At 61.7% G+C, this 56549-nt stretch carries 53 protein-coding genes, 2 tRNA genes and 1 pseudogene (1 of these 56 only partly in view); 27 read left to right on the top strand and 29 right to left on the bottom strand.

Annotation, left to right across the window (positions count from 1 at the left end; all coding sequences use genetic code 11):
- Both sufB and NKJ75_RS18615 read right to left on the bottom strand, forming a co-directional pair.
- On the bottom strand, positions 1-741 hold the start of the coding sequence (gene sufB / locus NKJ75_RS18620; protein WP_352500027.1) for a Fe-S cluster assembly protein SufB. It extends 777 nt beyond the left edge of the window; the window shows 741 of its 1518 coding nt (coding positions 1-741); the start codon lies at positions 739-741; the stop codon falls past the left edge of the window.
- 187 nt (positions 742-928) lie between these two features.
- Entirely contained in the window at positions 929-2092 is a 1164-nt protein-coding gene (locus NKJ75_RS18615; RefSeq protein WP_352500026.1) for a cysteine desulfurase family protein, read from the bottom strand.
- Positions 2093-2347: 255 nt separating this feature from the next.
- On the opposite strand from NKJ75_RS18615, the gene NKJ75_RS18610 reads away from it, so the two are divergent.
- The gene (locus NKJ75_RS18610; RefSeq protein WP_023669128.1) at positions 2348-3022 is read left to right on the top strand and encodes an alpha/beta hydrolase; all 675 of its coding nucleotides are present in this window, start codon (positions 2348-2350) and stop codon (positions 3020-3022) included.
- Between the two features lie 212 nt (positions 3023-3234).
- A complete protein-coding gene (locus tag NKJ75_RS18605; protein ID WP_023700865.1) occupies positions 3235-3882 on the top strand; it encodes an FMN-binding negative transcriptional regulator in 648 nt (215 codons plus the stop codon).
- Between the two features lie 38 nt (positions 3883-3920).
- Here NKJ75_RS18605 and NKJ75_RS18600 read toward each other — a convergent pair whose 3' ends face one another.
- The 4 genes from NKJ75_RS18600 to NKJ75_RS18585 form a co-directional block, all read right to left on the bottom strand.
- Positions 3921-4652 (bottom strand): phosphatase PAP2 family protein, encoded by a 732-nt coding sequence (locus tag NKJ75_RS18600; protein ID WP_352500025.1) that lies wholly within the window; start codon positions 4650-4652, stop codon positions 3921-3923.
- A gap of 195 nt (positions 4653-4847) precedes the next feature.
- Positions 4848-6491 (bottom strand): ArnT family glycosyltransferase, encoded by a 1644-nt coding sequence (locus NKJ75_RS18595; RefSeq protein ID WP_352500024.1) that lies wholly within the window; start codon positions 6489-6491, stop codon positions 4848-4850.
- 58 nt (positions 6492-6549) lie between these two features.
- Positions 6550-6882 carry a lipid-A-disaccharide synthase N-terminal domain-containing protein gene (locus NKJ75_RS18590; RefSeq protein ID WP_023669132.1) on the bottom strand — a complete coding sequence of 111 codons (333 nt, stop codon included), beginning with the start codon at positions 6880-6882 and terminating at the stop codon, positions 6550-6552.
- A complete protein-coding gene (locus tag NKJ75_RS18585) occupies positions 6875-7609 on the bottom strand; it encodes a glycosyltransferase family 2 protein (RefSeq protein ID WP_023694104.1) in 735 nt (244 codons plus the stop codon). Before NKJ75_RS18585 ends, NKJ75_RS18590 begins: the two co-directional genes overlap by 8 nt.
- A 254-nt stretch (positions 7610-7863) precedes the next feature.
- Between NKJ75_RS18585 and tyrS the strand changes: the two genes are divergently transcribed.
- Positions 7864-9117 (top strand): tyrosine--tRNA ligase, encoded by a 1254-nt coding sequence (tyrS, locus tag NKJ75_RS18580; RefSeq protein WP_023669134.1) that lies wholly within the window; start codon positions 7864-7866, stop codon positions 9115-9117.
- 17 nt (positions 9118-9134) lie between these two features.
- Here tyrS and NKJ75_RS18575 read toward each other — a convergent pair whose 3' ends face one another.
- Positions 9135-12521 (bottom strand): YhdP family protein, encoded by a 3387-nt coding sequence (locus NKJ75_RS18575; RefSeq protein ID WP_352500023.1) that lies wholly within the window; start codon positions 12519-12521, stop codon positions 9135-9137.
- A 162-nt stretch (positions 12522-12683) separates the two neighbouring features.
- Here NKJ75_RS18575 and NKJ75_RS18570 point away from each other — a divergent pair, with 162 nt between their 5' ends.
- From NKJ75_RS18570 to NKJ75_RS18560, 3 genes and pseudogenes are all read left to right on the top strand, one after another.
- Positions 12684-13151, top strand: coding sequence for a peroxiredoxin (locus NKJ75_RS18570; RefSeq protein ID WP_023697549.1), 468 nt, complete (start codon positions 12684-12686; stop codon positions 13149-13151).
- A 164-nt stretch (positions 13152-13315) separates the two neighbouring features.
- Complete coding sequence (locus NKJ75_RS18565) at positions 13316-14599, top strand: M23 family metallopeptidase (RefSeq protein ID WP_023690221.1); 1284 nt, start codon at positions 13316-13318, stop codon at positions 14597-14599.
- Between the two features lie 93 nt (positions 14600-14692).
- Positions 14693-14950, top strand: a pseudogene (locus NKJ75_RS18560) (ABC transporter permease); the annotation flags it as partial.
- A gap of 47 nt (positions 14951-14997) precedes the next feature.
- Here NKJ75_RS18560 and NKJ75_RS18555 read toward each other — a convergent pair.
- Positions 14998-16179, bottom strand: coding sequence for a M24 family metallopeptidase (locus NKJ75_RS18555; protein ID WP_023829970.1), 1182 nt, complete (start codon positions 16177-16179; stop codon positions 14998-15000).
- Positions 16180-16389: 210 nt separating this feature from the next.
- Between NKJ75_RS18555 and NKJ75_RS18550 the strand changes: the two genes are divergently transcribed.
- The 5 genes from NKJ75_RS18550 (at position 16390) to NKJ75_RS18530 (ending at position 21339) form a co-directional block, all read left to right on the top strand.
- Positions 16390-17556, top strand: coding sequence for an ROK family transcriptional regulator (locus NKJ75_RS18550; RefSeq protein WP_352500022.1), 1167 nt, complete (start codon positions 16390-16392; stop codon positions 17554-17556).
- Entirely contained in the window at positions 17553-18317 is a 765-nt protein-coding gene (locus tag NKJ75_RS18545) for an ATP-binding cassette domain-containing protein (protein WP_023669142.1), read from the top strand. Before NKJ75_RS18550 ends, NKJ75_RS18545 begins: the two co-directional genes overlap by 4 nt.
- Before the next feature lie 41 nt (positions 18318-18358).
- Positions 18359-19399: a sugar ABC transporter substrate-binding protein gene (locus tag NKJ75_RS18540; RefSeq protein WP_023684845.1), complete on the top strand. Its 1041-nt coding sequence runs from the start codon at positions 18359-18361 to the stop codon at positions 19397-19399.
- A gap of 160 nt (positions 19400-19559) precedes the next feature.
- On the top strand, positions 19560-20555 hold the full coding sequence (locus NKJ75_RS18535; RefSeq protein WP_352500021.1) for an ABC transporter permease: 996 nt from the start codon (positions 19560-19562) through the stop codon (positions 20553-20555).
- A 13-nt stretch (positions 20556-20568) separates the two neighbouring features.
- Positions 20569-21339 carry an SDR family oxidoreductase gene (locus NKJ75_RS18530; protein ID WP_023745954.1) on the top strand — a complete coding sequence of 257 codons (771 nt, stop codon included), beginning with the start codon at positions 20569-20571 and terminating at the stop codon, positions 21337-21339.
- On the opposite strand, the gene NKJ75_RS18525 is transcribed toward NKJ75_RS18530, so the two are convergent.
- A complete protein-coding gene (locus tag NKJ75_RS18525; protein ID WP_023745953.1) occupies positions 21340-22161 on the bottom strand; it encodes a M15 family metallopeptidase in 822 nt (273 codons plus the stop codon).
- A 57-nt stretch (positions 22162-22218) separates the two neighbouring features.
- Between NKJ75_RS18525 and NKJ75_RS18520 the strand changes: the two genes are divergently transcribed.
- Positions 22219-22800, top strand: a complete 582-nt coding sequence (locus NKJ75_RS18520; RefSeq protein ID WP_245265827.1) for a hypothetical protein — start codon at positions 22219-22221, stop codon at positions 22798-22800.
- 60 nt (positions 22801-22860) lie between these two features.
- Here the strand turns inward: NKJ75_RS18520 and NKJ75_RS18515 are convergent.
- Positions 22861-22936: transfer RNA gene (locus NKJ75_RS18515), tRNA-Val, on the bottom strand.
- 217 nt (positions 22937-23153) lie between these two features.
- On the opposite strand from NKJ75_RS18515, the gene NKJ75_RS18510 reads away from it, so the two are divergent.
- A tRNA-Asp gene (locus tag NKJ75_RS18510) sits at positions 23154-23230 on the top strand.
- A 45-nt stretch (positions 23231-23275) separates the two neighbouring features.
- Here NKJ75_RS18510 and NKJ75_RS18505 read toward each other — a convergent pair.
- Both NKJ75_RS18505 and NKJ75_RS18500 read right to left on the bottom strand, forming a co-directional pair.
- Positions 23276-24463 (bottom strand): site-specific integrase, encoded by a 1188-nt coding sequence (locus tag NKJ75_RS18505; protein WP_050589311.1) that lies wholly within the window; start codon positions 24461-24463, stop codon positions 23276-23278.
- Complete coding sequence (locus NKJ75_RS18500) at positions 24456-24746, bottom strand: hypothetical protein (RefSeq protein WP_023731498.1); 291 nt, start codon at positions 24744-24746, stop codon at positions 24456-24458. Before NKJ75_RS18500 ends, NKJ75_RS18505 begins: the two co-directional genes overlap by 8 nt.
- 1388 nt (positions 24747-26134) lie before the next feature.
- Here NKJ75_RS18500 and NKJ75_RS18495 point away from each other — a divergent pair.
- The 5 genes from NKJ75_RS18495 to NKJ75_RS18475 all read left to right on the top strand — a co-directional run bounded on the left by NKJ75_RS18495 (position 26135) and on the right by NKJ75_RS18475 (position 29760).
- The gene (locus NKJ75_RS18495) at positions 26135-26419 is read left to right on the top strand and encodes a hypothetical protein (RefSeq protein ID WP_023684836.1); all 285 of its coding nucleotides are present in this window, start codon (positions 26135-26137) and stop codon (positions 26417-26419) included.
- A gap of 593 nt (positions 26420-27012) precedes the next feature.
- Positions 27013-27279: a hypothetical protein gene (locus NKJ75_RS18490; protein ID WP_155923348.1), complete on the top strand. Its 267-nt coding sequence runs from the start codon at positions 27013-27015 to the stop codon at positions 27277-27279.
- Between the two features lie 383 nt (positions 27280-27662).
- Positions 27663-27962: a DUF1236 domain-containing protein gene (locus NKJ75_RS18485; RefSeq protein WP_023669226.1), complete on the top strand. Its 300-nt coding sequence runs from the start codon at positions 27663-27665 to the stop codon at positions 27960-27962.
- 324 nt (positions 27963-28286) lie between these two features.
- Positions 28287-28580, top strand: coding sequence for a helix-turn-helix domain-containing protein (locus NKJ75_RS18480; RefSeq protein WP_081726963.1), 294 nt, complete (start codon positions 28287-28289; stop codon positions 28578-28580).
- Between the two features lie 868 nt (positions 28581-29448).
- Entirely contained in the window at positions 29449-29760 is a 312-nt protein-coding gene (locus NKJ75_RS18475) for a hypothetical protein (RefSeq protein WP_023731497.1), read from the top strand.
- Between the two features lie 742 nt (positions 29761-30502).
- Here NKJ75_RS18475 and NKJ75_RS18470 read toward each other — a convergent pair.
- The 4 genes from NKJ75_RS18470 to NKJ75_RS18455 all read right to left on the bottom strand — a co-directional run bounded on the left by NKJ75_RS18470 (position 30503) and on the right by NKJ75_RS18455 (position 34434).
- Positions 30503-31183 carry a HoxN/HupN/NixA family nickel/cobalt transporter gene (locus tag NKJ75_RS18470; protein WP_352500066.1) on the bottom strand — a complete coding sequence of 227 codons (681 nt, stop codon included), beginning with the start codon at positions 31181-31183 and terminating at the stop codon, positions 30503-30505.
- A gap of 49 nt (positions 31184-31232) precedes the next feature.
- A complete protein-coding gene (locus tag NKJ75_RS18465; RefSeq protein WP_023684829.1) occupies positions 31233-32264 on the bottom strand; it encodes a cation diffusion facilitator family transporter in 1032 nt (343 codons plus the stop codon).
- A complete protein-coding gene (locus NKJ75_RS18460; protein WP_023684828.1) occupies positions 32261-32521 on the bottom strand; it encodes a metal-sensing transcriptional repressor in 261 nt (86 codons plus the stop codon). Before NKJ75_RS18460 ends, NKJ75_RS18465 begins: the two co-directional genes overlap by 4 nt.
- A 974-nt stretch (positions 32522-33495) precedes the next feature.
- Entirely contained in the window at positions 33496-34434 is a 939-nt protein-coding gene (locus NKJ75_RS18455) for a LysR family transcriptional regulator (RefSeq protein ID WP_352462401.1), read from the bottom strand.
- Between the two features lie 269 nt (positions 34435-34703).
- Here NKJ75_RS18455 and NKJ75_RS18450 point away from each other — a divergent pair, with 269 nt between their 5' ends.
- The 4 genes from NKJ75_RS18450 to NKJ75_RS18435 all read left to right on the top strand — a co-directional run bounded on the left by NKJ75_RS18450 (position 34704) and on the right by NKJ75_RS18435 (position 38352).
- Complete coding sequence (locus NKJ75_RS18450; protein ID WP_023683618.1) at positions 34704-35363, top strand: ABC transporter permease; 660 nt, start codon at positions 34704-34706, stop codon at positions 35361-35363.
- Between the two features lie 12 nt (positions 35364-35375).
- Positions 35376-36125: an ABC transporter permease gene (locus tag NKJ75_RS18445; protein WP_023731781.1), complete on the top strand. Its 750-nt coding sequence runs from the start codon at positions 35376-35378 to the stop codon at positions 36123-36125.
- 50 nt (positions 36126-36175) lie between these two features.
- The gene (locus NKJ75_RS18440; RefSeq protein ID WP_023829978.1) at positions 36176-37024 is read left to right on the top strand and encodes a transporter substrate-binding domain-containing protein; all 849 of its coding nucleotides are present in this window, start codon (positions 36176-36178) and stop codon (positions 37022-37024) included.
- A gap of 74 nt (positions 37025-37098) precedes the next feature.
- Positions 37099-38352, top strand: coding sequence for a CapA family protein (locus NKJ75_RS18435; RefSeq protein WP_023731779.1), 1254 nt, complete (start codon positions 37099-37101; stop codon positions 38350-38352).
- Positions 38353-38368: 16 nt separating this feature from the next.
- Here the strand turns inward: NKJ75_RS18435 and NKJ75_RS18430 are convergent, their stop codons facing one another.
- A complete protein-coding gene (locus NKJ75_RS18430) occupies positions 38369-38881 on the bottom strand; it encodes a helix-turn-helix domain-containing protein (RefSeq protein WP_245260152.1) in 513 nt (170 codons plus the stop codon).
- Between the two features lie 165 nt (positions 38882-39046).
- On the opposite strand from NKJ75_RS18430, the gene NKJ75_RS18425 reads away from it, so the two are divergent.
- Positions 39047-39283 (top strand): helix-turn-helix domain-containing protein, encoded by a 237-nt coding sequence (locus NKJ75_RS18425; RefSeq protein ID WP_023716174.1) that lies wholly within the window; start codon positions 39047-39049, stop codon positions 39281-39283.
- Between the two features lie 276 nt (positions 39284-39559).
- Positions 39560-39805 (top strand): hypothetical protein, encoded by a 246-nt coding sequence (locus tag NKJ75_RS18420; protein ID WP_023804518.1) that lies wholly within the window; start codon positions 39560-39562, stop codon positions 39803-39805.
- Between the two features lie 204 nt (positions 39806-40009).
- Here NKJ75_RS18420 and NKJ75_RS18415 read toward each other — a convergent pair whose 3' ends face one another.
- From NKJ75_RS18415 to NKJ75_RS18380, 8 genes are read right to left on the bottom strand one after another with little or no spacing between them, the layout of a single operon-like run.
- Positions 40010-41086 carry an ABC transporter ATP-binding protein gene (locus tag NKJ75_RS18415; protein ID WP_023716175.1) on the bottom strand — a complete coding sequence of 359 codons (1077 nt, stop codon included), beginning with the start codon at positions 41084-41086 and terminating at the stop codon, positions 40010-40012.
- Complete coding sequence (locus tag NKJ75_RS18410; protein WP_023716176.1) at positions 41083-41883, bottom strand: ABC transporter permease; 801 nt, start codon at positions 41881-41883, stop codon at positions 41083-41085. Before NKJ75_RS18410 ends, NKJ75_RS18415 begins: the two co-directional genes overlap by 4 nt.
- A gap of 1 nt (position 41884) precedes the next feature.
- Complete coding sequence (locus tag NKJ75_RS18405) at positions 41885-42745, bottom strand: ABC transporter permease (RefSeq protein ID WP_023829979.1); 861 nt, start codon at positions 42743-42745, stop codon at positions 41885-41887.
- 59 nt (positions 42746-42804) lie between these two features.
- Entirely contained in the window at positions 42805-43809 is a 1005-nt protein-coding gene (locus NKJ75_RS18400) for an ABC transporter substrate-binding protein (RefSeq protein WP_023716178.1), read from the bottom strand.
- A 60-nt stretch (positions 43810-43869) separates the two neighbouring features.
- On the bottom strand, positions 43870-45339 hold the full coding sequence (locus tag NKJ75_RS18395) for an aldehyde dehydrogenase (RefSeq protein WP_023825145.1): 1470 nt from the start codon (positions 45337-45339) through the stop codon (positions 43870-43872).
- 10 nt (positions 45340-45349) lie between these two features.
- Positions 45350-46387 (bottom strand): LLM class flavin-dependent oxidoreductase, encoded by a 1038-nt coding sequence (locus tag NKJ75_RS18390; protein WP_023697483.1) that lies wholly within the window; start codon positions 46385-46387, stop codon positions 45350-45352.
- On the bottom strand, positions 46384-48183 hold the full coding sequence (locus NKJ75_RS18385; protein ID WP_023716180.1) for an alpha/beta fold hydrolase: 1800 nt from the start codon (positions 48181-48183) through the stop codon (positions 46384-46386). Before NKJ75_RS18385 ends, NKJ75_RS18390 begins: the two co-directional genes overlap by 4 nt.
- Entirely contained in the window at positions 48176-48763 is a 588-nt protein-coding gene (locus NKJ75_RS18380; protein WP_023716181.1) for an amino acid synthesis family protein, read from the bottom strand. The genes NKJ75_RS18385 and NKJ75_RS18380 overlap by 8 nt, the downstream gene beginning before the upstream one ends.
- A gap of 133 nt (positions 48764-48896) precedes the next feature.
- Between NKJ75_RS18380 and NKJ75_RS18375 the strand changes: the two genes are divergently transcribed.
- Complete coding sequence (locus NKJ75_RS18375) at positions 48897-49568, top strand: GntR family transcriptional regulator (RefSeq protein WP_023716182.1); 672 nt, start codon at positions 48897-48899, stop codon at positions 49566-49568.
- A gap of 472 nt (positions 49569-50040) precedes the next feature.
- Here the strand turns inward: NKJ75_RS18375 and NKJ75_RS18370 are convergent, their stop codons facing one another.
- Positions 50041-50415 (bottom strand): hypothetical protein, encoded by a 375-nt coding sequence (locus NKJ75_RS18370; RefSeq protein ID WP_023716183.1) that lies wholly within the window; start codon positions 50413-50415, stop codon positions 50041-50043.
- 192 nt (positions 50416-50607) lie between these two features.
- Between NKJ75_RS18370 and NKJ75_RS18365 the strand changes: the two genes are divergently transcribed.
- The gene (locus NKJ75_RS18365; RefSeq protein ID WP_023716184.1) at positions 50608-52050 is read left to right on the top strand and encodes a LuxR C-terminal-related transcriptional regulator; all 1443 of its coding nucleotides are present in this window, start codon (positions 50608-50610) and stop codon (positions 52048-52050) included.
- A 183-nt stretch (positions 52051-52233) separates the two neighbouring features.
- On the opposite strand, the gene NKJ75_RS18360 is transcribed toward NKJ75_RS18365, so the two are convergent.
- Positions 52234-52941 (bottom strand): winged helix-turn-helix transcriptional regulator, encoded by a 708-nt coding sequence (locus tag NKJ75_RS18360; RefSeq protein WP_023716185.1) that lies wholly within the window; start codon positions 52939-52941, stop codon positions 52234-52236.
- A gap of 153 nt (positions 52942-53094) precedes the next feature.
- Between NKJ75_RS18360 and NKJ75_RS18355 the strand changes: the two genes are divergently transcribed.
- Complete coding sequence (locus NKJ75_RS18355; protein ID WP_023716186.1) at positions 53095-53373, top strand: YjiS-like domain-containing protein; 279 nt, start codon at positions 53095-53097, stop codon at positions 53371-53373.
- A 281-nt stretch (positions 53374-53654) separates the two neighbouring features.
- On the opposite strand, the gene NKJ75_RS18350 is transcribed toward NKJ75_RS18355, so the two are convergent.
- Positions 53655-55427, bottom strand: a complete 1773-nt coding sequence (locus NKJ75_RS18350; protein ID WP_352462406.1) for an adenylate/guanylate cyclase domain-containing protein — start codon at positions 55425-55427, stop codon at positions 53655-53657.
- 270 nt (positions 55428-55697) lie between these two features.
- On the bottom strand, positions 55698-55895 hold the full coding sequence (locus NKJ75_RS18345; RefSeq protein ID WP_196813640.1) for an RraA family protein: 198 nt from the start codon (positions 55893-55895) through the stop codon (positions 55698-55700).
- Positions 55896-56549 lie beyond the last annotated feature (654 nt).

Here is a 56549-nt window from a genome sequence, read left to right as displayed (position 1 = left end):
CGTGCGCTCGAACTGGCCGGTGTTCTTCTCGTTCATGCGGAAATAGGTCGACAGCTCCATCGGGCAGCGCACGCCCTTGGGCACGAAGACGAACGAGCCGTCGGTGAAGACAGCCGAATTCAGCGTGGCGTAGAAATTGTCGGATGTCGGCACGACCGAGCCGAGATATTTCTGCACCAGCTCCGGATGCTCGCGGATGGCTTCCGAGATCGAGCAGAAGATGACGCCGGCCTGCGCCAGTTCCTTCTTGAACGTGGTGACGACGGAAACGGAATCAAACACCGCGTCGACGGCGACACGGCCCGATTTGTAGACGTTGTCGCTGGGCTCCTCGAGATCGGAGACGTCGGTTTTCTGCACGCCGGCGAGGATTTCTTGTTCCCGCAGCGGAATGCCGAGCTTCTCGTAGACCTTCAACAGCTCGGGATCGACGTCGCTCAGCGAGGTCGGGCCGGGCGTGCTCTTGGGCGCCGCGTAGTAATAGAGGTCCTGAAAATCGATCTTCGGATAATGGACGCGCGCCCAGGTCGGCTCTTCCAGCGTCAGCCAGCGCCGATAGGCTTCCAGACGCCATTCCAGCATCCAGGACGGTTCATCCTTCTTGGCCGAGATGAAGCGAATAATGTTTTCGCTCAGGCCCTTGGGGGCCTTGTCCATCGCGATCTCTGTCTGGAATCCGTATTTGTACTGGTCGACGTCGATCTTTCGGACCCGATCGATCGTGTCCTGCACAGCAGGCATAAGCGTTCTCCATCCACGCCGGGGTCAAGGCCCGACAGTTTTCAAACTATGGCATCGCCGAGGGCTGCCCATGAGGCGCCGAAGGCGGCGTAAGTTTCATATAGTGCGTCTCGGCCGAGAATTCACCCGGCCACTTGCAAACGCACGGCTCTACCAGGCCGCGAGGCCTGAATTCTTTGTCGCCGCCTCAGGCGGCTTGTTCCCTGCCCGCCCGGCGCTGGGCAATACCGGCCAGCGCAGCACGGAACAGTTCGATATCCCCGGCACTCGTTGCGTGGCCGATGGACACGCGCAAAGCGCCCAGGCTGTCGCCGTAACCCATGGCTTTCAGCACATGGCTCGGCCCGACCTTGCCCGACGAACAGGCCGATCCCGCCGACAACGCAACGCCAGCCAGATCGAAAGCGATCTGCGCCGTCTCGGCCTTGATGCCGGGAATAGCGAAGAATGTCGTATTGGCAAGCCTTGGCGCGCCGGTTCCGAAGATTTCTGCGTCCGGCACCAGTGTTTTGATGATGGTTTCGACCTCGCCGCGCCGGTGCGCGAGCGTATCGACATGGTTCAGTCCAGCCAAAGCCTGCCGCGCCGCGGCGCCAAAGCCGGCGATGGCCGCCAGGTTTTCGGTGCCGCCGCGATGGCCCTTTTCCTGGCCGCCGCCATTGATCAGCGGCTTCGGCATCATCAGATCGGCTGCCGCAACGACGGCGCCGACACCCTTGGGGCCGCCGATCTTGTGCGAAGACAGAATCAAATAGTCGGCGTAAGCCGCTGACATATCGATGGGAACACGGCCCGCAGCCTGCACCGCGTCGACCTCCAGAATGCCGCCCGCCGCCTTGACGATCGCGGCGATGCGATCAATCGGCTGGATGACGCCGGTCTCGTTGTTGGCCGCATGGATCGCGACCAACGGCAGGCCTTCGGCCTTGTCATGCGCGGCCAGAGCGGCTGTCAGCTGAGCGAGGTCAGCGATGCCATCGGCGTCGACGCCGATCCGCGAAACCTGTGTTGCCGGGAAGCGGCCGCCGTTCAACAGGCAAGGGTGGTCGGCCTCGCAGACATAGAGCTGGCTCATGCGCACCGTGCCACGGCCCATCCGCCAATCCGGTGTCAGCAGCGTCGATGCGGCTTCCGTCGCGCCGGAGGTGAAGACGACATGCTCGGCCTTGGCGCCGACAAGTGCTGCCACATCGCGCCGGGCAGTGTCGATCAGGCGCCGCGCCGCGCGCCCCTCGGCATGCACCGACGACGGATTGGCGACGAGATCGAGCGCGGCAATCATCGCCTCGCGCGCCTCGGCAATGAGCGGCTGGCTGGCATTGTAGTCGAGATAGGCGCGTGCTGCGGCCATTTTCACCCAATCGATCCCGTCAAGACCCTTTCCGCAAGGATAGCGCGTTATTTCCTTGAAATTGCAAGGCAAGACGTCCTATTTACGCGGCTTGCGGCGAGGATGGCCGGGCCGTCACGGCTGGCTATCCAGTTTTGAACAATTCTAAACTAGCTTCTAAGAAGACGCTTGCCCTGCGTCAAGGCCCGGAAGGGCTGGGGCTGGAGTAAGAATTGTTCCGGGCGCCGCGCATTCGTATGCCATTTGGAGTATTTCATGCCTGAGGTCATTTTCACCGGTCCGGCCGGCCGCCTGGAGGGCCGCTACCAGCCTTCCAAGGAGAAGAGCGCGCCGATTGCCATCGTGTTGCATCCGCACCCGCAATTCGGCGGCACGATGAACAACAAGATCGTCTATGACCTCTTCTACATGTTCCAGAAGCGCGATTTCACCACGCTTCGCTTCAACTTCCGCGGCATCGGCCGCAGCCAGGGCGAATTCGACCACGGCACCGGCGAATTGTCGGATGCCGCCGCAGCGCTCGACTGGGTGCAGTCGCTGCATCCGGATTCCAAGAGCTGCTGGGTGGCCGGTTATTCCTTCGGCTCCTGGATCGGCATGCAGCTTCTGATGCGCCGGCCCGAGATCGAGGGCTTCATCTCGATCGCGCCGCAGCCCAACACCTATGATTTCTCGTTCCTGGCGCCCTGCCCGTCATCGGGTCTGATCATCCATGGCGATGCCGACAAGGTGGCGCCGCCCAAGGATGTGCAGGGCCTGGTCGACAAGCTGCACACGCAAAAGGGCATCACCATCACGCAGAAGACCTTGCCAGGCGCCAACCACTTCTTCGCCAACGACGCCGATCTGCTGCTCGAGGAATGCGCCGACTATCTCGACCGACGGCTGGCCGGCGAATTGTCCGATCCGCGGCCGAAGCGGCTGCGCTAAGAGCAATTCCAGGAAAAGTGTAAACGGGTTTTCCGTCCGGAATTGCGTCAAAACAAAAACTCCCGGTCCGATGCCGTCACAGTCGTGCCCATCATGGGCGCGAAAATGCCATTTCGGCTGATCCAAACGGTGAAGCCAGCCTGACATGTGGCGCGGCTCGGCTGAACGGTGCACAATGCCGGTTCAGCCAGCGCAAGAAGGCATGACCGATCATGTACCAGCCTCCCCATTTCCAGGAAACGCGGCCGGACGTCCTGCACGGGCTGATCCGGACGCATCCGCTGGGGTTGCTGATCTCCAACGGCACCGATGGCCCGGTCGCCAATGCCATTCCCTTCCTGCTTGATGCAGAGGTTGGGCCGAATGGCCGGCTGCGCGCCCATCTGGCCAGGGCCAACCCGCAATGGCGTCAGCTGGCCGACAATCCGACATCGCCGGTGCTGGTCGTCTTCCAGGGCGCCGACGCCTACGTGACGCCGTCCTGGTACGAGACCAAGCGCGAGACCGGCAAGGTCGTGCCGACCTGGAACTACGCCATTGTCCAGGTGCGAGGAACCGTCAGAGTGATCGAGGATTCCGCCTGGATCGCACAGCAGATCACCGAGCTGACGCTGTCGCAGGAAGGCGCCCGCGAGGCACCCTGGGCGGTGACCGATGCGCCGCCGACCTTCATCCAGTCGCAAATCAAGGGCATTGTCGGGCTTGAGATCGAGATCGCCGAAATCAGCGGCAAGTGGAAAGTCAGCCAGAACCGGCCTGTCGCCGACCGCGTCGGTGTCGCCGAAGGGCTGGAGAAGGACGCCGCCGGCGCGCCCGACATGGCTCGGCTGGTGCGGAGCTGGGGTGGCATCGACAGCTAGCTGGGGTGGTCTTAGATGGTTCCAAAGGCGTCAGCAATTCAGTTGCCTGCCGGCGCTGCTCCAATGCGGAAATTCGTCTGTCTCGGCGCATCGTTTTGGTTTGGTTTGCGAGCCCGACGGAATAGGCGGAACGTAGTTTTTGCCACCGGCAACCCCGACGCCGTGTAGCGGAAGATACATCCCAGCCGGCCAAGCACCATCGCGCAGACGATGGCAACAGCACAGCCAAGGCCGAAGCCGGCGACAGTGTCGCTCGGATAGTGCGCGCCGATAAAGATCCGGGTCGATGCGACCGACAAGGTTGCAGCCAGCAGCACCCATCTGCGCTGGGGCAACAACAGCAGTGCAATGCCGAAAATGACGCCCATGGTCGTGGCATGGCCGGACGGGAAGCTGGCAAAGCGCGCCTCCAAGGAAAAAGGATGCAGCGACAGATCGCCGAGCTTGTCGAAATTCATCGGCCTGGCTCTGCCCACGCCATATTTCAGCACGTTGACGACCATGGCCGAGAGTGCGATCGAACCCAGCACCATGAAAGCAAAACAGGTCCAGTTGTAGAAGGTCATCCGCGCGCGCCGGGAAAGGCTGCGCCAATCCGCCAGATTCGCCGCAATCAGCACCAGTACCGACGGGACAAGATACCAGCCGCCGAGGCCGAAGAAGGTAAAAAACGCGGCGATGCGAAAGACATTGGTCGAGCCTGAAGCCCACTGCCTCGCCATGGTGCCCGCAAGATGGTCGAAACGGAGCGACACCGCGACCGTCAGCAAAAGCCAGGCCACCACCCAGACCGACCACAGGATTTTCGGGTAGCGCGCCGGGCGCGTCGCCAGGCGATGCCGTACAATCCCGAAAGTATCGCGGAAATTAGCGACAGACTGCCGGAGCATGGCAGGCAAAGCGGCACGCGCCGGCTTTGGCGACTTCATCAACATGCGGAGCTCGGCGCCATCATTGAAGAGGTATCAGTCCGCCACACGGTACAGGCCGAGCGACAGTTTATCACCTGACGAATAGTTGATTCCGTCGATTTCAGCGACGCGGCTGGCCTTCTTGCCTTGCCCCGCCAGCAGGTCATCCAGCCGTTTTTCATCGCCGACCGGCGCCAGGCCCAGCGCGCAGGCCGGATCGCCAAGCAGATGTTGCGCAACCCCGTCGACATCGGTCAGTACCGTCTTTGTGCCCACCAGAAATACCAGGCTCGGTTCGTGATATTGCGCGGAGGCGAGCACGCTCATCTCACAGGGACGATCGGCGCGAACCGCAGCCTCGATTTCCCGACTCATCCAAATCGGTTTCAGTGACGGCACGATGACACCGAACAGTAGGGCGTAGGTTATACCGGCGCAAACCGCAGCCCCGCCGATGCGGACCAGCGGCACCAGCGCCTGGCGCGAAACAGCGAGGTAGCCGGCGCCCAATGCTGCCGCGGCGGCCGGAACGCTCCACCATAAAAATGTCTTCATGAGATAGATCGGCGCACCGACGCAAAGCACGTCGAGACCGACTGTCACCAGAACGGTGCCGAATGCGGTCGCCCACCACAGCCATGTCTGCCAGCGCCTGAGCGGCGCATTTGCCTCTTGCGGTGTCAGCGTCAAAAGCCAGCCGATGAGCAGGGCCATGCCGGGATAGGCCGGCAGCACATAATGCGGCAGTTTCGTCGGGATCAATTCGAAGACGAGCCAGAACGGAACGTACCAGGCGAGGCAGAAACGCAGGCGCGGATCGTCGCGCAATCGGTTGAGCGCCTGCAGTCCGGCGCCGAGCGCCACAAGGCCGAACGGCCACATGAACAGGCAATAAGTCAGCACGTAGAAGCCCGGCGGAACGCCGTGCGACTCCTCGCCTTGCGCGACCTTGCCGAGCATATCCTTGGCGACGGCCTGCAGCAGGAAGGCGCCGTTGCTCTTCCAGGTGATGAGGGCGAGCCAAGGCAGCACGATCAACAGCACCAGAATCAGCCCACGCCCGGCTTTCAGCCTCGCCAGCCAGCGCCAGTCGCGCTCGAAAGCAACCAGCGTGAGCACCGTCAGCGCCGACAGCAGCGGTGCAATCGGCCCCTTGATGAGGATCGCCGCGCCCTGCGCAGCCCAGAAAATCCACGGCAGATGGCCGGCGACAGGCTCGTTGCGGCGCGATACCAGATAAATCTGCGCCAGCGCGCCTTGCGCCAGAACGCAGCAGGCAAGCAGCATCGCGTCGGTCTTGGCGTCGCGGCCTTCGAAGGCGGTAGCGAAAATCGCCGCCATGACCAGGCCGGCGGCAAGACCGGCATTGGCGCCGAACAGATTGGCCCCGGTCCAGGCGATTGCGACGACGGCGATGGCGATGCCCAGCGCCGAGATCAGCCGGTAAATCCAGATCGGCGCCTGTGCCCCCTCGCCGCTCAGCGTCACCGCCGCCGATTGCAGCCAGTAGATGCCGATCGGCTTCTGGTAGCGCGACGCGTCCTGGAACCGGATGTCGACATAGTCGCCGGTCTCCGTCATCTGCTTGGTCGCCTGGACGAAGCGCGGCTCGTCGCGGTCGAGCGGCGGCAAAGAGGCCAGTCCCGACGCCGTCATCACCAGGCTGAACAGGAAGAGAAAGATGTAGTTCCTGCTCATTTCGACACCGGACAGACTGGTCAACACCGGACAGACTGGATTTGGCGGGACTGGTGGCTCAGTCGACCTTGGTCATCGCCGCCTTGCGCTCATTGGCGATGAGCCATAAATTTCTGACATAGATCACCATGCCCATGGCCTGGCCGGCGATGAACACCGGATCCTCACGCTGGATGGCGTAGACCAGCAGCAGCCCGCCGCCGAACAGCGAGAAGAACCAGAAAGCGATCGGCACGACGCTGCGCTTGGCCTTTTCCGAAGCGATCCACTGCACCAGGAAGCGCATGGTGAAGAAGAACTGGGCAACGAAGCCGAGCAGAACCCAGGCGTCGAACTGCTTGACGAAAACCTGGTGCAGCCAGGTCGCCAATTCCTGAAACACGTTAGCCATGCGTGATTTCCTCTACCTTTGGCATTCTGCGGCGCCGGCGCCGAAGCCACCAGACGCCGGCGAGATCGAGCGCGCCCTGCAGGCCGCGATCGAAGATGCCGTAATTCGACTTGCCGTGGCGGCGGGAGCGGTCGACGACGTCGCAATGGACGACGCGGTAGCCTTCCTGGATGACAAGCGCCGGAACGAAACGATGCGTACCGTCGAAAAACGGCAGTTTGCGCAAGATATCGGTGTGGATCGCCTTCAAGCCGCAGCCAGTGTCGCGGGTGTCGTCATGCAGGATCGCGCCGCGCAGCCAGTTGGCGAAACGCGATGCCAATTGCTTGATCTTGCTGTCGCGGCGCTTCAACCGCTGCCCCTGCGCGGCGCCGAAATCGGGCCCTGCCCGACGCAGCGCATCGACCAGCACGGGGATATATTGCGGGTCGTTCTGGCCGTCGCCGTCGATGGTGGCGATTATCGAGCCGCGCGCCGCCCAAGCGCCCGAGCGCACCGAAAGCGACTGGCCGGCGGATTTTTCGTGCCGAAGCTGCCGAAGCGGAAACGGACGTGTGGCGGCTTCAGCGGCAAGCACCGAAGCGGTGTCGTCAGTCGAACCGTCATTGACAACGATGATTTCGAAGTCGCGCCCGGTCATCGCCGCCTCGATCTCGTCGATCAGCAGCGGCAGGTTCGCCGCCTCGTTGCGGCAGGGAATGACGATGGATATCAATGCGTCCGGCATATCGCGTCGGGCTCTGTCACAAGATATGGCATTCGGTGGATGCCGTGCGGTGCCGTTCCAGCGGATCGAACCCGTTGGCGCGGCGCCTCATTACGCCAGCCGACAGGATGAAGCAAGCATGCGCGGCAGTGCAGAATAGGCTGTCCATGCCGGCGCAAAATCGGAAACCACTTTTGCTTGACGCGCTTGGATGCTAAACGCCCGCGTTCAGGCCATGCCGGGCCGTTCGGACCCGGCGCTTTCAGGAAGAAACAATGCCCGCCTTCAAGTCCGATTTCCTGCGCGTCATGAGCGAGCGCGGCTTCATCCACCAGATTTCGGATGAGACCGGGCTGGATCAACTTTTCGCGAAGGAAACCGTGACCGCCTATGTCGGCTACGACGCCACGGCGACCAGCCTGCACATCGGCAATCTGATATCGGCGACCATGCTCTACTGGATGCAGGAGACCGGCCACCGGCCGATCGCACTGATGGGCGGCGGCACCTCGATGATCGGCGACCCGTCCTTCCGTGACGACCAGCGCAGCCTTTTGACGCCCGAGGCGATCGCCACCAACATCGAGGGCATCAAGCGAATTTTTGGCCGTATCCTGCGCTTCGGCGACACTGGCAACGACGCCATCATGGTCAACAATGCCGACTGGCTGATGAAGCTCAACTATGTCGAGTTCCTGCGCGATGTCGGCCGCCACTTTTCGGTCAACCGGATGCTGACCTTCGACAGCGTCAGGCTGCGGCTCGAGCGCGAACAGTCGCTGTCCTTCCTCGAATTCAACTACATGATCCTGCAAGGCTATGATTTCGTCGAGCTCAGCCGCCGCCACGACTGCCGGCTGCAGATGGGCGGTTCGGACCAGTGGGGCAACATCATCAACGGCGTCGATCTCGGCCACCGCATGGGCACGCCGCAGCTTTATGCGCTGACCACGCCGCTGCTGACGACATCGTCGGGCGCCAAGATGGGCAAATCGGCCAAGGGCGCGGTGTGGCTGAACGGCGACCTCTTCTCGCCCTATGATTTCTGGCAATACTGGCGCAACACCGAGGATGCCGACGTCGAGCGCTTCCTGAAGATCTTCACCCGGCTGCCGCTTTCGGAGATCGCGCGGTTGGCCGCCCTTGGCGGCTCGGAGATCAACGAGGCCAAGAAGGTGCTGGCCACAGAAACCACGGCCATCGTGCACGGCCGCGAGGCGGCGCTCGCGGCCGAGGAAACCGCGCGCAAGACGTTCGAGGAAGGCGTGACGGCCGAAACCCTGCCGAGCGTCGAGGTGGATGGCGCAGCGCTGGAAGCTGGCATCGGCATCCTGTCGCTGCTGGTCACCGCGGGCCTTGCCGGGTCGAACGGCGAGGCGCGCCGGCATATCCAGGGCGGCGCCGTGCGCCTCAACGACCAGCCGGTGGCGGACGACCGGCGGATGGTGACGCCTCAGGATTTGAGTCCGGAAAACGTCGCAAAGCTTTCAGTGGGCAAGAAAAAGCACGTGCTTGTGCGGCCTGCCTGAGCCGTCTTCTGGGATCCTCAGCGATACTCGAAGATCGACCGGAAAATGCCCGGCGCGATTACCGATAGCGGGTTGATGTCCAGCACCGGCTTGTTGGCGTTGCCCTTAAGCCGGTAGGTGACGCCGATCAGGCCTCGGTCGCGGCCGTTGCCGAGCAGAACGCCGACCAACGGCAACTCGCCGAAGATGCGGTTGAGGCCATAGGCCGGCATGAAGGTTCCGGTCATGTCCATATTGTTGTTCTGGTCGTAGAGCGTGCCTTGGAAGGTGGTGCCGATGCGCGGGCCGCGCAGCACGCCGTTGGCCAGCTTCAGGTAACCGCTGCCCTTGTCGATCTCGGTAAAGCCGCGCTCGAACTTTACCCGCGAAGTGTCGATCTTGCCCTTGACCGCTTCGTTCAGGCTGCGGCTGTCGCCGGCCGGCGTAGTCGATACGATGGACGCAAGCTTCGGTTCATTGACGATGAAGAAGTTGCTCGAATCGACCTGTCCCCGCATCGGGCCGTCGGCTGCGCCGCTGAGCGCCAGCGTGATCGATCCGCCTTCCATATGCTCGTAGATGTTGAGGAAGCGCAATATGGCGCCTGCGTCGGCCGACTTCATGGTGAGCGCGCGAGCACCATTGCCTGCCGTATTGCTGATGGTGATGGCGGCGCCGGAACTTGCCGCGGCGCTGACCTTGAGCCTGTTCACCCTGGAGCCGGCGGCACTGTAGTCGAGCTTCAAATTGGACAGGACCTCGTCATGGAACCCGGTTAGCGAATTGACGTCGGCGCTGACCGAAACCGCGTCTGTGCCGGTGGCTTTGGTGGCGGTATCGACATCGGAGGTGAACTGCTTGATCAGCGAGCGGGCATCGAGCGCGTTGCCGCTGACATCGACGGCAAAGCCCTTGCCCGACCGCTTCACCGTCACGGCGACATCGTCGCCCCGGTTCAAGGCGACTTTGCTGAAGCGGGCCGAAGACAGCGCGCCCTTGACCAGAACGACATTGCCTTCGACCGAAAAGCTCTTTCCGTCGAGGTCGAAGTCGGACAGCGTCGTGGTATCGCCGGACTTGCTCATGGTAAAAGTGGCATTGGCGGGAATGCCCGGCCCCTTGCTCCAGCCTGCCCAGGGAATGTCCAGCCTGGCGCTCGTCAGGTCAACGTCGACGTTCTGGCTGCCGCCTTCGCCGCTCTTGTCGATTGCCACCTTGATGGTGCCGGAAATCAGCGGCGACAGGCCAGGCATGGCGATGGCGCGCGTCTTGTCGTCGAGCACAAGCGCCACCTTGCGGCTGCGCGGCGGGCCGCCATCCCTGAGCGGCTCGACCAGATCGAGCTCGGCTGGAATGCCGTTCAGCCGCGCCTTGGCAGAGATCACCGCCTTGTCAGGCCCGACTTCGATCGAACCGTCGGCATCGGTCACCATCTGGCCTTCGAACGGCTTGGCGAGCGACAGGTCCTTGTAGTCGAGCGATACCAGCCAATCGAGCTTCGACGTGTCGACGCCGGATTGCAACGGAATGTCGGCCTTCACGTGGCCGGTCACCGTGCCCGACAGGTCGTCCGGCAAGATGCCGACATGGCGCATGGCGTTGATCGGTTCGTAGGAGGCAAGTTCGGCGATGGCCGGCGCCTCACCGGCGACGTCGATGTCGAGCGCGCCGATCACCGGCGGGTGGTTTGCCGCCTTTACCGACAGTGTGCCATTGCTTGCCGCCACGGTGCGGCCGCTCGGCATATAGACGCTGCCCGAGGACAGCGCGACGTCGACGTCGTTGCCGTGGAAGGAAACGACGCCGACGGCATCGCGTATCGGCGGGATGCGGCCGGCGGTGTCGAAACGCGAGCCCTCGACCTGGAAGCGGCCGAACACCTCGTCGGCCGAAAGCGGCACGCCGTTGCCGAGACGCCCCGGCACGACCTGGAACTGCAGGCTGGCATCGACGACGCGGCCGCCAAACAGGTTCTGCAGCACCCACAGCCGCGCGTTCTTGGCCGAGAACCAGGGCCACAATTGCTTGACGTGCGAGACCGCCATGTCGTGGACGTTGAGCGACACCGAGATACCCGGCGGTCCGTTGTCGATGAAGGAAACCGCAGCGGTTCCCAGCACTTCGCTCCCCGATCCCGACCTGATGCCGATCTGGTCGGCGACAAGCTTGCGGCTCTTGACCTGATAGACGCCGGCGATGCGGGCGAAGAAATTCAGCGCCGGCTCGGGCGATTCCGAAGGCGCCAGCGTCGAGCCGTCGCTGGTCAGGTCGTAACGATAGGAAGGCTCCTCGCCGGCCGCGCCGGTCGACGGCTTTGGCCCGATCGAGCCGGCGAAATTGAACGCCGAGCGCCCGGTCTTTAGAACCAGCCTGCCGACATCGATCTTGTTGGAGCCGGAGACGAGGGCGGCGTCGACATCGACATCGGCCGGCAACAGCCCGCGTGTGCCGAGGTCGAGCACCGAGCCGGTTAGCGACAGCGAGCCCGTCAGCCGCGAATCGGTCTCGCCCGAGCCTTCGGATCCGGTGAGCTTCAAAGCAATCGCGCCGGTTCGCCCGCCGGCCGCCGGCGTTGTCTCCGCGACATCCGCCATGTCGATGGCGGCGTTCAAGGCGGTGAGGCGCATCGAGCTCGTATCGCGGGTGGCGGTGGCCGTGACGGTGAGCGCGCGGCCATCGACATCCGCCTCGGACGAGAACTCCACGCTGCCGGGGCCCGACTGCAGCACCGTCGCGTTGGCGATCATGACCAGCTTGACCGATCCGGCCTCGGGCAGCTCGAATGCGACATTTCTAAGATCGATGCGGCGCATCGAATCCTCGCGCACGGCATCGAGTGCACGATTGACGTCACTGAAGACGGCGGCGGCCAGTTTTTCTGGATCGATGAGACCGTCTTGATTGCGCAGGCGCGCTGTCCAGTCACCACCCGACGGCATTGCCGCGGTGACGATATGGGCGTCGGAAATCCTGGCGCTGGTCAGCCGAACCTCGCCCGAAAGCAGCGGGATCAGCCGGATGCCGAAGCGGACGCGCCCGGCATCGGCCATCGGCTTGCCGTCGGCCGTCTCGACGCTGACATCCTTGACCTGCAGCGCAATGAAGCTCGATCCGTCAAGTGTCAGGCTGGCAGGACCGACGGCGACTTTGACGTCGAAACCGGCCAGTTTCTCGATCGCCGTTTCGGCTTCCAACCGCAGCCGTTCGTTGCCGATGCCGGTGGCGCCGATGACGTAGACGGCGGCCGCTGCCAGCAGCACAAGGGCTCCAATGCCGGCAAACAGCCGGGCAAGGATGCGAAAGCCGCGGCCGATCCGTGCCTTGCCGAGCGGCGGCACGCGGCAAGCGGACGGGAAAGCCCCCAGGTCGGTGATCTCGTCACGCCTGAACCGGATTTTCTCGTGCTGCGGTTCTTCCTGATCCACGCAATTTTCCGTTGTGCGAATTCGATCGTGGACGAATCCCCGCCCGACACTATAACGACGCAGGCTAGAGCATGATGCCGAAAAGTGTGAGGCGGTTTTCGGACGACATCATGCTCTATCTCTTTGATTTAGGGCCGCGTAACCTCAAACAAGGGCATCGATATGGCTGATCTCGACGTTGGCGACGTTGCGCCGCAATTCGATCTTCCGCGCGACGGCGGCGGCTCACTCAGCCTTGCCTCTATGCGGGGGAAGCCCGTTGTACTTTATTTCTATCCGCAGGACGACACCACAAGTTGTACCAATGAGGCGATCAGCTTTTCGCAGCTGAAGCCGGAGTTCGAAAAGGCCGGCGCCGTGGTGATCGGCCTGTCGCCGGACAGCGTGAAGAAGCACGACAAGTTCAAAACCAAATACGATCTCACCGTCGACCTGGTTGCCGACGAGGAGCGCAAGGTGATCGAGGCCTACAATCTGTGGGTCGAGAAGACGATGTATGGCCGCAACTATATGGGCGTCGAGCGGGCGACGTTCCTGATCGGCAAGGACGGGCGGATCGCCGGGATCTGGCGCAAGGTCCGGGTGAAAGGCCATGCCGAAGCAGTGCTGGAGGCGGTCCGCGCGCTCTGAGGCGCCACCGATCTGGCGAACGCCGCGCAGTGCATTGGGGGCATAAGACAAATATGCGGTTGGCTGACACCGTTGGTCACTAGCGCGCCCGCGACGGCAAAACTTTGTTAACCCTAATAATGTGTAATCGGGCTTCGTTGGTGTCGTAACGAAAGCTTGGTCCCGTGAACCTAACCGGTCAGTCAGCGGTCTTCGGCAGGCGCAAGGAGCCGCATACGGTCATCATTGCGCGGGGCAATGAAATACGGCATTTCACCATCCGGCCGTGGCTCGTCGCCTTTCTCGGCTCGGCACTGGCGGCGATCGCCATCGGCTATCTCTTGGCGACCTCCTATCTCGTACTGCGCGACGATCTGATCGGCGCCACCACGGCCCGGCAGGCGCGCATGCAGCAGGCCTATGAAGATCGCATTTCCGCATTGCGCGCGCAGGTCGACCGCATCACCAGCCGCCAGCTTCTCGACCAAAAACTGATGGAAACCAAGGTCAGCGAATTGATCGAGCGGCAGAGCCAGCTCAGCCAGCGCCATGGCCGCCTCGGCCCGATTCTCGAGCGGGCCGAAAACGAAGTCGGGACGCCGCCAACCGCTGATGCCGCAGCGACAACAAAACCCGACGAACATGCCGAACTGACTGGCGGCGAGCCACTCGCCTATTCGGTCGCCAGCCTTGGTTCGGGCGACACCAGGCCATTCTCGCTGTGGTCGACACGTTCCGATCCGCTGCCCAGCGAAACGGCTGCGGACCGTGCCGACAAATTGTTCGTCTCGATCAATGATTCACTGAAGGCTATCGAAAGCCAGCAACTCACCCGCATCGAAACCCTGGCCGACAACGCCTACAAGAACGCCGATGCCATCACCCAGGCGCTGGAAGCGGCCGGTCTGCCGGTCGACAGTGATTTCGGCAAAAACGAAAGCGATGTCGGCGGACCGCTGATCCCGCTTGACAGCTCGATGATGTTCGACAGCAAGGTCAAGGAACTGGACGAGGCGCTGGATACGCTCGACCAGTTGAAGAAAGAGGCGCGGCGGCTGCCGCTCGCCAACCCGGCGCCGGGCCACTCCGTCACCAGCCCGTTCGGCGTGCGCACTGACCCCATCCTCGGCACCGCTGCCCTGCACTCGGGCATGGATTTCCGCGCGCCGGTCGGCATGGCAGCCAAGGTCACGGCGGCCGGAATCGTTACCAAGGCCGGCTGGAACGGCGGCTATGGCCGCATGGTCGAGGTCGATCACGGCAACGGCTTTGCCACGCGCTACGGCCATCTGAGCGAGATCGACGTTGCCGTCGGCCAAAAACTCGCAGCCGGCGACATCATTGGCAAAACCGGCAGCAGCGGCCGTTCGACCGGCCCGCACCTGCACTACGAAGTCCGCCACAATGGCGAGGCCATCGACCCGCTGCGCTTCCTGACCGTCGGCAAGAAGGTCGAGCAGTATCTGTAGGGTCAAGCCAGGCGGCTGGTTGCACGCCCCCGCCTCCTTCACCCGTTGTACCATCCTGTTGTTTGGCAATCCGACATCGCGTGCTCCGGCGTCACGTTCTGGAGCCTGCGGCTGCCGCGCGCTTTGCCGATGCTGTTCTCATCGCTGAGGATTGCCTCGGCCACCGCCGTGATCGGCGCCATTGTCGGCGAATGGATCGGCTCCGACCAAGGACTTGGCGCGCTGATCGTCCAGGCGTCCTTCAACTACCAGTCGGACCGCCTCTACGCGGCGATCGTGCTGTCATCGGGCCTGTCGATCGTCCTGTTTTGTCTTGTGGTGCTGATCGAGCGCCGGACGATCCAATATTGAGCAGATGCGTCAGGCGGGTCGCGGTGGCGTCCGTCGTGGCTGACCGGTCAGGATTTGACATGGATGTCTCGCGGGAATTTGGTCAGCGTCTCATGGCCGGTCTCGGTCACCAGAATGGTCTCGCTGATCTCGATGCCCCAGCCATCCATCCACATGCCAAGAATGGAGTGCAGGACGTTGCCGGGTTGCAGCGCGGTCTTGTCGCCGGGCCGCAGGCTGATCGTGTGCTCGCCCCAATCCGGGGGATAAGCGACGCCGATGGAGTAGCCGATGCGCGATTCCTTCTTCAGCCCGTAGCGCTGGATAACCTTGCGCCATGCGGCCTCGACCGCTTCGGCTGTGGTCCCGGGCCTGACCGCGTCGAGCACCGCATCCATGCCTTCGATCACCGCCTTTGCGGTGTCGGCGACACGGGCCGGCGTCTTGCCGAGCTGCATCGTTCGGGCGAGGCCTGCGGCATAGCGGCGGCAGACGCCGGCAAGTTCGAGCGCAATCGTCTCGTCCTTTCCGAACCGCCGGTCACTCCACATGATGTGCGGAGCCGATGCATTCTCGCCGCCGAGGATGGTCGGCGGCAGTGCCGTGATGTCGCCGGCGAAGTCCGGGCTGCCGGCGATCTGCGCCGCCTGGATCGCGGCAATCGCATCGCATTCGCGCACACCTGGCGCGATGACTTCGAAGGCCCGCGCAACAGCTGCTTCAGCCAAGGTCGACGCCTTGCGCAGGTAGGCAATTTCCGGAGCGGATTTCACGGCGCGGATCCAGTTCACCAGGAGATCGGCGTCGTGCCATTTCGCATTGGGCAGGCCAGCGACCAGCCGGGCATGCGCCTTCGGCGAGAAATAATAAGCTTCGAGCTCGATGCCGATATGTCTCGCGCCCCAGCCCTTGGCGACGATCCAGGCCGCCATCCAGTCCATCGGATGGCGATCGGCTCGCTGCACGTGGTCTTCGGGGAAGCCGACCGCATTCTCCGGCTTCATCCAGGCCGTCAGCAAGCCGCCTGCCGCATCCATGGCGCGGCCGATCCAGACCGGCTCGGCCTCGTCTTCGATCGGGACCAGCACGACCTGCGGCGTATAGAACGACCAGCCGTCATAGCCGGTGATGTAATGCTGGTTGGCGACATCGTTGACGACCAGCAGTTCCAGCCCACGCGCCGCCATCTCGGCGCGGATCTTCTGGAGCCGCCGCTGGTACTCATCGCGCGCAAAAGGCAATTCGATCATCGGTTTTCCTGCTGGATTGTTGGCCGGCGAGCCCGCGCCCGCCTGACGTCATTCATCATTGCGGTGGTTTCAGCCCGGCTGCAATCGGCCAGCGCGGCGCATGGGACAGGTCCTGCACCGCGTCCGGGAACCATTCCGAATTATTTTTGAATTCCATTTGACTGAATAAATTGCCTGTGCAAGTCTTGGTCTTCCTAAGGGGCGCGGGACATGGCACTGCGGGGAACCAATCAGGAGTTCGGACGGCCCTACAACCGGCGCATCGTGCTGGAGTCCATCCGTCTTCACGGTCCCATCGCCCGCGGCGACATTGCCAGCCGGGTCGGCCTCACCGTCCAGACCGTATCGACCATCGTTCGCGAACTCGAAGAGCACGGCTATGTGCTGTCGCTGCGCGAAGAGCCGCGCGGACGCGGGCTGCCGCCGGCGACGCTCAGGATCAACCCCGAGGGCGGCTATGCCGTCGGCGTCCACCTCACCCCGCTGGGGATCGACGCGGCGCTCATCAATCTCAGCGGCGATGTCATCGAGAGCATGCATCGCGAGGCGCCGCATGCGACGCCCAACCATGCCTTCGAGCTGATCGGCGCGATGGTGCCGGAGTTGACGGCGCTGCGGCCCGGCGGGCGCGTGCTCGGCATCGGCATGGCGCTGCCTGGACCGTTCGGCGTGGAGTCGATGAGCTTCGTCGGCCCGACGACCATGGCCGGCTGGAAGGATGTCGCGCTGCCGGAACGGCTGGCGGCGTCGACCGGGCTGCCGGCCTTCTTCGAAACCGACATGGCGGCGGCGGCCATGGGCGAACGGCTTTACGGTCTCGGCTCCGGTTATTCCGAATACTACTACCTCTATTTCGGCGTCGGCCTCGGCGGCGTCATCGTGCATGACGGCGCGGTGATGCGCGGCGCCTGGGGCAATGCCGGCGAAATCGGACACATCCCTGCCGTTCCCGGCGGCGAACCTTGCCCATGTGGCAACAGCGGCTGCCTCGAACGGTATCTCTCGCTGGAAGCACGTCGCCGCCGCAACATCAGCGACGCCGCCTGGGTGGCCGAGATCGCACCGATCTTCCGCAACGCCATCGTCACCATCGAGAATATATTCGACCCGGAAACCGTCATCCTCGGCGGGCTTGCGCCCACAGACCTGCTGGAAAAGCTGGTCGGCGCGGCCGGACAGTTCCCCAATTCGGTCTCGGCGCGGCGCGACCGCAAGACACCGCGCGTGACGGTGGCGACCGGCGGCAAGCATTCGGTGCTGCGGGGCGCTGCCGCATTGGCCGTGTCCGGTGTGCTTTCGCCGCGCTTCGGCCAGATGTTCATTGCCGAGCGCGAGCGCCGGTCCGACCTCATGCACAGCAAGGGAGTGGCGGCATGACCGAACCGCTGCTGGTACTCGAAAACGTCACCAAGAATTACGGCGCCATTCATGCGCTGAGGGGCATCAGCTTCTCGATCGGCAAGGGCGAAGTCGTGGCGCTGCTCGGCGACAACGGCGCCGGCAAGTCGACACTGGTCAAGATCATCGCCGGCGGCCTCGAGCCGAGCTCCGGCCGCATGCTGTTCGAGGGCAAGGAATTCCTGGCGAAAACGCCGGCCGAGGCCAAGGCTGCCGGCATCGAGACCGTCTACCAGGACCTGTCGCTCTGCACCAATGTCGACGTCGTCGCCAATTTCTTCATGGGCCGCGAAATCACCCGCAAGGTTCTCGGTGTCCCCATCCTCGACGAGCGCGCCATGGAGGCCGTGGTCGGCAAGGCGCTGGCAAGTGCCGGCACCCGCATCCCGTCGCTGCGCACCAATGTCGAGCATCTCTCGGGCGGCCAACGCCAGGCCATCGAGCTCAACCGCTTCGTGCACTGGGGCGGCAAGCTTGTGCTGCTTGACGAGCCGTTCGCGGCCCTCGGCGTCGAGCAGACGCGGCGCGGTCTCGAGATGATCCGCCAAGTGGCCAACCAGGGCATCGGCGTCGTCATCATCACCCACATCATGCAACAGGCCTTCCAGGTCGCCGACCGGATCGTGGTGATCCGGCAAGGCGTCGTGGCCGGCGATGTCGCGCGCAACAAAACAAGTCCCGATGCGGTGATCAACATGATCACCGGTGAGACGCTTGCCGGTGCCGGACCGGCAGGTTGAGGGACCAAAGAGGGGTCCGGTATAAAAGAGGAGCGAACGACATGAAGCGAATACTGGTTCTTGTCTTCGGTATCCTGGCACTGGCTCTTGCCTCGCTCACGCCGGCAATGTCCCAGACGAAGGGCACCGTCTATTATATGGTCCCGACCCTGCTCGATGAATTCCAGACCGGCTCGGTGAGCGCGCTGGAGCTGTTCCTCAAGCAGGTCGGCTATGAGGTGAAAACACTCAACGCCGACAACAAGACCGACGCGCAGCAATCGCAGATGAACGACGTCATTGCGCTGAAGCCGGCGGCGATCATCCTGGCCGCCGTCGATTTCAACGCGCTGAAGCCGTCCATCGAAGCGGCGCGTGCAGCCGGCATCCCGGTGGTCGAGTTCGACCGCCAGATCACCTCGACCCCGTCCGATTTCACCTCGGTGGCGGGCACGGTCGAGATCGGCTACGTCGCCGCCGAGCAGGCGCAAAAGCTTCTGACCGCCAAGAACGGTTCTGTGAAGGGCAAGATCCTGCAGGTGCTCGGCGATCCCGGCGATCCCTACACGCTCGACATCCAGAAGGGTTTCGAGGAGAAGTTGAAGGCGTTTCCTGACGTCAAGATCATCTCGCTGCCGGCCATGCAATGGGAAGCCAGCAACGCCGGCACGATCGTTGCCGACCAGATGCTCGCCAACCCCGACATCGACCTGATCTTCAGCCATGCCGCGCACCTGTCGGTCGCAGCCGTCGCCTCGCTCGAGGCCGCCGGCAAGAAGCCGGGCGACGTCATGCTGATGAGCTCGAACGGCGCTCCGGTCGGTCTCGACCTGATCCGCAAGGGCTGGCTCAATGTCGAAGTCGAGCAGCCGCTCTACGCGCAGGCCGCGGCCGTGGCGATGTTCATGGACAAGATCGCCGGCAAGCAGGAAATCAAGCCTGGCGAGTATGACGTGCTCGGCTTGAAGTCGACCGTGACCAAGGAGAGCTGGGGCCCCAACATCAAGATCCCGGGCGCCGCCATCACCAAGGAAAACGTCGACAATCCGGCCTTCTGGGGCAACCAGAAGCCGCCGACGGACACGATCAAGTCTGTCGAATAGTCGCCTAGCGAAGCGCTCCGGGCCATTGCGGCCCGGAGCCTGCCCATTCACGACGCCGCGTCCCAGGACACCGTGGCGAACCTAAACCCGCGCCTGAACCCGACGAAATCGAGTTGATTTCTCAGCCTGATTTTCTCGGGGGCGCCAACCGGATCAGCCCATGAACCCGCGCAGCCGCAAAGCCCTGGAGTTCGTCCTCGACAACCTCGTCTGGTTCATGCTGATCTTTGTGCTGGTTGTCTTTTCCGTCTTCGTCCCCAACTACTTCCAGCTCGGCATCTTCGCCAACATCATCGAGGCCTCGAGCGTTCTCGGCGTGATGTCGATCGGCCTGTCGCTGGTCATCATTGCCGGCCATATGGACCTGTCGGTGGAATCGGTGGCCGCACTCAGCGCCATGGCGGTCGGCATCCTGTTCTGCTCATCGGGCATCGGCATGGGCATACAGCTCAATCCGCAATGGCTGATGGTTCCGGTTTCGCTGCTGGTTGCGCTGGCCGTCGGCGGCCTCATCGGCGCCTTCAACGGCTATCTCGTGGTCAAGGTGAAGATGAGCGCCTTTATCATTACGCTGGCGTCCTACATCTGGGTGCGCGGCCTGGTGCTGGTGATTTCCGGCGGCCGCTCGGCACAGGATCTGGCGCCGGCCATCCGCTGGTTCGGCCTCCCGCGGCGGGCCGGCCTGCCGCTGACCGCCTGGATCGCCGTCGCCTGTTTCGTCCTGTTCTCGCTGATCATGGCCAAGACGCCGTTCGGCCGCCACCTCGTGATGATCGGCGGCAACGAGACCGCGACCTTCCGCGCCGGCATCCGCGTCAACCGCAATCTGATCATCGCCTTCGTGCTGGCCGGCGCCATTGCCGGCCTCGCCGGCTGGCTGCTCGCCATCCGCACCTCGGGCGCCACCGCCAATCTCGGCACCGGGCTGTTGTTCAACGCCTTTGCCGCCGTCGTCATCGGCGGCGTCAGCCTGAAAGGCGGTGTCGGCACCTTGCCCGGCGTCTATGCCGGCGTGCTGCTGCTCTCCTCCATCAACACGGCGATCAATCTGATGGGCTTGCCGGCCAACTTCACCCAGGTGATCCACGGCCTTTTGGTGCTCGCCGCCGTGCTGCTCGACGCCTTCAAGCAAACCATTCGCCAAAGACTGGCATGAGAGGACGGCTCGCATGACCGGACGGCTTGAGAACAAGGTCGCGCTTATCGTCGGCAGCGCACGCGGCATCGGCAAAGGCATTGCGCAGCGCTTTGCCGAGGAAGGTGCCAAGCTGGTCCTGGCCGACAGCGAGGCCGAGGCCGGCCAGGCGGCCGCGGACGAACTCGGCGCTGCCTTCATCCGAACCGACATCTCGCAAATTGCCGACGCAGAAGCCGCGGTTGCGCTGGCGCTGAGCCGCCACGGTCGTCTCGACATCATCGTGCAGAATGCCGGCATCTATCCCTGGCAGCTCATCGAGAACACCAGCCCGGACGACTGGGACCGGGTGATGGCCGTCAATCTGCGCGGCACCTTCAACGCCACGCTGGCGGCGCTGGCGCCGATGAAGGCGCAGGGCTACGGGCGCATGCTCTACACCTCGTCGATCACCGGTCCGCACGTCACCAGCCCCGGCCACGGCCATTACGCCGCCAGCAAGGCCGGCATCAACGGCTTCATCCGATCCGCGGCGCTGGAATTTTCCGGCTACGGCATCGCCGTCAACGGCGTCGAGCCCGGCAACATCCTGACCGAAGCGATCGAGCTGCATCGGGGCGCCACCTACATCAAGAACATGGAGGATTCGATCCCGCTCGGACGCCTCGGCAGCCCGCGCGACGTCGCCAACGCCTTCCTGTTCCTCGCCTCGGACGATGCCAGCTACATCACCGGCACGACCATCGTCGTCGACGGCGGCCAGTTGCTGCCCGAAGGCAAGGATTTCCGGCTGCTGCCGCCGTGATCAGCCGGATTTCTTGTAAAGCAGCAATTCAGGCCGGTACTCGAAATGCATGGTGTCGTAGTGATACCAGCGCCCGCCCCAGATGAAGCCGTTTTTCTCGAACAGTTCCACGATTTCCAGCGGAATCCGGTTCTTGAAGGGAATGTGGGCCTTCGGGTTGGTTTTGTTCCTGTTGTTGTACCAATAGTCGGAGAAGCCGACATTGATATCGAAGGCCGCTCCGAACGAGTGAACGCTCAACCGGTCGGTGCCGGCGATCGGCCGCCAGACAAAGCCGCCGCCGGGCTTGAGCCCATAACGGCTCAGCTCCGCGGGCATCGCCTCGAGCGCAGCGGAGACCTTGCCCAGCCGGTCGTTGATGCCAAACACCTTGGTCACCTGCACGGTTTTCTTGCCGAGCTTCGGCAACCATTTGACGTTGGCGATGTGCTTGCCCACCTCGCCGGCACTTGCCCCGTAGAGCTTTTCGAAGAAAGGTTCGTTGCGGATGCGGCCGGGATCGAAATCCTCCGCTGGGACCAGGGCGCCCTCCGCTGCTCCGGGATAGACGTAGCGAAACATGTCTTCGATGTCGGGGCTCTCCAGCAGCGCCTCGGCGTCGCGCGCCTTGCCGTCGTCCCACACCATTGTGGTGCCGTCGGTCCAGGTCAGGACATTGCCCTTGATGGTGAAAAGTCCGGGATAGGCCTTGAGCAAGGAAGCCTTGGCGGCCGGCTGGTCGACGCCGTCGCCCGCATTCCCTGCAAAGGCGGAGCGTCCAGTGCCGACGATTGCCAATGCGAACAGCAACCGCAGCATCAGGCGCCCTGGATGATCCATCATTGTCCTGCCGTCCCGGAGGGCTTTCGTTCATCGTGCATTTAACAAGGCTGCTGTACCATGCTGGTCGAATCGAACGGGAGACAAATCGTGTCAAAAACCTTCAATGCTTTGATCCGGATGACGTTTACATTCATCTGCCTGGTCGGCCTGGCCTCGTCCGTGTCTATTCTTTTTCCAGCCACCGCATCCGCCCAGCGGATGCAGCGATGCGCCGACGAAGGCGAAATCTGCCGCCTGCCCTACCCCTCGGAAGTGGTCTACGGCGCGCGCGGGCAGACCACTTCGCGCTTCTTCGATCGTCGTTCCGTGCCTTGCTCGAATCGCGTCTTCGGCGACCCGGCGCCCGGCCGCGACAAGGCTTGCTATATCGTGAAGCGCGGGGGCGGTAACGACTATGGCGACAATGACGACGACGGCGACAATTACGGCGATGATGATTACGGCCAGGGCCGCGGCAGATGGGTGGCCTGCGCCCGAGAGAATCAGTTCTGTGATTTCCGTGGCCGCCAAGTGGTCAGATACGGAGCGCGCGGTCGGTTCACGCAAGGCGTTTTCAGGAACGGCGTGCGCTGCGGCAACGATGCCTTTGACGAGGATCCCGCTCCCCGTGCGAAGAAGACCTGCTACATCAGGAAGTAGACTGGTGCCGGCATGAAAGGGGGTGCGGCTCTTTGAGGCCGCGCCCGGAATCCGGGATCTTGGTGGGCGATGACGGGCTCGAACCGCCGACATCTTCGGTGTAAACGAAGCGCTCTACCAACTGAGCTAATCGCCCGCTCCGGCCGGACCTTTAAGCGGTCGCAACCGGCTTCGCAAGGCCAAATGAACAGCTGCGAGCTTAGCCGCACAGTGGTTTTCGCGGGCAAAGTGCCGCCCGTCAAAAAACCTTCTCCTGATGCGTTTATGCTGTCCAGCTGCGCTTGACACCCGGTGGCGAACCCCTTATCCACCGCCCCAACGACGAACACGGCTGACACGTGCTCGTCCAATGCGCGGGTGTAGCTCAGTTGGTTAGAGTGCCGGCCTGTCACGCCGGAGGTCGCGGGTTCGAGCCCCGTCACTCGCGCCATTCATTTCAAGGGGTTAGCTACCGCCCCTTGAAAAGTTTCAACTCTCATTCTCCGGAGAGTTTCAACTTTCTGTATTCGTTCCGTTCCAGGCCAAGCAGCTTTCTGCCCTTGCGGCGGCTGGCATCGGCTGAGCGGACGGCGGCCAGATTGACCGGCATATAGGTCTTCTGCAGCGCCTTGTTCCCGTCGATCGAATTGCCCATCTTGGCCGAGATTGCCTCGACCGACGCGCCTCCGGCATTCGCCTCGACCGCGCCGGAACGCCGCATGTCCATCAGCCGCCGCTTCTCCGATGTCCCGAATACCAGCGTGCGCAGATCGGCAAAGTCGTCGACCAGAGAATCCTTCGTGTAAGGCACGCCGGCGCGCGGCCGGCCGCCCTTCAGGCCCGGCGCGAAACCGCGCGAGCGAAAGATCGGCGCATCGTCAAGCAGGGTGACGCCTAGTGATTCGACATAGGCCAGCACCAGGCGCTGCGTGCGTGACGACAGCGTGCCGAAAGCCGCCTCGCCACTCTTGCTGCGTGCAATCAGAAAACCCCATTCCTGTGCTGTCTGCATTGCCTGCGCCGGTTTGAGCGTGCGCACGTCGACGGGTGAGAAGCTCGTGTCCCACGCAACGGCGATGATGCAGGCCAGTCCGCGGTAGCCGGCGCGCCAGGCGCCCTTGACCATGCGCACCGCCTCGCCTGCCGTCCAGGTCTGGTGGCGCGGTGGTGGCGTCTGGCGGCGGATCGCCTGCGATGGGTCGGAGCCGGGCGGGCATAGCTTCATGCCGGCCATGACATTATAGAGCGAACGCCACGTCTTTACGGCACGGTAGGCGATGTCGACACCTTTGACCCGCAGCAGACGGCCATACCAGTCGTCGAGCAGCTCGAGGGTGATGTCGGCTGGCGGCAGGTCGGCGAAGTACGGCTCGATGAAGGTCCAACCGCGCTCCCAATCCTCGCGGGTGCGCGGTGGCTTGCGCTTCCATGCATCCATGCGGCGATAGCGTGCAAAGGCGTCTCCGATGGAATCCTTTGGCCATACATGCAGGCGCGACGGCTCCCTGCCCTTGCGGAGTTCCTGCCAGCGGTCTTCCCACTCCCGGGCTATCGTCCAAGCCTCAGGCCCGTCGATTCCACAGGAAATGCATCTGAAGCCAGCTTCGACCATCTTCGGCGTCGGCAGCCAGTAGCCGTATTTGCCCTTACGGATGACGTAGTGCTTCAACTTGATCTTACCCAAGGGTCGCCAGCCTCGCTCTTGCAATGTCAATGCTAGACTGCGCGCCGGATCCTGATCCTGCAAGACCCGAGCGTTGATCGAGCCAGGCGTCGATCGCAACCATGTCGTAGTTGCCGGTGATTGGGCAGGCCTTGGGAAAGCCTTGATCCTGCAACTCGGGCAGCAATTCCATGAATTCCCGCAGCGTCAGGTGGAGATAACGCGCCGCCTTGATCGCCGGCACCAGCCGTGGTTGTACCGGGAAGCGGATAGATGACGGTTGTAATGTGTGGGTTTGGCTCATGGCACCAAAACTCTATCCACCGTCCATCGGGCAGCGGATGGGCGCCTTGTGGTTGGGCGGGTGTGAATCTCGCCCGTGTAAGAACCTCCGCCGTATAGCATGAGATTTTCCTACTCCATGATCTCGTTATTCCTGCATCGAGGGGGAATGAGGCTTAGAATAGCGGCCTTTCTCCCCCATGCCTATTCATCCAATCCTTAATCGCAGAATCGGCAGCCACAGAGCGAGAATACTAGTAATCGGCGGCTTCGAAGCCGCTACGCCCGGCCAACCCAGCATCGCCATGACAGCGTCTGGCTTGTGGGTAGTCAGAATCGCACCCTGTGCTCTGGCGAAATCACCAGCCTTGAAACGGCACCCTCGTTTGGGGCGGCGGCCCGGCGTCTCGCCTGCGGCGTCGCCATGCTGACGCTCCTTCGGCGCCGGTTAGCTGATTTCACGGTCACGAACTTGCTTCGGCAACGAAATCGATTTCTTCCCGACTACGACGACTGACATGGAGATGCGCAGTTAGCGAGCATGAATGGTCTCTGCGAATTCCTCGGTCTCGATGAGCCAACGGCATGCGCGTCAGCATCGGCCCGGCATGGTCAGGATCGATCCAAGGTTCCCTTGCCATATCCGTCCAGTGGCCATCTCACGTCGTAACGGTCAGATCCTTGGCATGCCTTTTGGTCGCAGTGTTCGCCTCTGCCGGCAATGCGGAAGAGAGCGTTGGGAGCCCGGTAACCGCGACAGCCGCGGCGCTCGACGATCTCAAAGACGAAACCTTCGCTGTAAGTTGTAGAGCTGGAGCACGCTCTACACCGTGGATGGGGCAGCCGCGCTCGCTCCGAGACCATTAGGTCGAAATAGTCGTCGGCCTGTGGCTGAGACCCGATCGCGCTGTTTTACCGGTCGGGATCGGGACAATTGAGAGGCGAAAGCTGTGACAATGGAAAGCCCGCCACCGTGAGCCAGACCAGAAAACTCGTATTTTAGCACCGACGAAACAAAGCTCGCTATTCTGCGTTGAGGCTCGTCGAACAACGGAGCTTCACGAATGGATCCGGCAACTGCAGCTGTGATGATTTTGCTTTCTTGCAGTCCCGCCCAGGGAGTCTGCAAGCCACTCGATACATCACCGTCCATGTTCGGATCCCTTGACACATGCCAGTTGGCGTTATCCGTGAGGCTCGAGGGCGCTCCCAACGGGGAGATCGTGGGGCGATGCAGTTCGATCGATCCCTCCGCTACAGGTTCCGTTCCAGCCGGGTATAGCACGATTGTCGTCACGCGGGGCACAGGGGCGGGTGCGGTGAGCAGTCGCTACATCGTGCCACACAAAAACTGAAGCCAGCCACCGTCAGGCAGCCGGCTATTCATTCTCGACCGGACAATTAGAGGCCTTGCCCTCCCTCTATGAAGCCATACTCGGCATCGGCGGCTTCGCGCTCGTCGTCCGCTTCGCCATGGTCGTCGCCTTCCCTGTCATCGGTCCCGGTGACTTCGATGCCACCGGCCAGACAGGGTTCGAGATCCGGGTCGGGCTCTACGAAGTCGAGCAGCTACATCAGGCGTTCTTCATCTTCGATCGAGCGACGGACCGCCATGTCCGAAAGGCAGAGGTTCGTGGCTGGATAGCGAAGAATCGCACACGGCTTTCCTTCATTTGCATGGTCCGCAGAGATTAGCATTATCGCCTACTCTCATCTCGTCCGGCGTCGCTCCCTCAAAGCAGCGCCGGTAAGGCTCGGCGCCCTTCTTGGTTTCTCCCCGTATGTCAAAAGGAGGTCGCCGGGCCTTACCAGGCCCCGCTGCTCATCGCTTGCGGGGTGTCCTGATGGCTGAGCTTGGCCCCGTGGCCTAACGGCCAGAACCAAACGTTCCGAAAAGCCTTCCTAGGCTGGGCGGCAGCCGAAGGGCTGCACAAGAGGGATCGTCAGACCGCTCCTGGCGCACCACAGCGACACCACCAAGCTGTAAGTCAGGTCCATCGGCCCTGCTGATGAGTGCCCTTGGACAGATGGATTGCGTTTGCCACGAAAAAGGAATCGTACCGGCCCGTTCTCAGCACGTCAGCCGGAACGGGCCATGGGCAGAAGCAGCCGACTAGCTAAAATCGCAAGACGATCGAAGGACCACGTCGGCGATAGCACCGGACCCGACGGCGCCCGTGTCGCCAGTAACTACGGCAGACTCTTCTCCAGCCCCGCCGGCGGCGGCGGCGCCGGTGGTAGTAATCTGGGTCGTAGTCTGGGTCGTAATCTTGGTCGTAGTAGCGCCGATGGTTGACCGGCTCCACTTCCGCGTGAGTACCTTCGTTGTCGAAGGCGTCTGGCGCGTCGAGTTCTTCGAGAATGCCGCTTTTGGCCGCTGGAACACCGGCCAATGCGTTGATAGGCCGGACCGCGCTTGCAAAGGCTGCTGCCCCTGCAACGCCAAATATCGCTGTCAAAAAGGATCGCCGATCCATAGTAAACCTCCCAAGTTACATGAGCTGAACGAAGCGCCCCGCCTGCTGAAGGAGCAGGCCCAGCGCACGGTAAAATAGAGGATTCGCCAGCCGCTCAAGCAACTCGCGAATCCTATCAGCGCAGGAAGGGACCTGGCTGCGCCGATCCAAGACATGTCAGCTAAGGACGACCGCCATTACCAGAAAGGTAACGGCTGTTGCAAAAATCGGTGCGAGCAACCATCGCGCCTGGCCAACACTTTGATCCATTTGTTCTCTCCCGTTGTGGAGAACCAACAACCTGAAGCCCTAATCCGTTCCGCCTAGTCCAAAGGTAAGACCATTGCGTTGTACGGTCGGACTTTAGACCAATCGGATTAGACAAAGGTGCGTAGGCGGGAACGTTTACCCCGGTTCAAAGTTGGTTGCCGGGCAGTGCGGGACGATGATCGTCGTGTGCCGGTCCTTGCAGGAGAGAAGATATGAAGATGCACTTCGTGAACACCGCCGCAGCCATGTTGCTCTTGGCGGGGATCGGCTCCGCCGCCGCTGACGACATTATCATCCAGCCGGAACAGGACACGGTCATCCGTGAGTATGTCAAGAAGCAGCCCTTGGCTTCGGTGAACCTTCCCGGCGTGGAATTGAACGTCGGGACAGCTCTGCCGGAAACTGTTGAGATCCACGAGGTCCCGAACGTCAAATACCGTTACGTGGTGGTCGACAACCGCACGGTCCTGGTCGATCCGGGCACCCGCAAGATCGTGAAAGTTTACGACTGAGATTTCGAACGAACCCACGCTCGCCACCCTTGGGTGGCGAGTGTGTGCATTCAAACGATACTCAGCCGGACAAATTCAAATTGCCACTCAGCCGGACAATGAACATGACGAACCCTGAACTCGAGAGGACGCAAGCCCTGGCTGCCCGCTTGGCTGATCTCCAAGCAAGAATGCAGGCAGCACGTCTTGTTGGAGCCGAGGTAACAACCGTCCGAAAGGTTGCAGCCACAATCGATGACGGCTTGCGACAGGCCGGCCTCACACCGTTAGAAATCGCAGAAGGTCAAGAGGAACAGTTTAGCGTTACTAAATGTTCGACTGGCTATGGACAGCCGAACCTTCCTCTCAGCAGATCAAGTCAGAGCAGCACGAGCCCTACTGAACTGGCCGCGTGTGCGACTTGCCGCCAAGGCCAATCTTAGCGAAATGGTGATCAGCGATCTTGAGAACGGATTCAGGAAGCCGCGTCCCCACAACATCGCCGCCATCCGCAAAGCGTTTGAGGATGCCGGAATCGTTTTCACCGTCCAAGGCACTCCATCGCTAGCCCGCTCAGAAGGTGATAGCGGCCTAGCCGCCGATAATAGACGGTGGCGGGGCCGGGAGAAAAAAGGATAGCGGGGAAAAGCCCGTGTACCCACTGCACCCGATCTCTAAAGCGGCCGCTAACAAGGGCGGTTGTTCACTGACTTTGTGCTGGCGCTCACCTTTCTAAGGTGCCGCTCGAATATGGCCAGCTTCTCTTGGTAGCCGATCCGCACTCTGGACCTGCAACTATCGCATTTGAAACCGGCAATCGTTTCAGCCAGGATCCCCTTCTCACCATAGCGCGTGAACAGGAGGGGCATTGGAATTCTAAAGGTACGTCGCGAAGTTCATTTGATAGAGGCGCTGTGCATGTTCTCCTCAGCGGCACGGCCACTGCAACAAAGTAGAAGGAGAAATGTTTCCGGCTTCGGCCATTTACGCGGAGCAATCAGACCTAAGTCCAAATGCTGAAGGGGGCAGGCAAGCTGTTCCTTGCCCTTCGATCCGGATCGTCTCCGTGGCCTCACCATACTCGGCCGTAGCTCAAAGGCTCGTATCACCGGCCAGAACGCGCAGTTCATCCAGTGGAATGGGCCAGGACCGGCAAAGCCTCGCGACCGAACTTCTCGAGATTAGACGGATCCGTTGGCCTTCCGCAGAGGCCATGGCATAAGATTCGAGCTCGATCAGCTGTCTTCCTTGCCCTTCTCTATAACGCGGACCAGCCATTCTCAGCAGGCTTCGGCCACTCCACACTGTCTGAGTGTGTGTTCTGAACTGTGCCGCCCATCGCAGTTCCCTCCACCTCCAATAGGCTAATTACGGATTATAAGACCTGGGGAATCGATCTCTCAAGGTGGAATCCGCATTAGCGCTGGATGTTGCATCGCGGCGCGGAGGGGTTTTATTAGCTCCCCCTCATCTTGACGCTGGCGCCGGCTGCTCCAAAGTCTTGGGCATGGCTCGGGGAACTATCAAAGTTGGCGACGAGGTCGCAGTCACGGCGATTGTGCGCGGCCGCGTGACGCCCGATCGCATAAGCGTGACGATCCCCTCCTACGACTTCCCGCATTCTGTTGTCGATTCGACTTCGAAGGCTGTAATTGGCCAGCATATGGAATTGATCGGCCCTGTCACACGCATCGACGGGGACAAGGTAACCGTCAGCCTCCGGCCATTGGTGACTGTCGACGCCGAGCACGTGCGCCTGGTCGAAAGACATGTGGCGCTTCCACGCGGGCGAAAAAAGTCGCTGGTTGACAAGGCTTAAACTTCGTTGCCGACCCCAGGAACAGCCCACTGAAACTTTCTCCTTCACATCGGCTCTGGTCGCCTCCCGCTAGCTGCCGGCGCGTTGCGATATCGGCACAGTAGACGGGTTGGCATTTCCGAACTTTCCGCCATGTCGTCGCGATGACGTTGGCGAAGGCGCTTCAGCAGATCGCGTGAGGCTTGGATCGCCCTGCGCGATTGATCCATGTTCTGGCGAAACGTGGCGCGTTCCTCCATGGACTTCTGCCACTTCAGCAAGGTGGCCGTAGTCGCAGTAGCGGCTTGGGCGATTTCTATGGGCGTTGCAACCATCGCATTCTCCCTAAAAAGGCAATGGTAAACGCAATCTTTATAGGCCCAACCAAACCCTTCTCCAATTAAAAACGACCATACGGCATACGGCAAAATGGCTATTCGTCGGGGCGCTCGACGGCAGCTTCGTCGACCTCGGCTTCCATGTCTCGTCGTTGACGGTCTTGGTCTTGCCAAAACCGTCCATCGCCACACCGTCAAAGCCCTGCAGCCACGCGTCGGCATGTTCCTGCCAGTAAGCTGGCACCTCACGCTCCTTGCCATCCTTGCGCGCTTAGGCGCCGTACATCCAGGCGTAGGTGGCGCGTTCCTGATCTTTCTTAGGCATGGCCATTTGCATCATCCTCCCGGAATCCAGCAGCCTTGCGTGCCGCAGCTTCTCTTCGCCTTTTCCTAAGAAAGGAGAGGGTCTGTGGACAGCTGTGGCTCTATCCGGCTGTAAGTTGCCAGACCGCTACGCTGGCGAGGGCAAGGCCCGCTGCGCCTTCGATTGCTCGCGATATGGTATCGAACAGCCGTGGCCTGCTGTCGAAAAAATGCACCAGGCGCTCCCGAAACAAGATCGACAGTACCGCCACGCTGGACAGCGTTAGGGCCACGCCCACCATCATGGTGATTGCGAACAGAATTCCAGCTCCCGGCACCCCTCTGGAAATCGCGAAGGTCATGACAAAAAGGGTCAGCGGGCACGGAATCAAACCGGCCATGACTCCAACGGCCTCGCCCTCATGCTTGTGATGGTGGCCGTGGCTCACCGAACGCCAAAGCATCCAGACGCCGATCAGCCCGAGCAGACCGCGACTCACACCCTCAAGCAGTGGTGCGCGTCCAACGCTGCCCAATGCAATCGAGACGAGCGGCAGGGAGAATACGGCGATCAGCACCGCTGTCGCCACGTGAGTGAAGGACAGCGTAATCGACACCAGGAGGCCGCGCGAAACCTTCGCATCCGAACCTGCAAGGTAAGTCGCCAAGACAGCCTTACTGTGGCCGGGCGTCAGAGCATGTGCCGCACCGAACAGGAGGCCCATCGGCAGAAAGGCAAGGAACGCAAGCCAATCACCGCCAACTGACAGCAGCTTTATCTGATCTGCGAGCGCCAGGTATATGGAGCGCGATCAGCCGAGACCGGCAAAAGCGAGTGGTTTCCGGCAGTTGTCAGTGCTGGTGGCCGTGATGTTCGCCCTGATCATGAGAGTGCGGATGCTCGTGCTCACCTTGGTCGGTCGAAAACCGGATGTTGGCAGCTGCGAGCGCCGGCATGTGTTCGAACAGTTCGTTCTCCAGCGCCGCCGTGATCTTGTTTGCCTCTGAGAGAGGCAAGGTTCCGTCGGCTGCAATAGCGATGTCGGCATGCAACTTGTGGCCAATCCAGCGGGCCTTGGCGTCGACAACGCGAGCACCCTGCACATGCGCAGCGGCATGCTGAATTTCGGCCATCACGCCCGGCTCGACGCCGTCGAGCATGCGGGTGAGCACTGAGCGCGCCGATTGCCAGACGATACCGAATATAGCGACCGTGATGAGAAGCCCGATGATCGGGTCGGCCAGTGGAAATCCGAGCCAGACGCCCATGGCGCCGATGACCACTGCAAGGCTGGTAAGCCCGTCGGTGCGGGCATGGTAGCCGTCGGCGACGAGCGCCGCACTGTTGATTTCCCTGCCGATACGGATGCGAAACACCGCGACGGCCTCATTCCCGAGGAAGCCGACAATGCCCGCCGCGGTCAGCCAACCGAGATGAGTCACTGCCTGCGGACTGACCAGGCGCTCGATAGCCTGGTACCCGGCGACGATGGCGCTGAACAGAATGATCAGCACGATAATGATACCGGCCAGATCCTCTACCCTGCCAAGGCCGTAGCTGAAGGTCCGTGACGGCTTGCGTCGTGCCAGCATGAATGCGATCCAGAGCGGAATGGCGGTTGTGGTGTCGCCTATGTTGTGGATCGTATCGGCCAACAGCGCCACGCTGCGTGACACCAACACCACGGCCATCTGCAATGCCGCCGTCATGGCCAAGATGACGAACGACCATTTGACGGCCCAGATGCCGCGGTCAGTGGTTGCAATCGTTGCGTCGATGACCCCGTGCGTATGGCCGTGCGAGCCATCGTCATGAGCATGCGCGTCATGATCATGTGACCCGAAGCCGAACCAATCCAAGACGCGTGCGCCGATACTGGTCATAGGTATTTCGCCAGTTGCTTGAGCTCTGCCAGCGAGTTGCCTCCCGCTTCCGTGTCGATCAGACAATGTTCGATATGATCGTGGATCAGTTCTCGCTTTGCGCTGCTGATGGCGCTCTCCACTGCATGGAGTTGCTGCGCCAGGTCCAGGCAGGATCGCTGCGCCTCGAACATGCCAAGCACGGATGCAAGATGCCCCTGTGCGCGCTTTAAGCGCTTCACGATAGCCGGATGAGAACTATGGATGCCTTCGGACATGCCCACCGGTATCCCCCCAGGGAGGATGCGTCAAGTATGATGTGAGGGCAGATCGGCTCTTGATCAGCCACCCCGCAGAGCGTGTATCCATGGCGCTGAATGGTTCCGGAAATTGGAATCTGGGCTTGAAAGGGCTTGCCCCTGTGCAATACAGGAACCAGCCATTAAACCTACCAACTCAATGAACCGTCCAACTTCGATGGGGTCAGTTCACGACCGGGCCTTTCTTTGCGTGGTGAAACTGAAGAAGCCCGTCGGTCGGATCAGCGGGCTTTGTGATGGATGGCCCGCGCCGGCTTCCGAGGCTGCGCGGGCCGACCATGACGAGTGAGGGACGCATCTTGGTCACCGGCCGGACCGCTGAAGAACGAGCCGGGTGTGACCGAACTGCCTTGGAGCGGGAATGTTCCCGGCTGACGCAAAAAGCCCGCCAGCATGAGCCGGCGGGCAATCGATCTGGAGTAGCTGGACTCATCCAGCATAGTTCAACGACGGCGGAAGGTTCGGTAGCAACCCGCGCTCGTCGCTCCCCAAGGATCCAGGGAGCGGCGAGTTGGTGCCCTGCGAGCGCGACACAGAAACTTCGCCGCGCCATGAAAGGACGGCGTGGAGCGCGCAAGCTCTGCAACAAGCTGCCGGCGCTCTGGGAGGTCTGTCCGCTTTTCGGATTGCCAGTGCCAGTCCAGACCAGCACCCTGCCTGGTGAGCGTAATCCCGCAATTGCCTGCGCTTAAGGCGGCGTAGGGCCGCCCATTGGGCGAGACTGGACTTCTAGACTGGAAGCCACCAATTCCTGCACCGCTTCGGGAACGGCCAACGGCACCATCTGCGCCGGATAGGGGCCGTCGATCCAGCCGTTCGCGGAGCGCTCGCTATCAGTTTGGCCGTTCAGGCTAGCCATTCGCGCCACTTCGCAGAAAGCCTCCCGGTTGGGCCTTATGCGGCACGTCCCAACCGAAATAAACCATGGCCGGCTAGGACGACGTCTGGAGAAACTGTTGCTCTCTCGTCGGCGTCTTCGAAAACGCTGTGATTATCGCCTCGAGCGATACATTCAAGGCGTTGGAAAAGGTCCTTCCCCTCTGCCAAATCGCCACGTAGTGATAGAGCGCGGACGGTTCCACTGGCCTTACTCCCAGCTGAAACGCCGCGTACTCACGTGCGATGATCTCGTTTGTGATCGAAATGCCCAGGCCAGCCGAAACGTATCCGGCTTCGTGACCGTTGCAATCGAATTCCACCAGTATGTCCGGCTCAACGCCGGCGAAGCGCAAGGCATTGAAGTTCATCTGGTGGGCGGCAAACTGGGGATCGATATCGACGATCGTTTCGCCTGCCAGGTCTTGCGCCTCGATACAGGTCTGTTTTGAAAAGCGGTGGTCGGGATGAAAAATGCATACGTTTCGTGCCGACCCAAGCGGCGCCCATTCAAACAAGCCTGGATCCAGAGGCAGTCTCGAAATTCCAAGATCGGCGCGGCCGGCCAGGATGTGTTCGCCGATCTGCTCGTAGCTTCCAGAAATCGACCGGACATTCGAAGCGGTCTTTGAGCGGATAATCGCCACGACCTTGGGCAAGGTCACGAAACCGAAAACAGAGGGCGCGGCAATCGCAATCCGCTGCTTTTCCTCGTTCTTCATAGCGAAGATCGACGCGTCCAGGCGATCCAGCGACGTCAGGGCCAGTTCTACGTTTCGCAGGAGTTCCCAGGCTTCCTGCAAGGGGACGATGCGGTTGGCTGATCTCTTGAAGAGTGTGATGCCGAGCGTGGTCTCAAGCTGCTTCACATGTTGACTGACGGCCGGCTGGCTTATCCCGAGCGCAGCCGCCGCCCGCCTAGTCGAACCGGCCCGCAACACTTCCCGGAAGACCTTCAGCTGACGGAGCTTGAGGTCGCTCTGCAACAACTCCATTCCCTGCGCGCCTTTCCCTGATAACCACCCGGCGGCAGACAACGCCAACCTGGGGAGCAACGAACTGCCTCAGTATATAACGACGCGTTATAGATAAAATAATAAAAGTTATAGATTGAGTGTGTAATTTTAAGCGTTAGAATTGGCCAGTATCTCAAATTAACTGCACATTAGAAATATAACAACTCGCAACCTTGGGTTATATGGCTTGGTCTCGGCAATAAAGACCGGCGTATCCTGCGGCAATTGCGAGCCGAGGAAAGCGCCCCATGGGTGGTTTTACTACTCAGTTTGTTGTCGCACTTACCGTGACCATAAGCCTGGCTCTTGTCAGCGGCTGCCTGGGTACGGCATTCGGGCTGTTTTTGGCGATTTCGAAGGGCACGGCAAAGCCGCGCCTCAACGCGGTCGTGGCCGCCTACACCACAGTCGTCCGTGGTGTACCAGAACTTCTCGTTATCCTGCTCATCTACTTCGGCGGAACCACGCTCGCCAGCAAGATCGCCGGCCGGTATGTCGAGGTGAACGCATTCACCGCAGGGGTTATCGCGCTCTCGGTCATTTTCAGCGGTTATGCGACCGAAGTGTTTCGCGGCGCGATTGCGGCAGTGCCAGCGGGCCAAACCGAAGCGGCAAAGTCGCTTGGGCTGAACGCCTGGCAGCGCTGGATGTTCGTCATCGGTCCGCAGATGCTGCGGCTGGCGCTGCCTGCCTATGGCAATCTCTGGATTTCGCTCTTCAAGGATACCGCACTGGTTTCGATCGTCGGCCTGACCGACATCATGCGCGTTGCGTATGTGGGGGCCGGATCCTTGCGCGCACCATTGACCTTCTACCTTGCGGCCTCCGCTCTCTATCTGTCGCTGACCACCGTCACGTTGCTGTCGATCCGGCTGACTGAGCGGCGCTATCCGGCTCTCGGCCGGTAGGAGGGAAGGCCCATGAACCTCGGCTTGATATTTGACGCACTGGTTGTCTTGCCCTCGGGCATCGGTCTTACATTGATCCTGACGGTGTTGTCGCTGACGGCCGGATTTCTTCTGTCCGTGCCGCTGGCCTTCATGCGCGCTTTCGGACGCCCCGGCCTCTCGCTCGCAGTGCTCTCATACACCTATGTGATCCGCGGAACGCCGATGCTTGTTCAGCTCTTCCTGCTCTATTACGGCCTCGCTCAGATCGAGGCGGTGCGGGCCAGCATCTTCTGGGTGATCCTGCGCGACCCCTTTTGGTGCGCCCTTCTGACATTTTCGCTGAACAGCGCGGCACACACCACCGAAATCCTGTGCCGTGGTCTCCAGTCCGTGCCTAAGGGTGTCACCGAGGCGGCCACGTCTCTGGGCTTGAAACGCTTCCAGATCGCTCGCCTGGTCACCTTCCCGATCGCTTTCAGGATATCGCTCCCGGCCTACGGCAACGAGATCGTCGGGATGATCAAGGGCTCGTCCCTGGCCAGCACCGTGACGCTTCTCGAGATCACCGGGATGGCGAGACAGATGGTGTCGACCACGTTCGCGCCGTACGAGATCTTCGTCGTCGCCGGAGCGATCTACCTATCGCTCACCTCGATCGCGGTGAAAGCGATCCAGTTGCTGGAGCGATGGCTCTCGGGCGACGGCCATCCGGTGCGTCGACGAAAGGCGCGATTGCGCCCCGCCCTACCTGATCCAGAGATCACGACGCCCCTGCCCTGACGCCGCAGGTTCTGGGCTCCCTCCATCACAAACCAAAGAAGAGGTGCATCATGCGCATACCCCTGGCTATTGCTGTTTCTGTCGCATCCCTGATGTCGGCATTCCCCGCTGGCGCCGAAAGCGCGCGCGTCATATCGATCGCCTCCGAAGGCGCCTCGCCTCCCTGGGACAGCACCGACGCGAACGGTCAACTCTATGGCTACGATATCGATGTCGGACTGGAACTGTGCCGTCGCATCGAGATCAAATGTACCTTCGTCCCGCAGGATTGGGACGGGATCATCCCGGCACTGCTTGTCGGCAAGTTCGACGTCATCATGTCCGGCATGGCGATCACGGAAAAACGCAAGCAGTCGATCGCGTTCTCGATCCCCTACGCCACCGGCTTCAACCAGTTCGTTGTGCGCAAGGACCTGGGCCTCGACGCCGGCGACATCAAGCAGAAGGTCAACCTTTCGACCATCGGCGACAAGGAAAAGGCGACCATCGAGCGCCTCAGATCGACACTCGCCGGCAGGGCGATCGGGGCCCTGCGCTCGTCGAATTCGGAAGCAGTGGTGAAGGAAATGCTGGGCGATGTCGTGACCATCCGCAGTTATGACAGCCAGGACAACATGAAGCTCGATCTTGCTGCAGGTCGCATCGACGGCGGTCTGGCCGACTATTTCACGTGGCGAGATTTTCTGGAGACGCCTTCCGGCTCGGATGTGGTGTTTTTCGGCCCTGAACTGAATGGCGGGCTCTGGGGGCCGGGCGTCGGCGCAGGTCTGCGCAAAGACGATACGGAGTTGCTCGCCAGGTTCAACGCGGCCATCGACGCGGCCACCAAGGATGGGACGATCAAGGCGCTGAGCCTGAAATGGTTCAAAAGCGATATCTCGCCTGCAGTCGCGCAATAGGCAGCAACCGACTTCGACATTGACGTGGCGCCGGCCGGAATGCCAGCGCCCTCCCCTCCTTCAAGGCGAGCCCCATGAAAGACCAGTTCTGCGCGGTCGTTACCGGCCAATCCCTGATCAAGCACGATATCCGTGACATCAAAGACGAACGCTTCATCGCGGTTACGGACTTCCTGCGACAAGGCGACGTCGTCTTCACCAACTTCGAGTCGACGATCCTGGGCAAGCACGGCGGGTGGCCGACCAAGGGCAAATACTTCGGATATTCCAGGGCTGAAGTGCTCGACGCATTGCAGGCGAACGGTTTCAACGCGCTTGCGCTCGCAAACAACCACGCCTTCGATCTCGGCGTTGGCGGCATCCTGTCGACGCTGGAGGAGGTGGAAGCGCGGGGCTTCCTCCATGCCGGCATCGGGGCCGACGAGACGGATGCGAGGAAACCGGGCCGCCGCCAGCTGGGCGCGCGCGAGGTCGCACTTCTTGCGATGGATGCAGGCCCTGGCCCGACCAACATGTATGCCGAAGACCGTACGGCCTTCCGGCCGGCTCGGCCGGGCGTCAATCGCCTGAGCACCGTTCGCAAGATGGGGGTGCCGGACGGACATTTCAGCAGACTGGCAAGGCTGGGCGCCCATTTGCAAAGCTCCCCGTTTGAACTGGCCAACTATGCGCAACCGGAGGACCCGGTAGAGGTGGCAGCCGGCAAGGAGATCAATTTCTACGGCACCGTGTTCACGCAAGCCGCCGATTTCGGCCGCCTCATCGAAGTCGACCAGCAGAGCGCAGCCATCCATCTGTCCGCCATCCGGCACGCCGCGGCACAAGGCGATTTCGTCATTGCCTATCTGCACCACCATCATTGGGAACCAGGTTGGCAGAACGTGCCGCGCTGGGTGCAGGCCTTTGCCAGGATGTGCATCGACGCCGGCGCCAACCTGTTCGTCAGCCACGGTGCTCCGGTGCTGCAGGCAGTGGAAATCTACAATGGCTCGCCGATCTTCTACGGCCTCGGAAATTTCCTTTTCCACGTCCACCCGAAGGAAACCGAATGGGATCCACCGGAAGTCTGGCAAAGCATCGTCGCGGCCTGCCGCTATGATGGGAGCGGAAACCTCGCAGGAATAGACCTCCTGCCCGTCGTGATCGGCGCGAAAGCTCAGTCTCTCGGATCAGCAACGGGCAGATTGGTACCCGTCGCCGTCGCTGGAAGCGCGGCGCGAGACATCCTCGAGGGATTCGCGACCCGATCGCGGGCGTTCGGCGTCGAAATCGAAGTGTCCCCGACTTGCGGCCGCATCGCCCTGCCCGCTGCACGAAAATTCGGCTGACGGCCCGACCGACCGCTCACACCGTCTTGCATTCCGCCGGCGGGGACTCGCCGCCCGTCTCGCTATCTGCCTTTGTGTCTAGCTGGGCCAGTTCTTCTCCTAACGCCGCGATCAGGGACGAGACGCGACCGCGCACACGCGGCGGAAGTTTCACTAGCCCTTCAATCAGTCGCCGACCCTCCGCGCTGGCAATGAAATCCAGGCGCTCATCGACCGGCAGGGGCCGCGCCTCGACGCGGGTTTCATCGTTTCCCGGCAGGCCTTCAAAGAAGCGGCCGACAGGAACGCCGAGCGAACTGGCGATCTCGTAGAGCATCGACGCGCTCACGCGATTGCGCGCGTTCTCGTATTTCTGCAGCTGCTGGAAACTGATGCCGATGGATCGGGCAAGCTGGGCTTGCGATACGTCCGATTGGACGCGAACCGTCGCAATCTGCCTGCCGACATGCTGATCGGCGGGATGCGGGTCGCTTTCGATCTTCGGCTTCGGCCCCGTCCGAAGGAGGACTGAGCGTTGCGGTTTCAACAAGGCCTTTCGATCCTCCATTAGTCAGCCGGACAGAGAGTCTGTCGCCACGCGCCGGGCTCTCCGCACCGATGTGATCTGCAGGTCGACTCGCCATTTTATATACCTTATGGGGTGCAAAATGACCCTATTGGTGGCAAAGAAAATCTGCCTGCCGATTGTGGCCTCATGGTCAGTCCACGACAGATTCGAGCCGCACGAGCTTTGCTTGGTTGGTCGCAGCAGGAGCTTGCGGACAAGGCAATCGTGTCGCTGAACGCTCTGACCCGGTTGGAAAACGGCAAGGTAGATTCCCGGATCAGCACTTTGCAGGCCATTGAGGCGGCCCTGATAAAGGCGGGTGTCGAATTCTTATCCGCTGGTCAAAAGGGTGAAGGTGTTCGGCTCTTAGATCCTCAGGCTTGAATGTCCCGTTGGCGGAAGGACAGGTTCTCGCAGCTGCAACCGCCACAACTACCCTCCGGCGGGTGACGAGAGGCAAAGTCGTGGTATTGTCGGAATCAGCCATGATCCGAGTTTCCTGAAGCTTGGTTGTGGTCAGGCTGGGATGACTCCCCGACGCACGTCCTCAGCCGAGTCCAAATGTGAGCCCCTGCTCCTATGAAACTTTGGAAGCAGAAAAACTATGTGAGCTATTTCATATCACATGAGCCATAAGTGATCAACTTGAAATTAGATGATATGAAAGAAATTATGGGCGCCCAGATCAGAGGAGCGCGAGGATTAATACGTTGGAGTGCCGAAGATTTGGCCGATGCGGCGAGCGTGGGAGTAGCCACAGTTAGGCGCGCAGAAGCTGCGGATGGCGTCCCTCCAATCACAATAGCAAATCGGAATGCGATCCGTGGTGCCCTGGAAAGGGCGGGCATCGAGTTCATTTCGGAAAACGGCGGTGGCGCTGGCGTGCGCTTGGCCAAACGGCAATAGCGAACAACGCGCAGCTTCGAGCGATCGTCTAAATCTCATCGCCGACGTCCCGCTTGCTTTTTGCACTAGGTGCGGCCATCCGCACAGGTGACATTGAACGACTGAAAAGGGGCCGAAAGGGGACTGTCAGCTTCTAAGCACGAATTTTCACAAGCGGACTTTCATGCCGCAATGGAATCGACCTGACAGGGCGCAATCCAAGCCCTAGCCAGGGAACAGGAATGCCGAGGCAGGATCGAAGAAAATGCGTTGACCCGGTGCGATGGCGCTGTCCGCTTCCTCTGCATCGGAGGTTGGCCTGACGTCGATATCTTCTCCGGCCGCCGTGCGCGCCACGATGCGCCGGCGGTCGCCGAAGAAGGCGGTATCGACGATCTCGACGCCGAGTGCTGCGCTCGCTGGCCCGGGCGTCAGGCGGAAGGCTTCGGGGCGTACCATCAGGCGCACCTTTTGACCTTGACCAAAGGATGTTGTCGTCTTTACGCCGGTCACGATCGAGCCGTCGGCCAGGCGGACCGTCGACGCGCCACCTGCGGTTAGCAGATGCTCGGCCGGCAGGAAATTCGAGTTGCCGATGAAGCCGGCGACAAACTCGCTCGCCGGCCGGAGGTAAAGATCCTCACCGGTGCCGATCTGTTCGATACGGCCTTCCCTGAACAGAGCGATGCGATCCGAAAGATGCAGCGCCTCCTCCTGGTCATGCGTGACATAGAGGATCGTGACGCCTGTCTCGCGGTGGATGCGGCGGATCTCGGCCTGGATCTCCTGGCGCAACTTCTTGTCGAGTGCCGACAGCGGTTCGTCCATCAAGAGGATCGGTGGGTCGTAGGCCAGCGCGCGTGCAAGCGCCACGCGCTGCTGCTGGCCGCCAGACAGCGCGCCCGGATGGCGGTCGGCGAAGTTTTCGAGGCGCACCAGCGCCAGCATGTCGGCAACCTTGCGCTTGACCTCACCGTCGGGCCGGCGGCGCACGCGCAGCGGAAAGGCGACGTTCTCGGCGACGCTCAGATGCGGAAAAAGGGTGTAGCGCTGGAACACCATGCCGATGTTGCGCTTGTGCGACGGCACCGAAAGCAGCGATCTGTCCTCCAGGAGCACATCGCCCGAGCTCGGATCCTGGAAACCGGCGATGGCGTACAGCGTGGTCGACTTGCCGGAGCCCGACGGGCCGAGGAACGTCAGGAACTCGCCCTTGGGCACATCGACGGTGACGTCGTGGACGGCGACGAAGGCACCGAACGTCTTTCTTACTGCGCGTATGGACAGGAAGGGAGGGATCATCTGGTCAATTTTCTGCGAAGGAGTGCGGTCACGATCATCAGGCACAAGGTCAAGCCGACAAGCAGGCTGGAGGCGGCGGCGACGACCGGGCTGAGGTCGGCGCGCAGGCTGCCCCAGATTTTCACCGGCAAGGTTTGCAAGCTCGGGCTCGCCATGAAGATCGCCACCACGACCTCGTCCCATGAGGCCAGGAAAGAGAAGATCGCCGCCGAGAAGATGCCGATCCTGATCGACGGCAAGGTGATCCTAAGCCTCGCCTGCAGCGGGCTGGCGCCGCAGACGATGGCCGCGTCCTCGATGGATTTGTCAAAACCCTCGAGCGCGGCCGTGATCGGAATGATGGCGAAAGGCAGCGCCAAGATGGTGTGGGCGATGACGAAGCCGACCGTGGTGCCGGCAAGGCCGATGCGCAGGAAGAAGGCGTAGATGGCGATGGCGAAAACGACCACCGGCAGCACCATCGGCGTCAACAGCAAGCCGCGCAGGACCTGGCGTCCGCGAAACTCACCCCTGACCAGGCTGAAGGAGGCGAACAGGCCGATGATGACGGCGAGGATAGCGGCCATGGCGGCAATTCGGGCACTGGTCAGAGCGGCATCGATCCAGGTCGGGTCGCCCAGTAATTGCTGATACCATTTCAGCGTCCAGCCGGGTGGCGGAAAGGCCAGCCAGCGCGACGAGCCGAATGACAGGAGCACGATGAAGACCACCGGCAGCAGCAGGAAAGCCGTGACGGCCGCCGTGAAGCCGCCAAGCACCATCCGCAGCCATCCGAGCCGTTCATAGTCGAGCAGCATGTCAGGTCCCTCCCCCGGCGCGCCTGGCCCCAACCAGGCGAAACTGGATCGCGTAGAGCGCCATGGTGACGGCAAGCAGGACAAAGGCGGCCGCACTGCCGAGCCCCCAGTTGAGCAGCGACTGCACCGTCTGGGCGATCATCTCGGCCAGCATCATGTTCGATGTGCCACCGAGCAGGGCCGGGGTGACGAAGTAGCCAAGCGACATGACGAAGACCATCAGGCCGCCAGCAGCGACGCCGGGAAGCGACAGCGGCAAGAGGATGCGGCGGAAGGCCTCGAACGCGCTTGCGCCGCAAAGGGCTGCCGCGCGCAGCGTCATCGGGTCTATCGACCTCAGTGTGCCGACCAGCGGCAGGATCATGAAGGGCAGCATGATGTAGACCATGCCGATGGTGACGCCGGCCAGATTGTTGATGAGCGGCAGCGGTTCGTGAATGATGCCCAGGCCCATCAGTGCCCGGTTAATGACACCGGTGCGCTGCAGCAGCACCATCCACGCATAGGTGCGGGTAAGAAGGTTCGTCCACATAGACAGGATGATGATGCCGAAGACGATCGAGCCCAGGGCGGGCGGCATGATCGCCAGCATCCAGGCGACGGGGAACGCCACCAGGATGGTGACGGCGGTTACGACCGATGCAACCAGAAAGGTGTTGAGGAACACCCGCACATAGGTGCCGCTGCCGAACAGCGCCGCGTAGTTCTGTAAGCCCGGTTCGGGATCGGTGACGCTGCGCAGCAGCAGGGCGACCACCGGCACGATAAAGAACAGCCCGACCAGGAACAGGGCCGGCAAGGCGCTGCCACTGCCGGTCGGCAGGCCGACGATCGAGCCGCGTCTAGGAGAATTTCCTTGCATCGAGCGGTCCTGTCTCGAAACGGGGCGCGCAAGCCGCGCCCCGTCGGTCTGCAACGGTGTTACTTGGTCTGCCAGGCATACCAGCGCGTCGCGATCTCGTCGCGATGCTCGGCCCAGTAGTTCATGTCCAGGTTGATCTGGCCCTCGACATGGGCATCTGGCAGGGCCTTGACGGAATCGGCCGGCATCTCCGCCTTGGCCTTGGTGTTGATGGGCGCATAGCCGCTTGCTTCGGCGAATTTCGCTTGGCCGGTCGGGCTGGTGGCGGCGGCAAGGAACTTCATCGCGCTGGCCTTGTTCTTGGTACCCTTCGGCACGACGAGCACGTCGGCGGCGGTGAGGTTCTGGTTCCAGGAGACGCCGACATCGGTGCCGTCCTGCTGAAGGGCGAAGACGCGCCCGTTCCACAATTGCCCGAAGGCGGCCTCGCCGGAGGCGATCAACTGCTGCGACTCGGCGCCGCCGCCCCACCAGACGATGTCGGACTTGATGGTGTCGAGCTTCTTGAAGGCACGGGCGAGGTCGAGCGGATAGAGCTTGTCCGCCGGCACGCCGTCGGCCAGCAGAGCGATCTCGATCACGCCCGGCGCCGACCATTTGTAGAAGGTCCGCTTGCCGGGAAACTTCTTGGTGTCGAACATGTCGGCCCAGCCGGCCGGTTCGCTCGCGACCGCGCCCTTGTTCCAGGCGAGCACGAAGGAATAGTAGAAGCTGCCGACGGCATGCTCATTGCTGAAGCGCGGGTCGAGATCGGTCTTGGGCACGACCGCATAGTCGATCGGCTCGAGCAGTCCGTCCTTGGCGGCCTTGATGGCGAAATCCATCTCCACGTCGACGACATCCCAGGTGACGTTGCCGGCGTCGACCATGGCCTTGAGCTTGCCGTAGTCGGTCGGTCCATCCTGCAAAACCTTGATGCTGGAGCTGGCCTCGAAGGGGGCGGCCCAGGACTTGGTCTGCGCCTCCTGCGTGGTGCCGCCCCAGCTGGTGAACGCCATCTCATCGGCCTTGGCGGCTGTCGCCGCGAGCAGTCCGGCCAGCAGGCCGGTCAAAATCAATTTCATTGTCATTCTCCTCTGTTGGTCTGTTCTTGTTTTTCTCAGTGCACCTGCGTCCTGCGCAACTCAGCGCATGACGAAGGGATCGGGGATCGGCTCGTCCGAGGTGTTGATCCATACGGATTTCGAGCGCGTGTAGTCTCTGATGGCGTCGAGACCGCCTTCGCGGCCGAGGCCCGACAGACCGTAGCCGCCGAACGGAACGAGCGGCGATACGGCGCGATAGGTGTTGACCCAGACAACGCCGGCATGGATGTCGCGCGCCATGCGATGCGCCTTGCCGAGATTGCTGGTGAACACGCCGGAAGCCAGGCCGAACGGAGTGTCATTGGCGAGTGCCAGCGCCTGCGCTTCGCTGTCGAAGGCAAGCACGCTGAGCACCGGTCCGAACAATTCCTCCCGCACGCAGGGCAGGTCGCTGCCGCCGGCATCGATGATGGTCGGTGCGTAGTAGAAGCCGCTGCCGACTGGCCGTGTTCCACCGGTGACCAGCATGCCGCCCGCGGTGAGGCTTTCCGCGACAACCTTCTCGATCCAGTCGCGCTGCCGCAGCGTGGCGAGCGGACCCATTTCGGTCGCCGGATCCTGCGGATCGCCGATGCGAATCGCCTCGGCCTTGCGCTTCAGGCGAGCGAGGAATTCATCCTTCACCGAACGTTCAACCAGCAGCCGCGAGCCGGCGACGCAGCTCTGGCCGGTCGCCGCGAAAATGCCGGCGACCACCGCATTGGCGGCACTGTCGAGGTCGGCGTCGGCAAAGACGACGACCGGGCTTTTGCCACCGAGTTCGAGCGTGGTGTAGGCAAGGTTTTCCGCCGTGTTCCTGACGACGGCGCGCGCCGTCGACGGACCGCCGGTGAAGGCGACGCGCGAAACCAGCGGATGGCTGGTCAGGCGCCGGCCGCAATCATGGCCAAAGCCGGTGAGGATGTTGACGACACCGGCTGGAAAGCCGGCCTCATGAACCAATTCGGCAAAGGCAAGCAGCGGCGCCGGCCCATCTTCGGAGGCCTTGAGCACGATGGTGCAGCCGGCGGCGAGCGCCGGGCCGAGCTTGACGGCCGAGAGGAAGAGCTGCGAATTCCACGGCACCACCGCGGCAACGACGCCGATCGGTTCGCTGCGTATGGTGACGTCGAGATCCGCCTTGTCAACAGGCACATGCGTGCCTTCATGCTTGTCGGCAAGCCCGCCATAATAGCGGTAGTAGTCGCCGACATAGGCGATCTGGGCGCGGGTTTCGCGGATGATCTTGCCGGTGTCGCGCGTCTCGAGTTCTGCAAGGCGCCCGACATTGGCGGCGACGAGGTCGCCGAGCTTGACCAGCAGTTTTCCACGCGCTGTCGCAGTCATCCTTCGCCATAGGTCTGAGCGCAGTGCGCGGTGCGCCGCCCCGACGGCACGGTCGACATCGGCTTCGCTCGCCGCCGGCATCCTGGCCCAGGCCGTCCCGGCCGATGGGTCGACGCTGTCGAACGTGGCGGACGGCTCGTCGAAGCGGCCGTCGATGAAGTTCCTGAAAACAGCGTCGGTCATGGGCTCGCGATCAGAGGAAGGCCGGCATCACCCGGTCGATGAACAATTGCAGCGATTTCATCTTGCGCTGGTGCGAAAGGCCGCTGTCGATCCAGATCGAATACTGGTCGTAGCCGAGCGCCTCATAAGCCTTCAGCCGGGCGATGACCTCATCAGCCTCGCCAATTACCAGGTTCTGCCTGATCTTGTCCGGCGCGTATTGCGGCATGGCGGCGATCTCATCCGCCGTCAGCGGCTCCAATATGCCTTGATGCACCGGCTTCTTGTTCTGGAACCAGGCGCCGAACTGGCAGTAGAAAGTCGACAGGTCCTGGGTGAGGCGATCGGCATCGGTCGCGTCTTCGGCGACGAAGGTGTGCATCAAAAGCATGATTTCCGGTCTTTCGATCTCGGGATGCGCGGTGCAGGCGCCGTTAAAGCGCTGCATCAGGCTGGTCACCTCGTGATCGCCGGAAGCCAGCGGCGTCACCTGGACCTTGCAGCCATTGGCGACGGCGAAATCATGCGAATTCGGGTCGCGGGCCGCCACCCAGATCGGCGGGTAGGGTTTCTGCAGCGGCTTGGGCGAGGAGGTGGTGGCCGGGAATTGCCAGAACTCGCCGGAGAGTTCGAAGTCGCCGTCCCAGAGGCCGCGGATCGCCGGTATGATCTCGCGCATGCGCTGGCCGGCCCCCCAGGCGTCGAGGCCTGGAAAGATGCGCTGATATTCATAGCTGTAGGCGCCGCGCGCGATGCCGATGTCGAGCCGGCCGCCGCTGATTACGTCGGCCATCGCGGCTTCGCCGGCAAGCTTGATCGGGTGCCAGAAGGGCGCGATCACGGTTCCGGTACCGAGGCGGATGCGGCTGGTCTTGGCGGCGAGATAGGCGATGTTGATGAAGGGGTTCGGCGAGATGGTGAATTCCATGCCGTGATGCTCGCCGATCCAGGCGGTCTCGAACCCTGCCTGCTCGGCCAGCAGGACCAGTTCTTCTAGCTCGGTCACAAGCTCGGAATGCGGCTTGGCCAGGTCCGATCGTTCCATGTGCACGAAGAGCGAGAATTTCATCGCTGGTCACCTGTATTGACGGCGGAAGCGCCGGCGCTGGCGAGCGGCCGGACCTCGCCTTCGACATTGTTGCCGACATAGACACCGAATGCATCCACCGAGCATTCCCTGACATAGCGCGCGAGCATCGAGCGGATGGCCGGATCGGCGATCTTCAATCCTTCGATCGCGTCGATCTCGATCAGCCGGATGCCGCGATCGCTGGAAGCGGGCACGTCGAACGTGCCGCGATAGTAGACATGCGTGCGTGAAACAGTTCCGGCATCGTCCCAGACGGCGAAAAGGAAGCCGAGCTGAGCCTCAATGGCCTTTGCCACAAGCAACCCTCGGAGGCTATTGCCATCGCCCGCCGAGCCCAATCCCCGGCCACGCGGCAGTTCAAAACCGTCCGCGGTTTCCACGAACAGGATCCGGCCGCCATTTTCGAGGATGGCGCCAACATCGGTGCCGGGTTGGGTTGCGGCGAGCGCGTCCTGGCTGAGGCCGGGTGCGACATAGGCGCCGCGGCAATAGCCGAGCGGCTGCGAGGAATTGTGCTGGAAATCGCGGACGCGCCCAATGAGGATCGAATGATCGCCGGCCTCGACCAGTCGCTCCATGTCACAGTCGAAGGACGCGACGGAGCCGTCCAGCACAGGGCTGCCGGTCCGTCCCGGCCGCCAGGCAACGGCGGCGAACTTGTCGGCCACTTTCGAGGCGAAGATGCCGGACGCTGCCTTTTGACCCTCGTTGAGAACGTTGATGGCGAAGCTCTTCGATGTCGCGAAGACGGGATGGCCAAGCGCCTTGTGTGCGATGCAGACCAGCACCAGCGGCGGATCGAGCGAGACCGAGGTGAAGGAGTTGGCGGTGAAGCCGCGCGGCTCGCCTTCGGGGCCGATCGTGGTGACGATGGTGACGCCGGTGAGGAAGGAGCCAAGCGCACGGCGGAATTCGCCGCTGTCGAACCCGGTATTCGCTTGCGCAGGGCCGTCTTGTTCGGTCGCTTCGTCCTCGGTGAGGAAGTCAACGATGCAGCGCGTGGTGAGGTCCGGTGCCGCGACCGCCATCATGTGCTTCTCACCCGGCAGTACCGTGCAGCGGCCATGCGGCGCCAGGCGTGCCATCGCGGCTGACATTGCCGGTGAAGAGTTCCTGTCCTCGGAGCCGGTCATGAACAGGGCCGGCACGGCCAGCGTCGGCAGGCGATCAGCATGATCGCCGTCGGCACGAGTGAACAGGCGATAGGTGCGGGCATAGCCTTCCGGGTCGACCGCGCTCAGTGCGGATGCCGTCTTCTGCGCTGCCGCTTCCAACTCGACCGGCACCGGATCGCCGAACCAGCGGGCGATGGTCCGTGCCGTGCCGGCCGTATCGCTGCGGCCGTTGAGCGCCACCGCGCGCTGGCGAACGGCTTCGGCCAGTTCAGGTGTACGCCGGAACACGGCATTCAGTGAAACGATGCGGCGGACGCGCTCCGGTGCGCGCAGCGCGAGTTCCTGAGCAACGAGTGCACCCATCGAGTGGCCGACGACGGATACCTTGTCGAGGCCGAGATGGTCGAGGAGGCGAATGGCTTGGTCGGCATAATCGGCCAGTTCCGGATCTTGCGGTGGCAGCGGCGACTGACCATGGCCGAGCATGTCGATGGCGATCGCGTCGAAGCGGCCAGCCATGCGCTCGAGCTGCGGCTGCCAGATCGCAGCGTTCATGCCGACACCATGGATGAACAGCACTGGGGCACCGACACCGGCCCGGATGAAGCCGGTGCCGTCGGGCGCCGTGCCCTGTCGAGCCCATGCGGAAGCATCAGCCATGCACGTCCCCAAGCTCCTTGAGGTCCTGATAGCGGTCGCCGATGCGGTGATGCGGGCGACCGCCGATCGAAGCGCCAAGCGCGACCACCAGTTCGTCCGGCGCCGGCGCATCGCCGATCTGGAAATGCACGGTCAGGTAATGCGAGCGCCGTCCCTCGTCATTCTTATCCATTAGCGGGATCATGATCGGCGTGTTTGGCCCGCCGCGCAGATTGGTGAAGGCAAGATAGGTCTTGGCGCCGACGGCACGCCGATAATGATTGCCGAAATGGAGTGTGTGGATCAGCGCCGACGCATGCTCGATCTCGCCCGACGTACCGCAGATGGCGGCCTTGCCATAGCCCTCGATAGCCTCGCCGGAACCGGCGACGGCAACGATCTCGCGGGTCAGGATCTCCCCCAGCACCGGCGCACAGGCTCGGATTTGGGGCGACAGATCGTCGGTGAAGCCGCGACCTGCCCAGGGATTGGTCAGCACCGCGGCGACGCCGATAAGGCGCAGCGGCCGGGGGGTGGCCTTGCCGCCTTCGATCAGCGTGTTCTCGGTATAAGTCACGATCTTACGGATGGCGGTCTGCATTGGATTTCCTCGGGTAGGTGATGCCTCGGAACGTCCAATCCCGCTGTCATCTTATGGTATACCATGATATGGAGCGCCAAGTACCTTGTCAACCGGGCGTCGAATCTGTTTTGGTAGGGCGCAGGAGGCATACATGCCAGACGACAACCTTCGCATCGACCGCAGCGCCAAGACCTTGAGGACGCTGGCGCTGGAGCGCATGCGCGAAGCGATCATGGATTTCCATTTCCAGCCTGGCGAAAGGCTCGTCGAACGGCCGCTTTGCGACCAGCTCGGCGTCAGCCGTTCCGTCGTGCGTGAGGTTCTGCGGCAGCTGGAGGCAGAGGGGCTCGTGCAGATGATCCCTGGGCATGGGCCGGCCGTCGCCAGGCCGGACCTCGGCCGTACCGACGAGATCTACGAGCTTCGGGCTCTGCTTGAAGGCATCGCGGCCCGAGCCTGTGCCCTGTCGGCCACCGGCGAGCAGTTGGCAAGGCTCGAAGGGGCGCTGGCGGATTTGTTCGATGCGTGGGCGTCGGCGACGCCGCCTGCGGTGATGCGGGCGACGACCAAATTCTACGAGGCGCTGTTCGAGGCCGCCGACAAGCGTGTCGCCTGGGAAATCGTCTCCGGGCTGAATGTCCGCATCAACCAGCTTCGTTCGATGACCATCGTCTCGACCAACCGGCGCGAAGCGGCGATCACCGAGATGAATGAGATCATGGATGCGATAAGGGCGCGCAAGCCCGATGAAGCGGAAGCGGCGGCACGGCGACATGTCGAATCGGCGTGGCAGATCGCTCGAGATAAACTTCGCCTGGTCTAGGTCCGCGTGAGCCTAGCCTATCCAACCCTTCGAAGCGCCTTGCAGAAAATGTCTGCTTCCCGGCAACGAAAATGCAACTTTACGACTGAGATGACCCGCAAAGCGGTCCGGCAGCTTCGGAGCCGTATCCGGACGGTCTGCTTCTAGGAAGCGCTCGTCGGTAAGCTGCCGTTCGAGTTCACGGTCATCGAGCGAAGTTTGCCTTGTCAACTGACGAATACGCTGCTTTGACGACCAAGTTTAGCGGGCGCTCTTACCGGCCGGCACCTTGACGGCTGGAACAGGGCCGGTAGCGGATCGGCAGCTTGTGGAGCCACGCAGCCGAAGAGCGGTCATTCCATGACGTTGTTTACAGCTCCAGGAGGAGTGTCACTCCTCCTCGAATAACAACCTGCCATTCGTCAACGCCTCCTTCCAACCTAGGGAGAACCGCCGGAAATCAGGCTGTCAGATTGCACACCGTCGCGTGGAGTCATTCATCGCGCCAGTATGGGTGGGAACAGCTGAATTGGCGCGAGCCAACCAGACGGCGTTTGGTCTCAGATATCGGTCCTCGGACGGGCAGATCATTCGCGGTCATGTTGGGTACGAAACTGTAACCCTGATCGACAAGCTGCAGTTTCAGCTCCGCCAGGTGGCGCCTGAATCCATTTTCGATGTAGCTGCGCGGATACCGCCATCCGTTCCTGCATGCTCGCACGAGAATGTCGGAATACAGTTCAGAGCTGGCAGCTTTCACCGCTTCTTCGGAAGTCAGTTTGCTGTTGGTTTGGGTACCTTCGGACAAGCATCGCCCCACCGACACCAAAAGCACCAGTATTACGGTCAAGACAGACAACTTTGTCATGGAGCCCTCCGTGTTCTGAATCGACCAGGCCTGCCAAGCAACCTGCCCTGCCGATCTGCAGAGACTAGGATGCTGACCCGTCGCATGGAATCGTGCAAATGCAGTGTTTTCGATATCGCATCTGTAGTATTTTCATCCTGATGTAAGGCCATCGGGTTCTGGCCACAGGTCGGCTCCAAGGAAAATGGAACGATGCTTCGTGCCGTAGGCAATCCTCTCGCCGGCTTATCGGATCGGGAGTTGATGGTCGCGGCAAAGTTTGCGGAGGGCATGACTTATCGCGAAATCGGCGAAACACTTTTCATAGCGCCTACCACCGTTCGGACCCATCTTTCGGCCATTTATCGGAAGCTCGATGTTCGTAGTAAAGTGGCGCTTGCTGGGTTACTTGCCGATCACCGCCAGCAGGACCGCAGCCATGCACCACCCGGAAGTCTTTCGACCGATGAGCCGGGTCCGCCGGTCCTCGCAGTTCTCCCGTTCGACAATTTAAGCGGAGAAGAACGCTGGACTCGTATCGCTGATGGTTTGTCGGCGGACCTCATAGTTGATCTCTCTCGCTACCGGGACCTTGCGGTGATCGCCCGCCAAACAATGCTTTCCTACAAGGGACGGCATGTTGACGTGCGAGCTCTCGGACGAGAGTTGAATGCCGACTATGTGATCGAGGGAAGTTTTCAAGTGGACGGGCAGCGGGTGCGCATCCGCGTCCAACTCGTCGACGCCCACACAGGGGTCGATGTCTGGACGATGCGTTACGATCGTTCCGCGAACAACCTGTTTGCGATGCTGGACAGCGTGACCGAAAACGTCATCAATGTCCTTGCAACTTGCCACGGTCAGCTCGCCAATCTGCGACGCGATGCGGCTCGTCGGAAGGCTCCAGCAAGTTTGCAGGCCTATGACTGCTATCTGCTTGGGCTTGAGCAGAAGCACCTTTTCACCCGTGAGTCGAACAAGGAGGCGATACGGCTACTGGCGCGTGCGATCGAACTCGACCCGGGTCTAGCAAGAGCTTGGACCGCGCTGGCACTTGCGCATGCTGTGGAAGCTATCAACGGGTTTACCGACAACCTTTCCGGCTCGATCGAGAGCTGGAGCCAATGTGTCAAGCAAGCGCTGGCGCTCGATCCGTCCGACATTTACGCCCGCATAATGCTTGCCGATCTTCGGGCATTGCAGGGCGATGTCGAAGCTGCTGTCGAAGAACATGACCGAGTGTTGGTGGCTGCTCCAAATGACGCGGACTCACTTGCCTTTCTTGCGGGTAGCCTTGCTCTTGTTGGCAGCGACCCGAAGCGTGGCTACGAACTGGCCAAGCGAGCGGTCCGGCTAAATCCTTATGTTCCCTGGTATCATGGAATGCTCGCTCGATGCAGCTACGTTCTTGGCTTTTACCGTGAATCACTGGTCGCGCTACGTCAATCTGCGCCAGATTCGCCCGCCACCCTTCTGTTTCTGGCAATGGCTCATGCGATGCTCAATGAAACTCCTCAGGTCGCCAGGATCAATTCGCGACTGAAGGACGAGTTCCCGAATTTCACGGCTGAGGTGTTCATCAGAACCTATCCGGTTACCAATCCTGTCGCCATTGCTGCAATCAGAGAAGGCGCCCGTCGTGCGGGTTTGGCCTAGCTTCTTCACTCTGGTCACCTCAGAGGCGCATTGCTCCTCGGGCAGCATTGGGGCCGAATGCGGACTGGCGGCTTTAACTGAGCAGCAATCAACAACGGACGATTGCACCATAGCTTTTGAGGCCAGCCAAATGGCTTTGTCGTCCTGGGCGGGTTGCATAAGGCTGCACTCCAAACATGGCTTTCAAGGAAGCTGGACGATTCCCTCAAGCGCCGCGTAGACCGAGATTCGAAGCCAACGGTCCATGCTTCGCGCGAGGCCGGGGTCGCCGATGAGGAAAAGGCCGCCCCTCTCTTTCTCACGCTCGATGCTGGAGCGGCCCTCCAGGATGGCTCCCAGCGAAACAACGCCGGTCTCGACGTAAAGATCGACGTCCCGGCCGGGGTCGAGCGTGCATAGCTCGGGCAAGTCTGAGCCTGGCTCGACCACAAACCAGTAATGGGGACACCTCGGTGGGGGATCGTCGCGGAAATGGAAGCGGATGACGGCGCGCCGCCGCGGCAGTTCAGCGAGGTCAATCTTTCGCCGCACGGCCCACATGAGGGTCGAAACATCCACGTCGGCGAGCGCGATCTCCGCCTCGATGTTGCATTGCGCCCATTCCGCCAGCGCGTTCATCGCCGGCTCGAGCCTTATCGACTTTTCGGTACGGAAATAGCTGATGGTGCCCGTCGCCTCGTCCTCGACGCGCTCGACCAGGCCCAACGCTTCCATTTCCTTGAGCCGCCTCGACAAGAGGGCGGACGAGACGTTGCCCACCCCCTTGCGAATGTCATTAAAGCGGGTCGAGCCGTTCCAGAGCTCGGTCAGGATTTGAATTGTCCAGCGTGGCTCCAGGAACTCGCAGGCGTGCGAGATCGGGCAGACCAGTCCGTAAGGCCGTCGCGTCATGGCTGACCGCTCCTTTGCCGCAGGTTAGGCCTTTCGGAGGTCTGAGGCCAGTTCACAATCTGAAGCGGAACGCTTCCGAAGCTGCCCTGGCGCCTTCTCGCCTTCTGCCGTCACGTGATCGCCATTCGCATTCCCGATCAACGGAGGTTCACCATGACTTGGCGTAACATGACGCAAACGACAATAGGCCAGACCGCACGGCGCTTGCCGGGCACTTTTCTTGACCCTCCGCTCGAACGCCTGCTGGCCCTTGTCCGTGAGTGGAGGACCCGCCGCAACATAGAGCGCGGGCTCGGTCACCTGTCCAACTTCCTTCTGCGGGACGTTGGCTTGACCGAAGCGGACGTCGAAGCGGCCTGCGCCGACAGCTTCGATAGGTCCGCCTCTCGCGCGCTCCAGAGTGCAGCGCAGAACCGCACGGGAAATTGGTGAGAAGGGAGAGCCCCGGGATCGGAAGCCGTTTTGACGGCGGCAATTGATCAGCCGAACTCAGGGCCATCCCCAGTAGCGCCTTGGTTTCAGAGATCTAGCGCGCCGAAGCGATTCGAATGCATACTTCCAAGTGGTCGGCCGGCTCTTCGGATTCATCGTGAGGAACGTCTGCTGTTGGAAGAAACCCACCGAAGCTTTGACAACCGAGTTGAGGCGCTGAGCGCACGCTCGTGCGGTATAGTAGGTCCGATAGCGAGCTACGAGCACGGCACGATCCGCAACTATCGAAGCCCGGCAATGCGCAGCCCCTCTACATAGAGAGCCCGGTGCTTGTCGTGAACGATCGGATGAAACTTGTCTACCCATTGAAGGGATAGGGACGGTTGAAGGCGCTTGGCCTGCGAAAGCGCATGAACCGCGATGTCCATTTCACCGGCCATCCCAGCGGCCGCCGCGTACGTCCGCCATGCAGACCCAAAATGGGGCCGGAGTTCAACCGCGCGACATTCGCATTCGACCGCGTCTGCATATCGTCCAGCCATGAAATGACATAAGCCAAGGATGGAGAAATTCGCAGCATATGTGTGATCGCGAGGACTTAGCCTACCCGCGATTTCAAGATGGTCGAGCCCCTCGGCGGGCATGCCCCCATATCCGTAAGTTGAGCCCAGGATCGAATGCGCAAAGGCGAAGCTCGGGTTTAGCTCGATCGCTTCATTTAGTTCTCTCACAGCAGAGTCGAAGCCGCGCGAAATCATGTGGACAAACCCTGCCGCTAAATGCGTCCACGGGTCCTCGGGGTCGCCTTGGATTGCCCGCTGCGCGAGGGCGCGAGAGGTGGGCAGAATGTCTGCTGCGTTGGCCCATCCTGACAAAACGCGGGCCGCGTGAGCCCACGCCAACAGGCTGTTGGCGCGGGGATAGTCAGGATCGAGGTCCGTAGCCTGCTTCAGAAATCCCTGTGCAATCTCGATTTCCGTAGCCGAACTCCAGGTCCAGACATATGGCATCGCCTTCATGACGAATCCCCAAGCGTCAAGATTGGTGGGGGACCTGCTCTGAAAGCGTTGCTGTTCCGCCGTGTAGAGCCGCGGCTCGATCGTAGCGATGACACTTTCGGCAATCTGATCCTGAAGCGCGAAGAATTCCGACAATTCCACATCGTATCGTTCAGCCCACACTTGTACCCCGGTCGATGTGTCACTGACTTGCGCGCTTATCCTGAGTCGATGACCTGAGCGCCTTACACTTCCGTCCAGCACATACCGCACACCAAGCTCTCGACCGACTTGTTTTAAGTCGACCGCTTTTCCCTTGTAGGTGAACAAAGAGTTCCGGGCGGACACGAAGAGCCAACGAAGACGCGACAGCCGAGTAATAATGTCTTCGGCAAGGCCGTCGGCGAAGTATTCCTGTTCGGGGTCGCCGCCCATGTTCTGGAATGGCAAGACAGCAATCGAAGGGTTGTCGGGCAGCGCCAGCTGTTCGGAGGACCCGGCAGTCGCAGCCAGATCGGTTTTTGGGACCGTGTCGCGCATACATATGCGATAGGTGCGCACCGGGCGTGCGATATTTTTGAGCTCTTTCTCGCCCAGATCGACAAATTCTTCCTTCAGTTTGTCGCGCACCTGTTCGTAAGCGGCGGCCGATAAACAGATGCCGTTCGGCTCAGCGATGCTTTCTAGACGGGAGGCAATATTGACACCATCTCCCATCAGATCGCCGTCGCTCTCCTCGACAACATCGCAGAGATGAATGCCGACGCGAAATTCAATGCGTCGCCCGGGCGGTAAGCCAGCGTTGCGCTCAATCATGCCGTTCTGCATTTCGATTGCACAGCGTACGGCGTCAACAACGCTCCGGAACTCTACGAGGGTGCCGTCACCCATAAGCTTCACAACGCGCCCATTGTGGACAGCGATGGTCGGATTGATGAGATCGCTCCGGAGCGCCCGTAGCCGCGCCAGCGTTTGATCTTCGTCCGACCCCGCCAACCGGCTGTATCCGACCACGTCGGCGACCAGGATCGCCGCAAGTTTCCGCGTCTGGCTCACTTTGCCCACTCCTGTCGACTAAGTGGCATAGCACAGATTACAAAATCCCGTTTTCGAAGGCGACGTTCGATAGGTGAATTCCGAGATAGCCTCAAACAAAGCAGCGCGGGATCTGATTGGAAGTGAATTACGGCAACCACGATCTGTTGGCGAGGCGGACCTTAGGTGCCGTTGAAAATTTTCAGTCAACGAAGCGCGTCCTGTCAGACTTGATGATGACCTCGGCGAAATCGGGCGAGACCTTGCCGCACCAGGCCATCAAGAGTTTTCTCACCGCCCTGATACGGTGAGCCGCGCCAGCACCGTTTCAGCCTCGAGGCGAGGCACCACGGCGATACCATCGCGGTCGCCGACCAGTATGTCTCCCCGCGAGATGGTCATTCCTCCCAGTACCACCGGGAACCCGGCCGTGCCTGGACCATTGCGCGCCGGCGAGTTCGCGACGATCCCGGCACAGTAAACCGGCACCCGCCCGCCTCGATCCCGACAACATCGCGCACGAGGCAGGCGCACCCCTTGTTTCGCACCATGCCAAGGACCAGATCCTCAGTGACCGCCGCACCAGCAAAGCTGTCGGTGGCCGCAACGATGATATCGGCCAGTATCGCAGTACCTGGCGAGAGTGCCTTAATCCCTGGTGCAACGCCCCTCGCCCGCCCATGGCGTCTAGGACTAGGCTCACGGGCAAGCCGGAAAAGGCACTGATGATCTCTGCCGCAGGCCGTTCGAAACGGCTTTTGATGGTGAGCAGCGGTGGGTCTTCAATCATGTGGCGGCCTCACACCCTGAACGAACGAAAGACGAGCTGCAGCGGGATATTTGCGGTTCCTCAAAGGCGCTGCCGCAACTTCCATGCCCTTGAGAGATATCGAAGGCGAGGATCTTCGCTCTGGGGGCGCGGTGAAGTTCAAGCACCTGGCAGCTGAATTCCTCGCCATCGTAAAGAGCTGCGCGTCGTCGATCGCATCGAGGCAGCGACCCAAGGCGCCTCGCCGAGAGTGGAAGACGAGGAATAGTTCGCCCGATTCGCGTGATCGCATTTCGCGATAGCCGCCGGCGAGCCAGTCATTGGCTTCTCGGCGCCGGCCGATCTGTACTCCAGCGACCAGGTTTCAGAAAAGT

It is taken from the genome of Mesorhizobium sp. M0058 (genome assembly GCF_040323095.1).
GTDB lineage: Bacteria > Pseudomonadota > Alphaproteobacteria > Rhizobiales > Rhizobiaceae > Mesorhizobium.
This window is presented reverse-complemented; position numbering and strand designations above follow the sequence as displayed.

Bases quoted from the DNA above. Each gene is read 5' to 3' on its own strand.
- NKJ75_RS18530 (WP_023745954.1), top strand. From the start codon at position 20,569: ATGACCGGACGGCTTGAGAACAAGGTCGCGCTTATCGTCGGCAGCGCA.
- NKJ75_RS18455 (WP_352462401.1), bottom strand. From the start codon at position 34,434: ATGGAGTTGTTGCAGAGCGACCTCAAGCTCCGTCAGCTGAAGGTCTTC.
- NKJ75_RS18425 (WP_023716174.1), top strand. From the start codon at position 39,047: ATGGTCAGTCCACGACAGATTCGAGCCGCACGAGCTTTGCTTGGTTGG.
- NKJ75_RS18540 (WP_023684845.1), top strand. From the start codon at position 18,359: ATGAAGCGAATACTGGTTCTTGTCTTCGGTATCCTGGCACTGGCTCTT.
- NKJ75_RS18390 (WP_023697483.1), bottom strand. From the start codon at position 46,387: ATGAAATTCTCGCTCTTCGTGCACATGGAACGATCGGACCTGGCCAAG.
- NKJ75_RS18595 (WP_352500024.1), bottom strand. From the start codon at position 6,491: ATGAGCAGGAACTACATCTTTCTCTTCCTGTTCAGCCTGGTGATGACG.
- NKJ75_RS18465 (WP_023684829.1), bottom strand. From the start codon at position 32,264: ATGACCAGTATCGGCGCACGCGTCTTGGATTGGTTCGGCTTCGGGTCA.
- NKJ75_RS18450 (WP_023683618.1), top strand. From the start codon at position 34,704: ATGGGTGGTTTTACTACTCAGTTTGTTGTCGCACTTACCGTGACCATA.
- NKJ75_RS18400 (WP_023716178.1), bottom strand. From the start codon at position 43,809: ATGAAATTGATTTTGACCGGCCTGCTGGCCGGACTGCTCGCGGCGACA.
- NKJ75_RS18480 (WP_081726963.1), top strand. From the start codon at position 28,287: ATGGACAGCCGAACCTTCCTCTCAGCAGATCAAGTCAGAGCAGCACGA.
- NKJ75_RS18525 (WP_023745953.1), bottom strand. From the start codon at position 22,161: ATGATGGATCATCCAGGGCGCCTGATGCTGCGGTTGCTGTTCGCATTG.
- NKJ75_RS18545 (WP_023669142.1), top strand. From the start codon at position 17,553: ATGACCGAACCGCTGCTGGTACTCGAAAACGTCACCAAGAATTACGGC.
- NKJ75_RS18585 (WP_023694104.1), bottom strand. From the start codon at position 7,609: ATGCCGGACGCATTGATATCCATCGTCATTCCCTGCCGCAACGAGGCG.
- NKJ75_RS18375 (WP_023716182.1), top strand. From the start codon at position 48,897: ATGCCAGACGACAACCTTCGCATCGACCGCAGCGCCAAGACCTTGAGG.
- NKJ75_RS18535 (WP_352500021.1), top strand. From the start codon at position 19,560: ATGAACCCGCGCAGCCGCAAAGCCCTGGAGTTCGTCCTCGACAACCTC.
- NKJ75_RS18590 (WP_023669132.1), bottom strand. From the start codon at position 6,882: ATGGCTAACGTGTTTCAGGAATTGGCGACCTGGCTGCACCAGGTTTTC.
- NKJ75_RS18380 (WP_023716181.1), bottom strand. From the start codon at position 48,763: ATGCAGACCGCCATCCGTAAGATCGTGACTTATACCGAGAACACGCTG.
- NKJ75_RS18360 (WP_023716185.1), bottom strand. From the start codon at position 52,941: ATGACGCGACGGCCTTACGGACTGGTCTGCCCGATCTCGCACGCCTGC.
- NKJ75_RS18435 (WP_023731779.1), top strand. From the start codon at position 37,099: ATGAAAGACCAGTTCTGCGCGGTCGTTACCGGCCAATCCCTGATCAAG.
- NKJ75_RS18460 (WP_023684828.1), bottom strand. From the start codon at position 32,521: ATGTCCGAAGGCATCCATAGTTCTCATCCGGCTATCGTGAAGCGCTTA.
- NKJ75_RS18395 (WP_023825145.1), bottom strand. From the start codon at position 45,339: ATGACCGACGCTGTTTTCAGGAACTTCATCGACGGCCGCTTCGACGAG.
- NKJ75_RS18555 (WP_023829970.1), bottom strand. From the start codon at position 16,179: ATGATCGAATTGCCTTTTGCGCGCGATGAGTACCAGCGGCGGCTCCAG.
- NKJ75_RS18415 (WP_023716175.1), bottom strand. From the start codon at position 41,086: ATGATCCCTCCCTTCCTGTCCATACGCGCAGTAAGAAAGACGTTCGGT.
- NKJ75_RS18445 (WP_023731781.1), top strand. From the start codon at position 35,376: ATGAACCTCGGCTTGATATTTGACGCACTGGTTGTCTTGCCCTCGGGC.
- tyrS (WP_023669134.1), top strand. From the start codon at position 7,864: ATGCCCGCCTTCAAGTCCGATTTCCTGCGCGTCATGAGCGAGCGCGGC.
- NKJ75_RS18520 (WP_245265827.1), top strand. From the start codon at position 22,219: ATGCTGGTCGAATCGAACGGGAGACAAATCGTGTCAAAAACCTTCAAT.
- NKJ75_RS18615 (WP_352500026.1), bottom strand. From the start codon at position 2,092: ATGGCCGCAGCACGCGCCTATCTCGACTACAATGCCAGCCAGCCGCTC.
- NKJ75_RS18605 (WP_023700865.1), top strand. From the start codon at position 3,235: ATGTACCAGCCTCCCCATTTCCAGGAAACGCGGCCGGACGTCCTGCAC.
- NKJ75_RS18405 (WP_023829979.1), bottom strand. From the start codon at position 42,745: ATGCAAGGAAATTCTCCTAGACGCGGCTCGATCGTCGGCCTGCCGACC.
- NKJ75_RS18440 (WP_023829978.1), top strand. From the start codon at position 36,176: ATGCGCATACCCCTGGCTATTGCTGTTTCTGTCGCATCCCTGATGTCG.
- NKJ75_RS18500 (WP_023731498.1), bottom strand. From the start codon at position 24,746: ATGAGCCAAACCCACACATTACAACCGTCATCTATCCGCTTCCCGGTA.
- NKJ75_RS18550 (WP_352500022.1), top strand. From the start codon at position 16,390: ATGGCACTGCGGGGAACCAATCAGGAGTTCGGACGGCCCTACAACCGG.
- NKJ75_RS18365 (WP_023716184.1), top strand. From the start codon at position 50,608: ATGCTTCGTGCCGTAGGCAATCCTCTCGCCGGCTTATCGGATCGGGAG.
- NKJ75_RS18610 (WP_023669128.1), top strand. From the start codon at position 2,348: ATGCCTGAGGTCATTTTCACCGGTCCGGCCGGCCGCCTGGAGGGCCGC.
- NKJ75_RS18490 (WP_155923348.1), top strand. From the start codon at position 27,013: ATGGTTGACCGGCTCCACTTCCGCGTGAGTACCTTCGTTGTCGAAGGC.
- NKJ75_RS18355 (WP_023716186.1), top strand. From the start codon at position 53,095: ATGACTTGGCGTAACATGACGCAAACGACAATAGGCCAGACCGCACGG.
- NKJ75_RS18410 (WP_023716176.1), bottom strand. From the start codon at position 41,883: ATGCTGCTCGACTATGAACGGCTCGGATGGCTGCGGATGGTGCTTGGC.
- NKJ75_RS18420 (WP_023804518.1), top strand. From the start codon at position 39,560: ATGAAAGAAATTATGGGCGCCCAGATCAGAGGAGCGCGAGGATTAATA.
- NKJ75_RS18370 (WP_023716183.1), bottom strand. From the start codon at position 50,415: ATGACAAAGTTGTCTGTCTTGACCGTAATACTGGTGCTTTTGGTGTCG.
- NKJ75_RS18385 (WP_023716180.1), bottom strand. From the start codon at position 48,183: ATGGCTGATGCTTCCGCATGGGCTCGACAGGGCACGGCGCCCGACGGC.
- NKJ75_RS18570 (WP_023697549.1), top strand. From the start codon at position 12,684: ATGGCTGATCTCGACGTTGGCGACGTTGCGCCGCAATTCGATCTTCCG.
- NKJ75_RS18485 (WP_023669226.1), top strand. From the start codon at position 27,663: ATGAAGATGCACTTCGTGAACACCGCCGCAGCCATGTTGCTCTTGGCG.
- NKJ75_RS18475 (WP_023731497.1), top strand. From the start codon at position 29,449: ATGGCTCGGGGAACTATCAAAGTTGGCGACGAGGTCGCAGTCACGGCG.